Origin of the sequence: Microbacterium sp. LMX7-1.2 (genome assembly GCF_040675935.1) — a bacterium.
In the GTDB taxonomy this organism is placed as follows: Bacteria; Actinomycetota; Actinomycetes; order Actinomycetales; family Microbacteriaceae; genus Microbacterium.
The window spans coordinates 54,805-111,110 of sequence record NZ_JBEGIL010000001.1 but is presented as its reverse complement, the minus strand read 5'-3'; the positions used below and the strand labels follow the sequence as shown (position 1 = coordinate 111,110).

Below are 56,306 nucleotides of genomic sequence, written 5' to 3'. Positions count from 1 at the left end.
TCCCTCGCTGCGCTCGCGGCGACGGCCCTCCTGCTCACCTCCTGCGCCGGGGCCTCCGCCTCCGGATCCGCGGCCGGCGACACCGTCGAGGTGACCACGCCCGCAGGCGCCGAGATCGCGATGCCCGCCGAGCCGAAGGCCGCCCTGGGCTTCTACACCACCGATCTCGACATCCTCATCACGCTCGGCTTCGACCTCGCCGGAACCCAGCCCATCCGCGACGACTTCACGTCCTTCCCCGATTTCTTCCCTCAGGAGGAGCTCGAGGGCCTGGACACCTTCGGCAACTTCCCGGAGTTCAACCTCGAAGCCGTCCTGGACGCCGAGCCCGACTTCATCCTGAGCGGACTCGGCTACGAGAAGGACCTCGACGGCCAGCTGCAGAAGATCGCCCCGACCTACACCTACAACGCCTTCGACGGCGGTGACTGGCGCGACGCCGTCGCCCAGACCGCGAAGGACCTCGGACGCGAGGACGAGTGGCAGGCGTGGGTCGACCGGTACGAGGCACGGGTCGCCGACATCCGCGCTCGCCTGGAGGCCGCGGACATCCACCCCGTCGTCGCCGACATGGGGTACTGGGACGGCCAGGTCACCGTGTCATGCTACGGCGTACCCTGCCTCGTGTTCGCCGACCTCGGCCTCGAGATGGCCCCGCTCATGAACGCGACCGACGAGGGACTGCCCGCGAGCGACGACTACGCCGAGCTGAGCCCGGAGCAGCTCGGCCAGCTCGAAGGCATCGACGTCGTGTTCACCGGCGCGAACGAGGACGGCACCGTCTGGGTCGAGACCGACGACGCGCTCAAGCAGAACGCGCTGTGGCAGAGCCTCTCGTTCGTCACCGACAAGCAGTACCACCCGTACAACTACGAGATGATCTACGGCTCCCCCAGCGGGCAGGACGCATTCCTCTCCGTCGTCGAGAAGGCGCTCCTCGGATGAGCGTCAACCTCGTGCACCGCATAGTCGCTCAGCGCGTCGAACGGCTGAGCCCCGGAATGGTCCGCATCGTGTTCGGCGGCGATGGCCTGCAGGGCTTCGTGTCGACCGGCGTCGGCGACGAGTACTTCCGGGTCTTCTTCCCCGAGGACGATCAGACCGAGCCGAACCTCCCCTACCCGACCGACGACGGGTACTGGGCGTTCCCCGACGGCGTCGAGCCCGCCCCGATGCGCACCTACACCGTGCGGGACTGGGATGCCGCCGCGAACGAGCTCACGGTCGACTTCGTCGTGCACGACGGCGGAGTCGCCGCGCGGTGGGCGCTGCGGGCGCAGCCGGGAGACGTCGTCGGCGTCAACACGCCGAAGGGACTCTACGCGCCCCCGGACGACATCCGGTGGCAGCTGCTGATCGCGGATGCCACAGGGCTCCCGGCCGCGGCACGCCTCGCGGAGACGGCGCCGGCGGATGTCCGCACCCGGGTGGTCGTCGAGGTCGCCTCCCCCGAAGACGAGCTGGCCATCGCCCTGCCCGCGGGGGTCGAGCTGCACTGGGTGCATGGCGGCAACGGACACGCGCCGACGCGCATCGAGGAGATCCTCCGTGCATCCGAACTGCCGGACGGGCAGGGGTATGTCTGGGTCGCCGGCGAGACCAAGGCCACCCGAGGTGTGCGCAAGTACCTCCGCCACGACCTCCGCCTGCCTGCGACGGCATATAAGGTGATCGGGTACTGGACCGAGAACGCCGAAGCCTGGCGCGAGCGCTACGAGTCCCTCGACGAGGACACGCAGTCCCGGCTCGTGGCCATGTGGGACGACGAGACTCGGTCGACCGAGGACATCGAGGACGACTACGAGGTCGAGCTCGAGAAGCTCGGACTGTGACTCTCCCGTCATGACAGCTCTCCTCGCCGAGGAGCAGGCGATACGGGTCCCGACATCGCGTCGGGGCCTGGTCGTCGGTCTGCTCGCTCTCGCACTGGCCGTCGCCTGCGTCGCCAGCATCGTCTTCGGCTCGCAGCGCATCGGCCTCGCCGATGTGTGGTCTGGCCTCATCCACGGGGACGGCGATGCCGGAGCCATCGTGCAGGGCATGCGCATCCCGCGCACCGTGGTCGGCCTGGCGGTGGGCGCCGCGCTCGGCATCGCCGGCGCCCTGATCCAGGGCTTCACCCGCAACCCGCTCGCCGACCCCGGCATCCTCGGCGTCAACGCCGGTGCGAGCCTCGGCGTGGTGATCGGAGTGGCGTTCTTCGGCGTGAGCGCGGCGAGTGGCTACATCTGGTTCTCCTTCGCGGGAGCGATCGCCGCCACGGTTCTCGTGTACCTCATCGGCTCCGCCGGCCGCAGCGCCCCCGACCCCCTGCGCATGACCCTGTCGGGGGTGGCCCTCGGCGCGGTGATGGGCGGGGTGGTCGCCGCCGTCGGCCTGCTCAACCCGAAGGTCTTCGACTCGATGCGCACCTGGAACGCGGGCTCCCTGACCTCGCTGACGCCCGACGTCTACGCTGTCCTCCCCTTTCTGCTGGTCGGTCTGCTGCTCGCCTTCTGCCTCGCTCCGTCGCTCAACGCGCTCGCCCTCGGAGACGATCTCGCGACGGCGCTCGGCTCGCGCGTGATCCTGACCCGCGTGCTGTCGATCGTTGCGGTCACCCTCCTGTGCGGCGCGGCCACCGCCGCTGCCGGACCCATCGCGTTCGTGGGGCTCATGGTGCCGCATGCTGTGCGCTGGCTCGTCGGTCCGCACCAGGGCTGGATCCTGCTGGGCACGCTCTTCGCCGCCCCGCTCCTCCTGCTCACCGCAGACGTCATCGGACGCCTGGTCCTCCGCACCGGTGAGCTGCCGGTGTCGATCGTGACCGCGCTGATCGGTGCTCCCGTGCTCATCGCGCTCGTGCGCCGGCGGAAGGCGAGCGGACTGTGACCGATCTGCTCGCCCCTCCCCCGGCAGTCGACGCCGGACGCCGCGTCGTCGCTGCGCGCACGGCCCTGTTCTCGCGGCGCATCGGCGTCCGCGCCGCGGTCGTGACACTCGCCGCGCTGGTACTCGCGATGGCGGTCGGCGTGCTCGCGCTGACCCTCGGGGACGTCGCCTTCAGCCCCGGCGAGGTGCTCGCGACGCTCGTCGGACTCGGCGACTCCCGAGCTGAGCTCGTGATCCTCGAGTGGCGCCTCCCCCGGGTCGTCGGCGCCCTCGTGTTCGGTCTCGCTCTCGGTGTCGGCGGCGCGATCTTCCAGTCGCTCACTCGGAACCCGCTCGGCAGCCCCGACGTCATCGGCTTCGACGCCGGCGCGTACACGGGCGCGCTCCTCGTGATCACCACCGTCGGGGTGAGCGTCACGACCACCGCGGCCGCGGCCATCGCCGGGGGTGCCGCCACGGCTCTGCTGGTCTATCTCCTCGCCTTCCGGCGCGGATTCACCGGGTTCCGTCTCATCATCGTCGGCATCGGTGTGGCGTCGATGCTCGCGTCCCTGAACACGTGGATCATCCTCAACGCCGACCTGAACATCGCCCTGCTCGCGAGCGCCTGGGGCTCGGGTTCGCTCAACCTCATCACCGCCGAGCAGGTGCTCGTCGCGACGTGCGTGATCGTCCCGATCGCGATCGCGGTCGCCCTGCTCGCCGACCGGATGCATCTGATGGAGATGGGCGACGACACGGCGTCGGCGCTGGGCGTCCGCATCGGCGGAACACGGCTCGCGCTCGTGATCCTCGGCGTGGGGCTCACGGCCGTCGTCACGGCCATGGCCGGACCGATCGCGTTCATCTCGCTCGCGGCCCCGCAGATCGCCCGGCGGCTCACCGGCTCCGCAAGCGTGACCCTCACCGCGTCGGGCGCCGTCGGGGCCCTCCTCCTCGTCTCCAGCGACGTCCTCGCGCAGCGGCTCTTCGCGCCGACGCAGATCCCGGTGGGGATCGTCACCGTGTGCCTCGGCGGGGTCTACCTCGTGTGGCTGCTCATCCAGGAGGCCCGACGACGATGAGCCCCGACGACACGATCGAGACGACAGGACGACGGATGCCGGATCGCACGGCATCGAGGATCACGGAGAGCAGCATGACGGACACCCTCATCACTCGGCGCGACCAGCCGCGCATCGGGACGGCCGCACGCCTCGAGGCCGAGGACATCACGATCGGGTACGACGGACGCGTGGTGTCCGAGAACCTCGATGTGGAGATCCCGCCGGGATCGTTCACGGTGGTGGTGGGGCCGAACGCGTGCGGCAAGTCGACGCTGCTGCGCGCCTTCGCCCGGCTGCTGAAGCCTCGCGAAGGTCGCGTGCTGCTCGACGGAAGAGCGATCGCGGAGCTGCCGACGAAAGAGGTCGCGCGCCGACTCGGGTTGCTGCCGCAGACCTCCATCGCGCCGGACGGCATCCGCGTCTCGGACCTGGTGGCGAGAGGGCGGCATCCGCACCAGACGATCCTGCGCCAGTGGTCGCACGAGGACCAGACGGCGGTCGCGGCCGCGCTCGCCGCCACGGGGACGACCGAGCTCGCAGGACGACTGGTGGACGAGCTCTCGGGTGGTCAGCGCCAGCGCGTCTGGGTCGCGATGCTGCTCGCCCAGGAGTCGCCGACCATGCTGCTCGACGAGCCGACCACCTTCCTCGACATCGCCCACCAGTACGATCTGCTGCGGCTGTTCCACGGGCTGCACCGCGAGGGCCGGACGATCGTCGCCGTGCTGCACGACCTCAACCAGGCCGCACGGTTCGCCGACCACATGCTCATGATGCGCGACGGGAGCGTGGTGGCTTCGGGCGCGCCGTCATCGATCGTGACCGCAGAGCGGGTGCACGAGGTGTTCGGTCTCGAGTGCACCGTGATCGCCGACCCGCACTCCGGAACGCCGCTCGTCGTGCCGCGCTGAGCGATAGCCTGGCCGGATGCCGACTCTGATCGAGGACTACGAGTCCGGGGATCCCCGACGCGTGCTGCACGCCGTGTGGCAGACGATCGGATGCCGGGACCCGGAGCTCCTGAAGCCGCTCGTGACCGCTCTTCCACGCCTGAGGTCGCGTACCGAGGGTGTCGAGCTCGGCGGCATGATCTACCTGAACAGCACGCACCTCGATCACGCGTTCCACGTCGTCGAGAACTACCGCGACGGCCTGTGCTGGTGCATGGCCTACCCGGACTCCCTGACCTACGACCCGCGCAAGGAGCAGGATCGCGGCAACGCCGAGATCCGCTCCACGAGCACGCCGGGATGGGAGATGACCTACGAGTGCGCGTGCACGGTGTGCGGTCAGGTGTTCGACGTGGAGCAGGGCGACCACCACGTCACGTGGTGGCGCTGGGTGCCGCGCGGCGTGAAGAGACGGCGGAGCGCCACGGCGGATGTCGGGGGCCGCGCCTAGAGTCCGAGCGTGACGACAGCCCGGCTTCCCGACCCCTGCGCACTGTGCGGGAGATCCGAGGCCGTCCGCGTGGCGGCGGGGCTCGAGTGCACATGGTGCGGCTGGCTCTTCGGGACTGCGCCCGACGTCGACCTCCCGCGGCCCGTGATCGAGGTCGTGTACTACGTGCGATACGACCGTCGCGTGAAGATCGGTACCAGCGGCCGACCACGGCAGCGCCTCGCCGCGATCCGTCACGACGAGCTCCTCGCGTTCGAACCCGGGGGTCGCGAGATCGAGCAGGCCAGGCACCGGCAGTTCGCCGCGATCCGAGAGGGCGGCGAGTGGTTCACGCTCGACGAGGACTTGCGCGCGCACATCCGCGCGCTGCGCACGACCGACGACCCCTGGCAGCTCTACGCCCGCTGGACGAGCGCGGCGCTCTCCCCCTGAGGTCGGGAAGCGCGGGTTCCGGGGCAGCACTGAGGCCCCGCTCGGGACCGATACCGTACGGGGCCTCAGGCGGTCATCAGGCGGTGGCGGTCTTCACACGCGCCGGCTGCGGCTGGGAGAAGATCACGACGACGATCACGGCGATGCCGACGACGACGTGCGGCAGCCACACGTTCGGGGCCTGGTTCGCGAAGCCGAAGATCCACGGCGACAGCGCCAGGAACAGGCTCGCGACGATGTCGAACACGAGGTGGACGGGCATCGGGATGAAGCCGAAGGGGCCCCACTCGTACTTGGTGAACAGGCTGTAGACGATCAGTCCGACACCGAGGACGATCGGGATGATGACGGCGGGGCCGCCCATGCTCGCGAATCCGAACAGCCACGGTGCTGCGATGAGCGCCACGCCGACGATGTAGTCGAGGATGCCGTGGACCTTGGTGGGGATGAAACGCATGATTCCTCCTAGTGGCGCCGCTCCGTGCGGCTCACTGGTGGTTCGCGACCCTCACCGGAACGGATTGGAACGGTCAGCCGCGGGCCCAGCCGTAGCGCCGCGTGAGCGCCTCGGCCACGCGCCCGTAGCGCCCCTTGTCGAGCACCGCCGCCTCGCGGCGGAGTCCGGTCTCGTGCACGCTGTAGAGCTGCTCGATGTCGACCCAGGACTCCCGTCCCTGGGAGTCCCACGCGCCCGAGCCGATCGGGAGGTAGTCGCGGTCGCGGTCATGCGGCTTGCTCGTCATCCGCACCGCGTAGACCCTGCTCGCGGAGTGCCTCCCGATCACCAGGACAGGACGGTCCTTGCCCCGCCCATCGTTCTCCTCGTAGGGCACCCACGTCCAGACGACCTCACCCGCGTCCGGCGCCCCGTCCCGATCGGGGGCGTACTGGATGCGCACGTCGCTCACGCGATCGGGGTCCACGCGGATCGTCGCGGAACCCGCAGGTTCGTCGTGGGCTGCCGTCGCGACCGCATCCGACATCTCATCGGAACGCCGCACGCGCGCGACAGGACGCCCCGGACGAGTGGTCGTCCGGAGCGTCCTGTTCTTCGATCCCAGTGCGTTCAGGAGGATCTGTGCGAGAGTGCGGAGGATGCCGTTGCTGTTGCCCACACGGTCACCCTAACCGCCGCTCAGGCGTCTGCGAGCGCGTAGCCCTCCTCGCCGTGCACGACCTGGTCGACGCCGGCGATCTCGTCCTCGTTCGTGACGCGGAAGCCGATGGTCTTCTGGATCGCGAAGCCGATGATGAAGGCCACGACGAAGGAGTAGATCAGCACGCCGGCCGCCGCGATCACCTGGACCGCGAGCTGACGGGCGTCGCCGCCCACGAACAGGCCGGTGCCGGTGGCGAAGAAGCCGAGGTACACGGTGCCGATCAGACCGCCGACGAGGTGGATGCCGACCACGTCGAGCGAGTCGTCGAAGCCGAGGCGGAACTTGAGCTCGATCGCGAGGGCGCAGACGACGCCGGCCACGGCACCGAGCAGGAGGGCCCAGCCCGGCGTCAGGTTGGCGCAGGCGGGCGTGATCGCGACGAGACCCGCGACGGCGCCCGATGCGGCGCCGACCGAGGTGGGCTTGCCGTCCTTGATCTTCTCGATCAGGATCCAGCCGAGGATCGCGGCAGCCGTGGCGCCGAGGGTGTTGATGCCGATGAGGCCGACGCCGCCCATGTCCTCCGCGAGCCACTCCGCGCCCGCGTTGAAGCCGAACCAGCCGAACCAGAGCAGCGCTGCGCCGAGCAGCGTCAGCGGCACGTTGTGCGGCTTGAGGATGCCCTTCTGGAAGCCGATGCGCTTGCCGAGGACCAGCGCGAGAGCCAGAGCCGCCGCGCCCGCGTTGATGTGCACCGCGGTTCCGCCGGCGTAGTCGATCACGCCGATGCCGCTGTCCTCGCCGAACAGCGTGGTGCCGAGGTTCATGATCCAGCCGCCGCCCCAGACCCAGGCCGCGACCGGGAAGTAGCCGACCGTGGCGAACACGCCGGCGAAGATCAGCCAGCTGCCGAACTTCGCGCGGTCGGCGATGGCGCCCGAGATGAGGGCGACAGTGATGATCGCGAAGGTGGCGCCGTACGCGACGCCGAGGAGCGCGACGTTCGAGCCCTCACCCGAGGCCAGGCTCGACAGGCCGAAATCCGCAAACGGGTTGCCGGCGAAGGCCATGGGGCTGTCGACCGCGCTCATGGAGAATCCGAAGAGGATCCAGAGCACCGCGACGAGACCGATCGAGCCGAAGCTCATCATCATCATGCTGACGACGCTCTTCGCCTTCACGAGGCCGCCGTAGAAGAAGGCGACGCCGGGCGTCATGAGCAGGACGAGGGCGGTCGCGGTGATCGCCCAGGAGATGTTGCCTGGAGCATCCATAGTGAACCTCACATTCGGGTGGTCTGAGAGCTTCAGTGTGGCGAGGCCCGATTTCCGGAATGCGCGAGGTGTGTTGCGAGGGCGTTACAGGAACGCGCGCTGTGTGAACTCTGTGTTACGCGGAGCTGCGATCCGCATGCGTGAGAGCGTTCAGTCGCGAGATCGCCCGCAGGTACTTCTTGCGGTAGCCGCCGCCCAGCATCTCCTCCGAGAACACCTGGTCGAGGGCCGTGCCCGTGGCCACGACCGGGATCTGCGCGTCGTAGACCCGGTCCACGAAAGCGACGAAGCGCAGGGCCTCGGACTGATCCGTCAGTGTTCGCACATCGCGCAGGCCGACGAGCCCCAGTCCCGTGATGAGACGCAGGTAGCGCGAGGGGTGCACACGGGCGAGATGGCGGATGACGTCGTCGAACGCGTCGTCCGACGCCGTGCCGCCCGCAGCCCCGGCATCCACTGCGGCCTGATACTCCGCCGCGTCGCTGACGACCGCGTGGCCGTCGAGCGCGCGCTGCCGGAAGTCGACGCCGTCGATGCGGAGTGTCTGGAAGCTGTCGGACATCGCGTGGATCTCGCGCAGGAAGTCCTGCGCCGCGAAACGCCCCTCGCCGAGCGCGTTGGGCGGGGTGTTCGAGGTCGCGGCCAGACGTGTGCCCGTCGGCACCAGCTCGGCGAGCAGACGGGTCATGACCATCGTGTCGCCCGGGTCGTCGAGCTCGAACTCGTCGATGCAGAGCAGGTCGGCGCCCTTGAGCAGGTCGACCGTGTTCTTGTAGCCGAGCGCGCCGACGAGCGCGGTGTACTCGATGAACGATCCGAAGTACTTCCGCCGGGCGGGCATCGCGTGGAAGATCGACGCGAGGAGGTGGGTCTTGCCGACGCCGAAGCCGCCGTCCAGGTAGACGCCCGGCTTCATCTCCGGTTCCTTCTTGGCGCGGCTGAACAGTCCGCCGCGCTTGACCGGACTCCCGCCCCGACCCGCGAAGCGCTGCAGGGTCTCCTTGGCCTCCTCCTGCGAGGGATAGGCGGGATCGGCGCGATAGCTCTCGAAGGTCGCAGCGTCGAACTGCGGCGGCGGGACGAGGCTCGCGAGCATCTCAGGACCGGAGACGGTCGGTTCGCGATCGGTGAGGTGCACGAGACCAGTGCGGGTGGGCGTGTCGGTCATCACGGTCCTGGATCGGGTGCTCACCTGTGTCGAAGTCTTACGATTCGGGTCCGGAGTGCACGGCGGGGATCTATCGTCGAAGTGTCGGCTCCACATTACGCCGTCACCACCCGCCCCATCGCCGCTCACCGACTGAGGAGATCCCTGTGGCCATCGAGTTCGACACGTCTTCGTCCAAGTTCGCCGAGTACGCCGAGCCCGGCCGTCTCGTGACGACCGATTGGCTCGCGGAGCGGCTCGGCTCCCCCGGCCTCGTGGTCGTGGAGTCCGACGAGGACGTGCTGCTCTACGAGACAGGGCACATCCCCGGCGCCGTCAAGGTGGACTGGCATACCGAGCTCAACGACCCTGTCGTGCGCGACTACGTCGACGGCGAGGGCTTCGCCGCGCTCCTGAGCCGCAAGGGCATCTCCCGCGACGACACCGTCGTGATCTACGGCGACAAGAACAACTGGTGGGCCGCCTACGCACTGTGGGTGTTCTCGCTCTTCGGCCACGAGGACGTGCGCCTGCTCGACGGCGGCCGCGACCGCTGGATCTCCGAGGGCCGCGAGCTCACTCGCGAGGCTCCCGCGGTCACCCCCACCGAGTACCCCGTCGTGGAGCGCGACGACTCGCTGATCCGTGCCTACAAGGAGGACGTGCTCGCGCACATCGGCAACCCGCTGATCGACGTGCGCTCCCCCGAGGAGTACAGCGGGGAGCGCACCACCGCCCCTGCCTACCCCGAGGAGGGCACGCTGCGCGCCGGCCACATCCCCACCGCGCAGAGCGTCCCGTGGGCCAAGGCGGTCGCCGAGGACGGCGGCTTCAAGTCACGCGCGGAGCTCGACGCGATCTACCGCGACGGCGCCGGGCTGGCCGACGGCGACGACGTCGTGGCCTATTGCCGGATCGGCGAGCGGTCGAGCCACACGTGGTTCGTGCTCAAGCACCTGCTCGGCTTCGAGAACGTCCGCAACTACGACGGCTCCTGGACCGAGTGGGGCAGCGCGGTGCGCGTCCCGATCGTGACGGGCGCGGAGCCCGGCTCACTCTGACGTGTGACAATGACAGGGATGAGCACCATGCACGTTCCTGACGTCCTCGCCGAGATCCGCGACGGCTTCCTGGAGACTCCGGAGGCCGACCGCCTGCTGCTCCTGCTGGAGTTCGCGGACGAACTGCCCGAGGTCTCCGAAGAGGTCGCGAACCACCCCGAGATGTGCGAGCGCGTCGCGGAGTGCCAGTCCCCCGTCTACGTCTACGTCGAGGTGCACGACGACATCGTCACCATGCACGCCACCGCACCGGCGGAGGCGCCGACGACGCGCGGCTTCGCGAGCATCCTCGTGCAGGGCATCACCGGGCTCTCGCCCGACGAGGTCCTGGCGATCCCCGACGACTACCCGCAGTCGATCGGTCTGACGAAGGCCGTCTCGCCGCTGCGGATCGGCGGGATGACCGGGATGCTGATGCGCGCCAAGAAGCAGGTCACGCAGAAGCGCTGAACCCCTGGGCGCGCAGCCAGTCTGTGATGGCGTCCGACCACCCGGCCTGGTCGTAGTTCCACAGCTTGGTGTGCCGCGCGACGGAGAACCGCGGCATCGTCACGATGTCGGGCCGCGCCTCCTGCAGGGCGTGCGAGGCGTCGGCCGGGACGAACCCGTCGTCGTCGCTGTGCAGGATCAGGATCGGCACCGCGAGCTCCTCGGCCCGTGCCACCATATCGAGGCGGTCGAACGGGATCGCGTCCTCCGCACCGCTCAGCCGCGCCGTGAGGGGCACCGACAGCGCACCCATCGCGAGATCCGGGAGCGGTGCGTGCATCCCCGCCTCCCTGGCCTGGAACCGCAGCACCGTGCGCCAGTCGATGACCGGCGATTCGAGGATCAACCCGGCGATGCGGTCGCGGTTGCCCGAGTTGACCGCGGTCTGCAGGGCCACCGCGCCACCCATGGACCATCCCATGAGGATCACCCGCTCCGCGCCGTGCCGGAGCGCGTAGGACACCGCAGCATCCACGTCGCGCCACTCGCTCGCTCCCAGCGCGTACGCGCCGCCACGGCTGCGCGGGGCCTCTCCGTCGTTGCGGTACGAGACCACGAGGTTCGGGAGGCCTTCGCCGTGCAGCACGGGTACGGCGCGCAGGCATTCGGCCCGCGTGACGCCGCGGCCGTGCACCTGGATGACCCACGTGGTGGAGTCGCCCGGGAAGAACCATGCGGGGCAGGGACCGGCCGGCGATCCGATCAGCACGTTCTCCCAGCGCAGGTGCAGTTCACTGGGCGTGGCGTAGTACCACCCGCTGAAGGCCGCATGGCGGTCGATCCGGGCACCCGGCTCGATCTGCGTGAGCAGCTTGCGCCGAACGGTCGTGGCGTCCGCGCTCAGCACCGCCCCGAGCTTCACGTAGCCGTACGTGCCGGAGGTGAAGAGCCCGTAGCGTCCGGGCAGCTCGGTGTCCGGAGTGCGCGACAGCTCGATGGTCTGCGCCCCGGTGTCGACCGCGATGATCTCGGCGTCCGCGCCTCGCTTCGCGGGGACGACGACCCGGCGGGCGACGCTGAACACGAGCAGCGCCAGAGCCGCCCCGAGAGCGAGCAGTGCAGGGACAAGGAGCGCAACGGCGTGCCTGAGACTCTTCATCGCTTCCTGACTCTAGCCTGTCACCGTGACCGCACACCCCGATGCCGGGACCGTCTTCGACGCCGCCGTGGCCGAATTGCAGGAGACCGCGTTCCGCGCGGACATCACCGTCCGTGAGATCGCCACCCCGCAGGGCCTCGCCCCGCACGCGATCGCGCTCGCCGCCGATGTGCGCCCCGACGAGGACGGCGACTCGGTCTACGGCACGGGACGCTTCGTCCTGCTGCACGACCCCGAGGGTCCTGCGGCGTGGGGCGGAGCCTGGCGCATCGTGCTGTTCGCGCAGGCGCCGCTCGAGACCGAGATCGGCACCGACCCGCTGCTGGCGGACGTGACGTGGTCGTGGCTCGTGGACGCGCTGGATTCCCGCGGGGCGGTCTACCATTCGGCATCCGGCACGTCGACGAAGACCCTGTCGAAGGGTTTCGGCGGACTGGCGATCGAAGGCGACGGCGCGCAGATAGAATTGAGGGCGTCCTGGACCCCCGAAGGCCCGTTCCGACCGCACGTCGAAGCATGGGCCGAGCTGGTCGGGATGCTGGCGGGTCTTCCGCCCGGCTCAGAGGGCATCGCCGTGATCGGCGCGCGAAAGGCTGCACGTGACTGAATACTCTGTGATCTCCGACGTCTCGGAGTTCCAGGCGGCGTGCGCCGCGCTCGCCGCGGGCACCGGTCCCGTCGCGGTCGACGTCGAGCGGGCATCCGGCTTCCGCTACTCGCAGCGCGCCTATCTCGTACAGGTCTTCCGCCGTGACGCGGGTGTCTTCCTCTTCGACCCGCCGGCGATCGGCGACTTCTCGGCACTGCAGGCCGCTATCGGCGACGTCCTCTGGGTGTTCCACGCCGCCAGCCAGGATCTGCCGTCCCTGCGAGAACTGGACCTTCTCCCCGCTGCCCTCTTCGACACGGAGCTCGCGGCGCGCCTCCTCGGGCACGAGCGCGTCGGTCTCGCCGCCGTCGTCGAGAGCACGCTCGGGATCACTCTGAAGAAGGAGCACTCGGCAGCGGACTGGTCCACGCGGCCGCTTCCCGCCGCCTGGCTTGAGTACGCGGCGCTGGACGTCCTTCACCTGATCGACGTGCAGGAGGCCCTGGAGGCGCAGCTCGAGGAGCAGGGCAAGACGGAGTTCGCCGAGGAGGAGTTCGCGGCGACGCTCACGCGTCTGCCGAAGCCCCCGCGCGAGGACCCTTGGCGCCGGCTGAGCGGACTGCACCAGGTGCGCGGCGCCCGCAACCTCGCGGTCGCCCGTTCGCTGTGGCAGGCACGCGAGGCCTACGCGCAGGAGCAGGACGTGTCCCCCGGGAGGCTCGTTCCCGATCGTTCCCTCGTGGCGGCCGTGCTCGCGAATCCTCAGAGCAAGCAGGCGCTCGCCGGCACCAAGGACTTCCAGGGCCGGGCGAGCCGCACACAGCTCGACCGCTGGTGGCAGGCGATGGTCGACGGCCGTGCGATCGAGGAGCTCCCGCGCGAGCGCGTGCCCAGCGACGCGCTTCCGCCGCCCCGCGCCTGGGCCGACCGCAACCCCGAGGCGGATCGCCGTCTCAAGGCCGCGCGTCCCGTCGTCGAGGCCACGGCCGAGGAGCTCGGGATGCCGACCGAGAACCTGCTCACTCCCGATTTCCTGCGCCGCATCGCGTGGGACGTTCCGGGGACGACGCCGGAGGCGATCGGCGAAGCTCTCGCGACGCTCGGAGCGCGGCCGTGGCAGATTGCACAGACTGCACAGAAGATCGCCACCGCCTTTGTAGAGGCTGCTCAAACGCCCGACGAGGCCTCCGCACCGGCTTCGTAGGTTCGATCCAACCGATTCCTCCCGGTTTCGCGCGCTTCCTAGACTGAGGGAACCGCACAAACTTGGAGGCAGAGTGGCCGAGATCTCGGACGTCTTCTTCGTCGATGGAGTGCGCACCCCCTTCGGGCGCGCCGGCGAAAAGGGCATGTACTGGAACACCCGCGCAGATGACCTCGCCGTGAAGGCGACCATCGGTCTGATGGAGCGCCACGCCGCCGTGCCGGCCGACCGCATCGACGACGTCGCGATCGCCGCGACGAGTCAGACCGGAGACCAGGGCCTGACCCTCGGACGCTCGGTCGCGATCCTCGCCGGCCTGCCCCAGACCGTGCCCGGCCTGGCTGTCGAGCGCATGTGCGCCGGTGCCATGACGAGCGTCACGACCATGGGCGCGTCTATCGGCGTCGGCATGTACGACCTCGCCCTCGCGGGCGGCGTCGAGCACATGGGCCACCACCCGATCGGCGGCAACGCCGACCCCAACCCTCGGTTCGTCGCCGAGAAGATGGTCGACCCGGGCGCGCTCAACATGGGCGTCACCGCCGAGCGCATCTTCGACCGCTTCCCGCACCTCACCAAGGAGCGCTCCGACCGCTTCGGGATGCTGAGCCAGCACAAGGTGCAGGCGGCATACGAGGCGGGCAAGATCCAGCCCGACCTGGTGCCGGTCGCGATCAAGGACGCCGAGGGCGCCTGGGGCCTCGCCGCGGAGGATGAGGGCCGCCGCCCTCAGACCACGATGGAGGACCTCGCGGCACTCAAGACGCCGTTCCGTCCGCACGGACGCGTGACCGCCGGGACCTCGTCCCCGCTCACGGACGGCGCGACCATGTCGCTGCTCGCCGGCGGCGGCGCCGTGAAGGAGTTCGGACTCGCCCCCAAGATGCGCATGGTGTCGTTCGCTTTCGCCGGCGTGCAGCCCGAGATCATGGGAATCGGACCGATCCCCTCGACGGAGAAGGCCCTCAAGAAGGCCGGTCTCACAATCGCCGACATCGGCCTGTTCGAGCTCAACGAGGCGTTCGCCATCCAGGTGATCTCGCTGCTGGACCACTTCGGCATCGCCGACGACGACCCGCGGGTCAACCAGTGGGGCGGCGCGATCGCACTCGGGCACCCGCTCGCCGCATCCGGCGTGCGTCTCATGATCCAGCTCGCGGCCCAGTTCGCCGAGCGGCCGGATGTCCGCTACGGCCTGACCGCGATGTGCGTGGGCCTCGGGCAGGGCGGCTCCGTGATCTGGGAGAACCCGCACTTCGACGGCAAGAAGAGGAAGTAAGCGCAGATGGCCACTTCGGTTTCCGACCAGTACGCGAACATCGACTTCTCGCCGATCCAGGCTCTCACCGAGGGCGAGGTGATCACGCACTCCCCCGTGCGCGACATCCGCCTCCCCTCGGGCAAGGTGCTCGCCCTCGTCACGCTCGACAACGGGCGCGACCACACTCGCCCCAACACCCTCGGTCCCGCCACGCTCACGGCGCTCGGCGAGACGCTCGAAGGGCTCGCGACGCGCGCCGCGGCGGGAGAGATCCAGGCCGTCGGCATCACCGGCAAGCAGTACATCCTCGCCGCCGGCGCCGACCTGTCCGACATCAGCCGCGTCGGGTCCCGCGACAACGCGCGGATGATCGCGCAGCTCGGTCACAAGGTGCTCGGCAAGCTCGGAGACCTGGGAGTGCCGTCCTTCGCGTTCGTGAACGGCCTCGCGCTCGGGGGCGGCCTCGAGATCGCTCTGAACTCGACCTACCGCACGGTCGACGCCTCGGCCGCCGCGATCGCGCTGCCCGAGGTCTTCCTCGGCATCATCCCCGGCTGGGGCGGCGCGTACCTGCTGCCGAACCTCATCGGCATCGAGAACGCGCTCGAGGTCGTGATCTCGAACCCGCTCAAGCAGAACCGGATGCTGAAGCCGCAGCAGGCGTTCGACCTCGGCGTCGTCGACGCGATCTTCCCCGCGGCGAACTACCTCGAGAACTCGCTGACCTGGGCCGACGCGGTCCTCGGCGGCAAGAAGGTCGAGCGTAGGAACGAGCCGGGCAAGATCGAGCGTCTGACCAAGTGGCCCATCGCGATCAAGATGGCCCGCGGCATGCTCGAGTCGAAGATCGGCACGGTGCCGAAGTCGCCGTACGTGGCCCTCGATCTGCTCGACAAGGCGAAGAGCGGCACCAAGGCGGAGGGCTTCGCCCGCGAGGACGAGGCGCTCGCCGACCTCGTCACGGGAGACCAGTTCGCGGCCTCCATGTACGCGTTCGACCTGGTGCAGAAGCGTGCGAAGCGTCCGGTCGGCGCACCCGACAAGGAGCTCGCCAAGAAGGTCACGAAGGTCGGCATCATCGGCGCGGGCCTCATGGCGAGTCAGTTCGCTCTGCTGTTCGTGCGCAAGCTGCAGGTGCCGGTGCTGATCACCGACCTCGATCAGGCGCGCGTCGACAAGGGCGTCGCCTACATTCACGAGGAGATCGGCAAGCTCGAGGGCAAGGGGCGGCTCGACGCCGACACGGCCAACAAGCTGCGCGCGCTCGTCACCGGCACGACCGACAAGACCCTCTACGCGGACTGCGACTTCGTGATCGAGGCGGTGTTCGAGGAGGTCGGGGTCAAGCAGCAGGTGTTCGGCGAGATCGAGCAGATCATCGCCGAGGACGCGATCCTCGCCACCAACACCTCCTCGCTGTCGGTCGAGGAGATCGGCGCGAAGCTCGCCCACCCCGAGCGCCTCGTCGGCTTCCACTTCTTCAACCCGGTCGCGGTGATGCCGCTGATCGAGATCGTGAAGACGCCTGTGACCTCGGAGGCGGCTCTGTCGACCGCCTTCGTGGTCGCGAAGAACCTCGGGAAGAACGCGGTGCTCACCGCCGACGCCCCCGGCTTCGTCGTGAACCGCCTGCTCGCCAAGGTCATGGGCGAGGCGGCACGTGCGGTCTACGAGGGCACCCCGATCGCCGATGTGGAGAAGGCGTTCGCGCCGCTCGGCCTGCCGATGGGCCCGTTCCAGCTCATCGATCTCGTGGGCTGGAAGGTCGCGGCGCACGTGCAGGACACCATGGCGCATGCGTTCCCGGAGCGCTTCTACGCGAACGAGAACTTCCATGCCCTCGCGGAGCTGGATGCGGTCGTCGAAAAGGACAAGGGCGGTCGGGTCACGGGGTGGACCAAGCAGGCCGAGAAGATCCTGAAGCCTGCCCTCGGCACGAGCCCGGCGTCGGCCGCGACGATCCTCCAGCGCGTGCAGGACGGACTCGCGAGCGAGATCAAGCTCATGCTCGACGAGGGCGTCGTGCCCGAGGTCGAGGACATCGATCTGTGCCTGATCCTCGGCGCCGGCTGGCCCTTCATCGACGGCGGCGCATCGCCGTACCTCGATCGCGAGGGCGCGTCGGAGCGCGCCTTCGGAGGGGCTTTCCACACCCCGCAGATCCGCGGTATCGAGAGCCACTGATCTCGGACCGAACGCCCCATCCGACGCGAATCGTCGGGTGGGGCGTTTCACACCCCGGGGCGCTGTTCAGGCCTCTCGTCGTGCTCGCCGTTCCGCGGCCAGTACGACAGCGCCCGCTCTGCGAGCGCGGTGATGGTGAGAGAGGGGTTCACCCCCGGATTGGCGGGCACCGCGGCGCCGTCCACGACGTGCAGATCCGGATGCCCCCACACCCGGTGGTACTCGTCGACCACGCCGTCGGCGGGTGAGGCCGAGATCACCGCGCCGCCGAGGAAGTGCGCCGTGAGCGGGATGCCGAAGACCTCCGGCCAGGAGCCTCTCGCCTCGGCCGGGACGCCGCCCTCGAGCTGCACCCGGCGCGCGATCGCCTCCGACGCACGGTGCGCCTGAGGCAGGTGACCGGGATTCGGTTCGCCATGCCCCTGCGCACTCGTGAGCACCTGTCGTCCGAATCGACGTCGCAGCGATAGCGTGAGCGAGTTGTCGGCCGTCTGCATAACGAGCGCGATGATGCCGCGCTCGCTCCACCGGCGGAGCGAACCGAGGCGCAGCTGCCGCAACGGCGCCCGGAGCGCGCGACGGAGGAGGGCACCGACACGACGCGCGAACGGGAGGTCGCCCGGCACCATGATCGTCGCGAGAGCGCCCATGAGGTTCGATCCCGGACCGTAGCGCACGTTCTCGACGTGTGTGCGGTCGTCGACGTGGAACGACGTCGTGATCGCTATCCCACGCGCGAGCTGCAGCCCCTCCGGCACACGCGTCGCCACGGCGCCGTCCAGTGCCTCCGAGTTCGTGCGGGTCAGCCGCCCGAGAGCATCCGACACGTGCTCCAGCCGGCCGCTCGCCTTCATCCGGTGCAGAAGCTGCTGCGTGCCCCAGGTGCCGGCGGCCAGCACGACCTGCTTCGCACGCACCGTGCGGCGCGCGCGGCGCCCCCACGCACCGGTGCGCTGCGTCGTGACAGCGAATCCTCCGCCGTCGAGCGCACGCACCTCGACGACCGTCCGGAGCGGCTCGATCACGGCACCGCGGCGCTCGGCGAGTGCGAGGTAGTTCTTCATGAGCGTGTTCTTCGCGCCGACCCGGCATCCGACCATGCAGTTGCCGCACAGAGTGCAGCCCGTGCGATCCGGTCCCTCGCCCCCGAAGAACGGATCGGAGACCGTCTCTCCGGGTCGGCCGAACCACACACCGACGGGTGCTCTGCGGAAGGTGTTCGAGACCCCGAGGTCCTCGGCGGCGCCGGCCATGATCCGCTCGACCGGCCCGATGTGCGGGTACTGTTCCACGACGCCCAGCATCCGCTTCGCCGTCGTGTAATGCGGAGCGAGCTCGGACTCCCATTCGCGCACCCCGCCCCACTGCGGGTCCGTGAAGAAGGCGGCGTCGGGCTGGTACAGGGTGTTCGCATAGTTGAGGGACCCGCCGCCGACGCCGGCTCCCGCGAGGATCATGACGTGCGGCAGCCGGTGGATCCGCTGCACGCCGAAGCAGCCGAGCAGCGGCGCCCACAGGTATCGGCGTACATCCCAGTTCGTCTTCGCGAAGTCCCGGTCCTCGAAGCGTCGTCCGGCTTCGATCACACGGACGCGGTAGCCCTTCTCGACCAGGCGCAGCGCCGCGACCGATCCGCCGAAGCCCGAACCCACGATCACGACGTCCTCGTCGAATCCGGGATCGGATGCCGTGGCCTGACGCTCAGTCATCCTCGCGCTCCCGTCCGGCCGGCTGATCGTGCGGCAGCAGGATCGCCAACGCGCGGGGGCGCACCGTGATGGTGCACTCGTCCTCGCCGAGACGCTCGCCATCCGCGTAGACGACCAGACCGGGGGCGCTCACGGTCACCGAGCGCGCACGGCGGTGGGCGACCTCGGGGCGGGCCAGATGCCTGCCCTTGAGAAGAAGCGGGAGCAGCCGCAGCAGTCGGAGACGGCCGAGCGGGGCGACCTCGACGAGGTCCAGCATCCCGTCCGCCGGATCGGCGCCGACGCACACCGGCATGCCGCCGCCGTAGCTCGGGGTGTTCCCGACCGCGATCAGCGTGCCCGGCCGCTCCTGCCACGCACCGCCGTCGACCGTCACGGCGAACCGCAGCGGACGCAGCCGCGCCAGCTCGATCACGAGTGCGAGGTAGTAGCGCAGCGCTCCGTACGGCCAGCGGAGGATGTTCGTGCGCTCGCTCACCTTCGCATCGAAGCCCAGGGCCGCGATCGTGAGGAACGCGGAGGCGGATCCCCCTGAGCGCACCTCGCCGACGTCGATCCTTCGGACGACGCCATCGAGAGCCACATCGACGGCGGCGGTCGGATCGTGGCGCGGCAGCCCCAATGCCCGCGCGAGATCGTTCCCCGTCCCCGCGGGCACGAGCACGACGGGGATCTCGCCGCGGATCAGATCGTCGAGGATGCCGGACAGAGTGCCGTCACCGCCCACCACGACGAGGGCGTCGGGTCGGTCGGCGATCGCCTGGCCTGCGAGCTCCCTGGTCTCGACCGCGGTCGCGCCCTCGTACACGCGGACCTCGGCGCCGCGCCGACGCAGGTGCTCGACTGCCGCATCGGCGACCCTCCGCGCGCGTCCCTTGCCGGCAGAGGGGTTGGTCAGCACGGCGATGCGCGTTCCCATCTCAGTGCGTCCGCTCCGCGGGGATCAGCGCTCCGGGATTGAGGATGCCCGTCGGATCGAGCTCGCGCTTGATCGCCCGGAGGATCCGCACACCGGTGATGCCGATCTCGCTCTCGAGCCACGGCGCATGATCGCGGCCGACGGCATGGTGGTGACTGATGGTGCCGCCGGCGGCGATGATGGCGTCATTGGTCCGTGCCTTGACCCGTGTCCAGACCGGCAGCGGCTCCGCTCGGATGCCCGCGAGCACCGTGAAGTACAGCGACGCCCCGGTCGGGTAGACATGCGACACGTGGCACATCACGTGCACTCGCGCGCCCTCCGCGGAGAAGCCGTCACGCAGAGCGCCCTCGGCGGCGGCCTTGAGAGCCGTCAGGTTCGACCAGACCGTCGCGGTCTCGAGCGTCTCGCAGAACACTCCCGCGTCCAGCAGTGAGTCGCGCAGATACGGCCCGTCGAAGCGTCCGGCGAGCCACTCCTCGGCCGCACCCTCGCCCGCGGACGTCCCGCCGGCGGCACGCAGCAGCGCGCTCGTGCGTTCCCGCCTCTCGGCTATCCCGTCGCCTTCGTAGACGGTGACCGCGCTGGCGCCCTTCGCGAGCGCCTTCCCGATCCGTCCGACCTGTGCGAGGCTCACTGCCGTCTCCGCCTCGTCCGAGAGGCGGATCACCGTGGGACCGCCCCCTCCCTGCGCGACCCGGCGCAGCGCGTCGACGCCGCTCGAGAAGTCCGGAAAGGTCCACGACTCGAAGACCCGGTCGCGGGGAATCGGATGCACACGCACCCGGACCTCGGTGATCACGCCGAACACCCCTTCGGAGCCGAGGAAGACGCGGACCAGATCGGGTCCGGCCGCGGACCCGGGCGAGCGACCGAGTTCGATGTCACCGGTCGGCGTCGCGACGCGGATGCCCGTGACCATGGTGTCGAAGCGTCCGTTCCCGGCCGAGTTCTGCCCCGAGGACCGCGCCGCAGCGAAGCCGCCGATCGTCGCATATCGGAAGCTCTGCGGGTAGTGCCCGAGCTCGTAGCCGTGGTCGGCGAGCTCCGCTTCGGCGTCCGGTCCGGTCGTGCCTGCCGCGATCACTGCCTCGCCGCTGACGTCGTCGACGCTCAGCACGCCGCGAAGGCGTCGCAGATCGAGGCTCACCACCGCGCGGTGGTCTCCGCGTTCGGGGTCGAGCGCTCCCACGACGCTGGTGCCTCCGCCGAACGGGATGACCGCGATCCCGCGCTCGACGGCCACGCGCAGGCTCGCGGAGACCTCCTCGTGGCTGGCCGGACGCACGACGCCGTCGGGCGCGGTCTGCTCGTGCTCGCGGAGCCGCAGCAGATCGGGGGTCGAACGCCCGCCGGAGTGGCGAACGCGCGCGTCGTGCGCGGTCGTGACGTGCTGCGCGCCCACGACGGCCGCGAATGCCGCGATGTCGGCGTCGTCCAGGGCGGTCTCGGCGAGGGCGACCGCCGCGAGGTCGACTCCCGCGGCGGGCTTGCGGATCCGTCCGAGCAGCAGCGGAAGCAGCGTCCGCACTGCCAGTGGGAGATCCTTGGCCCGGGCCGGATCGCCCCAGCCGTTCCAGCGCATCTCCGAGTCCGCGGCCTCTCTGCCGTTCTCGTGGGTCATGCGTTACAGTGTGACACATCATGGAAGAACGTCAAGCAGCGACGCCCGCCGATCTCCCGTCGCACGACGTCGCGCCGCGCGACCGCGTCCCCCACTGGGACGCGACGCAGATCCGCATCCTCGACGCCGCGGACGCGCTCATCCTGCGTCGCGGGGTGCACGGCGTGACGATCGCCGAGCTCGCGCGCCGCGCCGGCCACAGCCGCCCGACGATCTATCGCAGCTGGACCGACGCCGACGACGTCGTTCGCGCGGCCCTGCTGCGGCGCGTGGCCGGCATCGTCGCGGAGTTCCCGGAGCCGTCCCGCTCCCGCGAGGCCCTCGTCGACGACGTCCTCCGCTTCTCCGCGCTCTTCCGCAGCGACCCCGTCTACGGCAGGCTCCTCGACGAGGAACCCGAGGCGTTCACGCGCTACACGCTGCAGCGCGTGGGCTCGAGCCAGCGACTCATCCTCGCCTGGCTCGCCCGCGCCATCGCCGCCGCACAGGAGAACGGCGATGTGCGCCGCGAGGATCCGGCCGAGATGGCCGTGATGCTGCTGCTCCTCGCCCAGTCCGCGGTGCTGTCGCACGGCACGGTCTCCGACCTGGTCTCCGAGAGCGCCTGGGAGCGGGAGTTGCGTGCCGCGCTGGACGGACTGCTCCGCGCATGACCACCGGCTCCCCCGACCTCAACGCCGCGCGTCGGGCCGTGGACCTCGACCGCGCCGCATCTGAGACCGTGGACGTGCTGGTGGTCGGCGGAGGGATCACCGGCGCCGGCGTCGCGCTCGACGCCGCCTCACGCGGCCTCACCGTGACGCTCATCGAGGCGCAGGACCTCGCGTACGGCACGAGCCGTTTCAGCTCGAAACTCGTGCACGGCGGCCTGCGCTATCTGGCGACCGGTGACGTCGCGACCGCGAGGGAGAGCGCGGTCGAACGCCACCTGCTCATGACGACCATCGCTCCACACCTGATCCGGCCGCTCGGCCAGCTGCTGCCGTTCGTGCCGGGCGTCAGCCTCCGGCAGCGTGCGACGGGTGCGGTGGGGATGGCGTTCGGCGACCTGCTGCGCATGCGCGCCGGCACGTCCAGACGCGTCCTTCCCGCACCACGCCCCGTCACCGCACGCACGGCCCGAGCACTCGTGCCGGCGCTCGCGGCACAGGGCCTGCGCGGCGGGATGCTCTCCTTCGACGGCCAACTGGTCGACGACGCGCGCCTCGTCGCCACCGTGGCCCGCACCGCCGCGGCACACGGCGCGCGCATCCTCACCCGCATGCGGGCGCTGTCTCTCCGCGCAGACGGCGCCGCCGCCGAGGATGCGCTCACGGGGACCCGGGTCGACCTCCGTGCACGCAGCGTCGTGAACGCGACGGGTGCCTGGGCGGGGACTTTGGACGAGGCCATCACCATCCGCCCCAGCCGCGGAACGCACATCGTCCTCGATGCGGGCGACCTCGGCCACCCGACCGCCGCCCTGACCATCCCCCACGAGGGCTCGATCAGTCGCTTCGTGTTCGCGCTGCCCCAGCAGGGCGGTCGCGTGATCGTCGGCCTGACCGACGAAGACGCCCCAGGGCCCCTACCGGACGTCGCAACGCCGACGGAGCCGGAGATCGCGTTCCTGCTCGACAACCTGAACCGCGTGCTCGCCGAGCGGGTGTCGCGCGACCGTGTGCGGGGTGCGTTCGCCGGCCTGCGACCGCTGGTGGACTCGGGCGCCGATTCCACCGCGGACATCTCGCGACGGCACCTGGTTGCGGAGTCGGCCGGCGGGTTCGTCGACGTCCTCGGCGGAAAGCTCACGACCTATCGGCGCATGGCCGAGGACGCGGTCGACCTCGCGGCGAGGCTGCGCGGTCTGTCCGCGACGCCGAGCCGCACGGCAGCCCTGCGCCTCGTCGATCGCGTCATACCGCACGACAACGCTGCGTCGACGGCGTCCGCTCCCCTTCTCGAGGGACTCGCGCTCACCCGTGCCGAGGTCGACTACGCGGTGCGCGCGGAGGGCGCCCTGACGGCGGACGACGTGCTGGACCGTCGGACGCGCGCGGGGCTCGTCGACACGGACCGAGCGCTCCTGCTTCCCGTCGTCGAGGCGATCGTCGCGGAGATCCTGACCGAGCACGACTGATCTCCGTCGCATGCCGTATCCAGCGGGAGGCGGAGCGGCGAACGCGCATCGAACAGCGTGTGAACTCCGCCGTACGGCATCCCCCCGAGGCTGTGTCTACACCGTCGAGCATGCACAGTGGAGTCATGGACATGATCCTCTCGATGCTCGGAGGCAAGGGGATGTCGGGGCTGTTCAAGACCGGCACGGCGATCCTCACCATCCTGCTCGTGGTTCCCGCGCTGCTGAAGATCTTCCTGGTCACGGTCGACGAGGGGTGGGCGGCGATCCGCACCCGCAACGGCAAGCCGATCATCCGCAACCGTCCGCCGCGTCGCACGACGAACCGCGGTGGCGCGGTGGGCGAGGTCGTCGTGCTGCACCCGGGAACCCACGGCGCGTTCCCGCTCTTCTACTGGTACAAGCTCGTCGACGTGCGCTGCCGGGCGACCGATCTCCCCGCCCGCGAGATGACCGGAGCGAGCGGCCACCAGCATCGCGTGCACGCATCGTTCGAGTGGCGACCGATACCGAACGGGCGAGATCTTCGGGTGTTCGAACTCGACGTCGTGAACGTGACGGAGCGGGCGTCGAACATCGTGGGAGCCTCCCTGCGCGACGTGATCCGCGGGCTCGACGGCGCTGAGCTCCCCCACAACGACGAGATCAACACGCGGGTGATCGCGTCCAGTGCCGAGGAGGTGCGTCGCGCCTGCGGCGTCGAGCTCGTGCGAGTGATGGTGACGGGCGACGCGCTCACCGACGGGTACCTCCTGTCCACAGCGCTTCGCGACAGCGATCGTGGCGCGGAGGCCGTCGCCGCACTGCATGCTCTGAACTGATCATCACGGCGCGAGTGACCGTCGGGATGGCGATCCTACGCCGCCGGGTGTAGTTTTTGAACATGTTCGAAACTGAGGAGCGGGGCAGCAAGAGCGACCGCACACGCGCGCGCATCAGCGCGGCGGCGATCGACTCGTTCACGACGCGCGGCTACACCGACACGACCATGCGGTCCATCGCCGAGCAGGCCGGGGTCTCGGTCGGCAACGCCTACTACTATTTCCCCTCCAAGGAGCATCTCGTGCAGGCGCTGTACGAGCAGGTGCAGCGCGAGCACGAGCGTCTCGCGCGCGAGCGCCTCGAGGGCGTGACCGCGCTCGTCGACCGGCTGCGTATCGTCTACCTGAGCGGCCTGGACGCGCTCGCACCGTATCGAGCCGTGGCTCCGGGTTTCCTCACGGCGATGATCCCACCCGACTCCCCGCTCAATCCCCTGTCGACCGAATCCTCACCCGCTCGCGACACGACCGTCGCGCTGTTCCGGGATGCCGTCGAGGGTGCGCAGCACCGACTCCCCGACGACGTCGTCGCGCCGCTCCCCGAGGCGTTGCTCGTCGGACATCTCGCCGTCGTGCTCCGCTGGACCTACGACCAGTCCCCCGATCAGGCGAACACGCGCACGCTGCTCACCACAGGCCTGCGCCTGCTCGCGCTGGCGCTCCCGTTCGTGCGCGTACCCGGCGTTCATTCCGCAGTGCGCGACATCCTCGTGCAGATTGCGGAAGTGCGCTCGTGACCGCCCAGACGCCCGCACCGGACGCGTCGATGCGCACTCCCGAGCGCCCGATGGCCTTCAGCACCGACGAGCTGCTGAACGGCGGCCTGCTCACCTGGCTGCTGTTCTGTGGGCTCGTGCCCGTGGGGATCCTCGCGAGCATGCTCTGGGCCCTGCCGTCCGCCACGCAGCCGCTCTGGTCGGACTGGCTGATCTCGGGCCTCGCGATCCTGGTGATCTCGGTGATCGTCGCGATCGTCTCGCTGGTGCTCGTGCCGTTCGGCATCCTCCTCGTCCGCCCCATCGCCCTCGCACTTCGCCGTGTACGTGCGATGCCCGTGCACGTCACGGCATACACCGTGCTGGGCGCCGCGATCGGTGCGCTCTACCTGACGGTCATCGGAACGATCCCCTCGCTCACCGAGGTGAACACCTACACGATCCTCATCACGACCCCGGCGGTCGCGATCACGATCGCCACACCGCTGGGCTGGTGGCTCAGCGCCCGGCGAGCACTGCGGAAGGATGCCGGGCTCGTCCGCACACGAGCGGACGAGGATGCCGTCGTCGAGGATGCCACGACGCCATGAACATGCACGCCGCGCCGGTCGCTGACAGCGCGTCACGCGCGACGAACGGATGCCGACGCCGCAGCTCGGCGCGACCGCCTCGGCATCGTCGCGGATCCTGGGCCCGCTGATCAGCCCCGTTCGTGCAGCGGGAACTCGATCGCGCCGGTCTCCCCCGACTGACGAGCCATCGGGATGCGGGTGCCGAGCACCTGCGCGACGACGTCCTGCGCGATCTTCGGGGCGGTGAGCCCTGCATCCGCGAGGATCTGGTCGCGCGAGGCATGGTCGATGAACTCGTCGGGAAGCCCCAGCTCGTCGACCGCCGTGTCGATGCCTGCCTCGCGCAGCACCTGACGCACGCGGGTGCCGACGCCGCCGACGCGGATGCCGTCCTCCAGCGTGATCACGAGACGGTGCCGCGCCGCGAGTTCGACGATCGACGGCTGCACGGGGATCGCCCACCGCGGGTCGATCACGGTCGCGCCGATCCCCTGCGCGCGCAGTCGCTCCGCGACGTCCACGGCGAGAGCCGCGAAGGGCCCGATCCCGACGATCAGGACGTCCTCCGACTCGCCGCGCGCCAGAACGTCCACGCCGTCGTCGAGACGATCGATCGCGGGCAGCTCCGGGGCGACATCGCCCTTCGGGAAGCGGATCACGGTGGGGGCGTCGTCGACGAGCACGGCCTCGTCGAGCGCCTCCTGCAGGCGCACAGCGTCACGGGGAGCTGCGATGCGGATGTGCGGCACGATCTGCAGCATCGCGAGGTCCCACATGCCGTGGTGGCTCGGTCCGTCGGGGCCCGTGACCCCCGCGCGGTCGAGCACGAACGTGACGCCGGCGCGGTGCAGGGCGACGTCCATGAGCACCTGGTCGAACGCACGGTTCATGAACGTGGCGTACAGCGCGACCACGGGGTGAAGGCCGCCGAAAGCGAGGCCGGCCGCCGAGGCCACGGCGTGCTGTTCGGCGATGCCGACGTCGTACACGCGGTCGGGGAACCGCTCGGCGAAGGGTGCGAGTCCGGTCGGACGGAGCATCGCCGCGGTCATCGCGATCACGTCGGAACGGCGCTCGCCCACCGAGACGAGCGCGTCGGAGAACACGTCGGTCCACCCGCGGCCGCCCGAGGACAGCGTCTCGCCCGTCGCGGGGTCGATCTTGCCGACGGCGTGGAACTGGTCGGCCTCATCGTCACGGGCCGGCTGGTAGCCGCGTCCCTTCTCGGTGATCGCGTGCACGATCACGGGAGCACCATAGGACTTCGCGAGCTCGAGCGTCTCGATCAGCGCGGGGAGATCGTGCCCGTCGACGGGGCCGAGGTACTTGATGTCGAGGTTCGAGTACAGCGCCTCGTTGTTCGTGAAGCGCGAGAGGAAGCCGTGCGTGCCGCCACGGACACCGCGGAACACGGCGCGTCCGACCGGGCCGAAGGTGCGGAAGAAGCGGTCGGACCGCTGATGGAGGTCCTTGTACGCTGCGGCCGTGCGCACGCGGTTGAGGTAGCGTGACATGCCGCCGATGGTCGGCGCGTACGAACGTCCGTTGTCGTTCACGACGATCACGAGGTTGCGGTCGTTGTCGTCGGAGATGTTGTTGAGCGCCTCCCACGTCATGCCGCCGGTCAGCGCTCCGTCTCCCACCACAGCGACGACGTGGCGGTCGGCGCGTCCGGTGGCCGTGAGAGCGCGCGACACCCCGTCGGCCCAGCTCAGCGAGCTTGACGCGTGCGAGGACTCGACGACGTCGTGAGCGCTCTCGCCGCGCTGCGGGTATCCGGCCAGGCCACCGCGCAGCCGCAGCGAGGAGAAGTCCTGGCGCCCCGTCAGCAGCTTGTGCACGTACGACTGGTGCCCGGTGTCGAAGATGAACGGATCGTCCGGGGAGGAGAACACGCGGTGCAGCGCGATCGTGAGCTCGACGACGCCGAGGTTGGGGCCGAGGTGCCCGCCCGTGCGGGACACGTTCTCGACCAGGAACTCGCGGATCTCGCCCGCCAGCTCCTCGAGTTGGTCCTCCGACAGGGCGTCGAGATCCCGGGGTCCTGAGATGCTCCGGAGAATGGGCATCTGCACCTCCTCACAGGCACCGTATGAGCATCCGATTCCGGTCCGGATGCAGGTCCGATCCTACCCCGGGCAGCATGGGAGGGGCCGGGGACGACATACCCCCTTGACACGCGAAGAGGGGCCCGGTTCCGAAGAACCGAGCCCCTCTCGTCAGCGGATTCAGACCAGCGAACGCAGCACGTACTGTAGGATTCCGCCGTTGCGGTAGTAGTCCGCCTCACCGGGGGTGTCGATGCGCACGACCGCGTCGAACTCGACGACCTGCTTGCCCTCGGGCGAGTTCTCGCTCGGGGTCGCGGTAACCTTGACGATCTTCGGCGTCACGCCCTCGTTCAGCTCCTCGAGGCCCGTGATCGACACGATCTCGGTGCCGTCGAGGCCGAGCGACTCCCAGCTCTCGCCGGCGGGGAACTGCAGCGGGACGACCCCCATGCCGATGAGGTTCGAGCGGTGGATGCGCTCGAAGCTCTCGGTGATGACCGCCTTGACGCCCAGCAAGCTCGTGCCCTTGGCCGCCCAGTCGCGCGACGAACCGGAGCCGTACTCCTTGCCGCCGAAGATCACCAGCGGCGTGCCCTGCTCCTGGTAGTTCATGCTCGCGTCGTAGATGTACGACTGCGGGCCGCCGGGCTGCGTGAAGTCACGGGTGTAACCGCCCTCGACGACCTGACCGTCGTTCACGGCCGAGACCATGACGTTCTTCAGGCGGATGTTCGCGAACGTGCCGCGGATCATGACCTCGTGGTTGCCTCGGCGCGAGCCGAAGGAGTTGAAGTCCTTGCGGTCGACGCCGTGCTCCGTGAGGTACTGCGCAGCGGGCGTACCCGGCTTGATGTTGCCGGCGGGCGAGATGTGGTCGGTCGTGACCGAGTCGCCGAGCGTCGCCATGACGCGCGCACCCTCGATGTCCTTCACCGGGGTGAGCTCCATCGTCATCCCGTCGAAGTACGGCGCCTTGCGGACGTACGTCGAGTTCTCGTCCCACTGGAAGGTGTCGTCCTCCGGCGTGGGCAGGCTGCGCCAGCGCTCGTCGCCGTCGAAGACGGTCGCGTACTGCTTGATGAACTGCTCGCGCGAGATCGACGAGTCGACGATCTCCTGCACCTCGTCGGGCGTGGGCCAGATGTCCTTGAGGAACACGTCCTGACCGTCGGTGCCCTTGCCGAGCGCGTCGTTCTCGAAGTCGAAGTGCATCGAGCCTGCGAGCGCGTAGGCGATCACGAGCGGCGGGCTCGCGAGGTAGTTCATCTTCACGTCGGGGCTGATGCGGCCCTCGAAGTTGCGGTTGCCGGAGAGCACTGCGGTGACGGCGAGGTCGTGCGAGTTGATGGCCTCGGACACCTCCTCGATCAGCGGTCCGGAGTTTCCGATGCAGATCGTGCAGCCGTAGCCGACCGTGTAGAAGCCGAGACCCTCCAGGTCCTTGTCGAGTCCGGACTTCTCGTAGTAGTCGGTGACGACCTTCGAGCCGGGACCGAGCGTCGTCTTGACCCAGGGCTTCTGCTTGAGGCCCTTCTCGAGAGCCTTGCGGGCCACGAGACCGGCGGCGATCATGACCGACGGGTTCGAGGTGTTGGTGCACGACGTGATCGCGGCCAGCGTGACGGCGCCGTTGTCGAGGATGTACTTCTCGCCCTCGGGAGTCGTGACCGGGACGGGCTTGGAGGCGTTCGCCGGGGCGCCGCTGTTGATGTGCACCGGACGCGTCGTGCGCGGCTCCTCCTCGCCGGGGACGGCCCCGGGGTCGGATGCCGGGAAGGAGTGCTTCGACTCGAGGTCGACGACGTCGTCGGACGTCGACGCCGTCGCGTAGGAGAGGATGTCCTGCTCGAACTGCGACTTGGCCTCGGAGAGGAGGATGCGGTCCTGCGGGCGCTTCGGGCCGGCGATCGACGGCACGACGGTGCCGAGGTCGAGCTCGAGGTACTCGCTGAAGACGGGCTCCTTCGAGGCATCGTGCCAGAGCGTCTGCTCCTTGGCGTACGCCTCGACGAGCGCGACGGCCTCCTCGGAGCGGCCGGTGAGGCGCAGGTAGTCGAGGGTCACGTCGTCGATCGGGAACATCGCGGCCGTGGAGCCGAACTCCGGCGACATGTTGCCGATGGTCGCACGGTTGGCGAGCGGCACCGAGGCGACGCCCTCGCCGTAGAACTCGACGAACTTGCCGACGACGCCGTGCTTGCGCAGCATGTCGGTGATCGTGAGCACGACGTCGGTCGCGGTCACACCGGCGGGGATGTCGCCGGACAGCTTGAAGCCCACGACCCGCGGGATCAGCATCGACACGGGCTGGCCGAGCATCGCGGCCTCGGCCTCGATGCCGCCGACGCCCCAGCCGAGCACGCCCAGGCCGTTGACCATGGTGGTGTGCGAGTCGGTGCCGACGCAGGTGTCGGGGTAGGCGCGGAGCACGCCGTCCACGTTGCGGTCGTAAATGACCTTGGCCAGGTGCTCGATGTTCACCTGGTGCACGATGCCGGTGCCGGGCGGGACGACCTTGAAGTCGCTGAAGGCCGTCTGGCCCCAGCGGAGGAACTGGTACCGCTCGCCATTGCGCTCGTACTCGATCTCGACGTTGCGCTCGAGCGCGTTCTCCGAGCCGAAGAGGTCGGCGATCACGGAGTGGTCGATCACCATCTCGGCGGGAGAGAGCGGGTTGATCTTGTTCGCGTCGCCGCCGAGAGCCGTGACGGCCTCACGCATGGTGGCGAGGTCGACGATGCAGGGCACACCGGTGAAGTCCTGCATGACCACGCGCGCCGGCGTGAACTGGATCTCGGTGTTGGGCTCAGCCGCGGCATCCCACGATCCGAGGGCCTCGATCTGCGCCTTCGTGACGTTCGCGCCGTCCTCGGTGCGAAGCAGGTTCTCGAGGAGCACCTTGAGGCTGAAGGGGAGCTTGTCGAAACCGGGCACCGTGTCGATGCGAAAGATCTCGTAGTCGGTGCTGCCGACCGTCAGGGTGCTCTTGGCACCGAAGCTGTTCACCGTGGACACGAATCCGTCTCCTTCTATTCGGATGGGAGCGACAGGCGCCTCCATCTTGCTCGCCAGCGAGCCCCTGCGGCTAGCAAGGCAGACCTAACCAGTCTGCTCCGCGGGACCGCTGGGCGGAAGCCTGCAATTTATCTTGATGTCAAGATAAATCTATCACGACTCGGCGGGTGCTTCAGCATCCTGCGCGCGCGGGTACAGCGCACGGACCACCAGCCAGGTGACGGCGATGAGCGGCGCGAACAGCGGCAGCCCCATGATCAGCTTGAGCGTGCCGAGCACGGCCACCTCTCCCGCGAGGTAGAGCGGCAGCTGCACCGCGAGACGGGCGAAGAAGAGCGCGGCCCAGGCGATCCCGAGCCACAGGAACGCACGACGCTTGCGGCGGTCCTGACGCCACGCCGTGCCGTCGCCCATGAGGAACCCGACGGCCAGGCCGATCAGCGACCAGCCGATGAGCGCGGACACGAGCATGGCCGTGCCGTAGGCCGCGTTCGTGATGAGACCGGGTACGAAGTTGTCCACGCCGCGACCGGTGAACAGGGCGAGCGCGGCGGCCGCCGCGGCGGCGACGAGTCCGCCGATCGCCGCGGACGGCGGGGACTTCTGCAGCAGGCGGACGATCGTGAACAGGGCCGCGATGCCGACCGACACGCCGAGTGACAGGATCAAGGGCTCCGGGCTGATCGTGAAGAGGATCACGAACGCGAGGCTCGGCAGGACCGATTCGAGGATGCCGCGCCAGCCGCCGATCGCCGACCAGACGACCTTGTGCGTGGCACCGGTCTCCGTCGGATCGAGCCCGGCACGACGAGCTGCTCCCCCGAGGGCCGCGCCGAGGATCTCGGAGGCGCTCTGCTCGCGCTCGGGCTCCGGGGGCGTCAGGGGCGTGCTCACGCCGAGCCCGGGGTGGCGGGCATCTTGAGCGGGATCAGGTCGCGCGGAGGCATCGGCGCCCCACCGCGCACCACCACGATGGACCGGAAGAGGTCCTCGACCTTCGCCGCGGCGTCGAGGTCGGAGGCCGCAGCGCCGCCGATCACGCCGCGCAGGAACCAGCGGGGGCCGTCGATGCCGATGAAGCGGGCGAGCCGCAGCTCCGAGCCTTCGCTCGCGGGCGCGGGCACCTCGGCGAGGAGCTCGGTTCCGAGCGGCCCTTCACGCTCCTCCACCCGACCCCCCTGGGAGCGCACCTGGTCGCGCAGCTGAACACGCGTCTCGTCCCACAGTCCGCCCGAACGCGGAGCGGCGAAGGGCTGCACCTGCAGCGAGGAGTCCGCGTAGTCCAGGCCGACGGCCACGATGCGCTTGCTCTGCTCCTCGACCTCGAGGCGCAGGTTGAGACCCTCACGCGGGAGGATCTTGATCCCGCCGAGGTCGATATAGGGACGGACCGGGTTCGCCTCGGAGTCGTCGAACGGGCCCTCGGTGGCGCGGTTCGCGGGTGCGGCCTTCGAGGGGGTCGCGTTGTTGTCAGTCATTGCTCTGTCCTGCCGGGTTCGTGTGGTGTCCTGCCTGGTAGCCGGTCGAGCCGAAGCCACCCTCGCCGCGAGCGCTCTCCGGCAGCTCGTCGACCGGGATGAACGTGGCACGCGTCACGGGCATGACGATCAGCTGCGCGATGCGGTCGCCGACGGCCACATCGTACGCGCTGCGGATGTCGGTGTTGATCAGACTCACCTTGATCTCCCCGCGATAGCCGGCGTCCACCGTGCCCGGCGAGTTCACAATCGAGATGCCGTGCTTCGCCGCGAGACCGCTGCGCGGTACGACGAAGGCGGCGTACCCCTCCGGCAGCGCGATCCGCACGCCGGTCGCGACGAGAGCGCGCTCCCCCGGTCCGAGATGCACGGCCTCCGCGGCGACCAGATCGGCCCCGGCGTCCCCCGGGTGGGCGTATCCGGGGACGACAGACGCGATAATGGGGACATCAACGGAATCAGTCACCCCATGAGGCTAATGCAGAACACCGCCCCCGAGACACGTGCCCACTACCGCGAGCGGCTCTCCCCGAGCCTCTGGCTGCTGGTGACCGTCGCCCTCGCCGGCCCGATGGTCGCTCTGATCTTCGTGCCGGTCGGATCGACCGTGGCCCTGATCGTCGGTGCGGCCGTATCGGCGCTGCTCGTGCTCGCGGCGATCGCCGTGACGCCGGTGGTGTCCGTCGAGGAGGGCGAGCTCCGCGCCGGCCGAGCCCACATCGACGTCCGCCACCTCGGCGAGCCGGTCGCCCTGTCGGGCGAGGAGGCGCGGCAAGCACGCGGTCCGGGCCTCCCGCTGCACGGCTGGCACCTCATCCGCGGGGGCATCGACGGCGTGGTGGTCGTTTCCGTCACCGACCAGGACGACCCGACCGTCAGCTGGACGATCTCCTCGCGCACGCCCGACCGCCTTGCGGCGGCCATCCGCCACGCGCAGGCCTGACCGACCGTCGGGGACTCCCCCGGATACGACAACGCGCCCAGGACCGAGGTCCGGGGCGCGCACGTCTTCGTCAGGGATGCGCTCAGGCAGCGCACTCCTTGCAGATCGGGCCGGAAGCGTCCTCGTGGTCGAGCTGCGAGCGGTGCTTCACGAGGAAGCAGCTCATGCAGGTGAACTCGTCCTGCTGCGCGGGCAGCACGACGACATCGAGTTCGAGGTCGGACAGATCGGCGCCGGGGAGGTCGAAGCTGGACGGGTTGTCCGCATCCTCGTCTCCCGAGGAGCTCGAGTTCTTGTCCGGCACACGCTCCTTGAGGGCTTCGATCGACTCGGAGTCGTCTTCACTCTTGCGGGGAGCGTCGTAGTCGGTTGCCATATGGAGAATCTCCACTTTCATGCGAGTGGGTGGTGCGCCGTCGGGGTAATCGGCGGCCATAGTTTGCACGACCTCGGGTGAATAAGCAAATGCCCGTGGGCGCGACAGACCAAACTCACGGCGCGCCCAGACTATTCCCGGATCCCGAGGGTGGCGCATGACACCATGAACGCACACCCATCAGAGGGGCATTCGCATGGAAAACGTCACCATCGTCGGCACCGAATCCGGAGTCCTGGTACTCGCGACCGAGTCGGGCGAGCGGTTCTCGCTGCCCATCGACGACGTGCTGCACCGTGAGATCCGCCGGGCGACCCGTCAGAGCGAGCCGGCGGCGCAGCGCCTCGCGGCGAGCCCGCGTGACATCCAGGCGCAGATCCGTGCCGGGCTCACGGCACCCGAGGTCGCCGAGCTCCTCGGGATCGACGTCGAGGACGTCATCCGTTTCGAGGGTCCGGTGCTCGCCGAGCGCGAGCACGTGATCGGTCAGGCGCTCGCTGTGCCCGTCCTGATCGGCAGCGAGGTGGAGCCGGACGCGCAACCCACCTTCGGCACGGCGATCCGGGCGAAGCTCACCGATGTCCAGGCGACGGACGAGCGCTGGGCGAGCTGGAAGGAGGACCGCACCTGGGTCATCAAGCTCGAGTTCTCCGCGAACGAGGTCGACCACGACGCGCGCTGGAGCTTCGACCCGCGCCGCAGCGCCCTCTCCCCTCTGAACGCGGACGCGACGCAGCTGTCCCGCCAGGGGGCGCTCCCTGAGGGGCTGATCCCGCGACTGCGCGCCGTCGAGTCCGAGCGCACGACCTCGCCGTACAAGGACGACAGCCGGTTCGACTCCGGGGCCTTCGGTCCTCGGCTCGTGCCCTCGCCCGAGGCCGAGAGCGAAGGGTCGTCGACGCCGGAGCGCTCGGGACCGGCTGTGCAGGACGCGGCGATCAAGCGTGCCCCGGAGTCCTCGAACACGAGTCCCGAAACCGCCGACCTTCTCGAGGCTCTTCGTCGTCGGCGCGGTCAGCGCGAAACCGCGCCACTGCTGGAGGATGCGGCCGACGAGTCCGACAACGACCCGATCGCCCTGTTCGACGCCTTCGACGCCACGGAGCAGGAGGCGGAGCGCGAGGACACGGACGAGCAGCCGACCGCGCCGGAGCCCGCGAACGACAGCGGGACGCGCCGGCGCCGGCGCAACGCGATGCCGTCGTGGGACGAGATCGTCTTCGGCGCACGCACCGACGAGTGACCCTGGCGCCGGCGGCCGCACCGTTCAGCGCGAGAAGGAACCCAGCCGGATCAGCGGGACCTGACGCTCCTCCGGCGTGAGGCCACCGTGCTGCCCGATCATGCCGCGGCCGCGCTGATCGGCCGCCGTGCCGTCGTACACCGCCCCGCTGCCGCGAGCGACGACCAGCAGATCTCCGATGCGCGATGCTGCAGCCTCGGTGACGGTGGGACCGAACAGCCCCGCCACGATCGCCTCGCCGCGGGTCCCGACGTCGGCCAGACCCTCGAGGTCGCGGCGCCAGCGGTCGGCCACGTGCGCCGCATCCGCGTCGGGCTCGACGTAGACGTGCAGCATGCGGGGCTCGCCGCCGATGTGGCGCACTCCCGCCAGGTGCTCGGCGTCGAGCACGACCTGACGATGAGCGGGCACGTCGAGCATGCCGTGGTCCGAGGTGACGAGCACGCCGACGCCCGGCGGGACGCGCACCGATAGCGCGGCGTCCACTTCTTCGAGGGCGGCGATCCACTGCGGGGAGTCCATGCCGTGCTTGTGCCCCGCCTTGTCGACCTCGGGCAGGTAGCAGTAGACGAGGGCACCGGGGTGCCGCTCGGCGAGGTCGTATGCCGCTTCGACGCGCTCCGCGGCGGTCTGCGCCGCCACGAAGTCGGCGCCGCGCAGCGTCGCCCGCGTGAAGCCGCTTTCGGCGTACGCGGCGACACCGGTCGCGAAGGCGGGACGACCCTCGGCGCGTGCCCGCTCGAACACGGTCGGCGCGGCCTGCCAGGTGAGCGGGTCGAGCCCCTCCGACTCCCACCCCGTGAGCTGGTTCACGAGGACGTCGCGCGAGGGATCGAGCACGCGGTATCCGACCAGCCCGTGCTCGCCCGGCCAGACGCCGGTGAGCAGGCTCGTGAGCGCCGCGGCGGTCGTCGACGGGAACACCGAGTGCGCGACGTCCTTCTTCGCCATCCCCGCGGTGAGGGCGCGGGCGTGACCGGCGTGACCGCGCAGCGCGATCGCGCCGAGCCCGTCGACCAGCACGAGCACGACCGATTCCGCGGGCGGCAGGACGGCCGATTCCCCGTGCAGAGCGGCGAAGAGGTCGTCCGCCACCCCGACGACGCTCCGAGCTGCGGGCGACTCGGACGGTAGCATGAGGGACATCCGAGCCAGTCTGACACAGGCGTCGGTTCCCCCTCTGCCTCGCACCATCCAGGATGCCCATGCCGAAGACCCCGCCGCCCGAGCTCGCCCCGGAGAGAATCCAGGACATCGACCTCGAGAGCGAGATGCAGGGCTCGTTCCTCGAGTACGCCTACTCCGTCATCTACTCGCGCGCGCTCCCCGACGCGCGCGACGGCCTCAAGCCGGTGCAGCGCCGCATCCTCTTCCAGATGGCCGAGATGGGCCTGCGGCCCGATCGCGGGCATGTGAAGAGCGCGCGCGTGGTCGGCGAGGTCATGGGAAAGCTCCACCCGCATGGCGACTCGGCGATCTACGACGCCCTGGTGCGTCTGGCGCAGGAATGGGCGCTGCGTGTTCCGCTGGTCGACGGCCACGGCAACTTCGGCTCGCTGGACGACGGCCCGGCGGCGGCCCGATACACCGAGGCACGTCTCGCCGCGCCGGCCATGGCGCTGACGCAGGACCTCGACGAGGATGTCGTCGACTTCATCCCGAACTACGACGGCCAGTTCCAGCAGCCCGCGGTGCTCCCTGCCGCGTTCCCGAACCTGCTGGTCAACGGCGCGAGCGGCATCGCGGTCGGCATGGCCACCAACATGGCCCCGCACAACCTCATCGAGGTCGTCGCCGCTGCGACGCATCTGCTCGAGAACCCCGACGCCACGACCGAGGACCTCATGGAGTTCGTGCCGGGTCCGGACTTCCCGTCCGGCGGCATCCTGATGGGTCTCGATGGCGTGAAGGACGCGTACACGAACGGCCGAGGAGCCCTCAAGGTCCGCGGCAAGGTGTCGGTCGAGCCGCTCGGTCCGCGCCGCACCGGCATCATCGTGTCGGAGCTGCCGTACATGGTCGGCCCCGAGCGGCTGATCGAGAAGATCCGCGACGCGGTGCAGGCGAAGAAGCTCCAGGGCATCAGCGACGTCACCGACCTCACGGACCGCAACCACGGCCTGCGCGTCGCGATCGGCATCAAGACGGGCTTCGATCCGAACGCCGTGCTCGAGCAGCTGTACCGCCTCACTCCTCTCGAGGACTCGTTCAGCATCAACAACGTCGCCCTGGTGGACGGCCAGCCCCGCACGCTCGGCCTCAAGGAGATGCTCAGCGTCTACGTGAAGCATCGCCTCGAGGTCATCACGCGTCGGAGCCGCTATCGCCTCGCCCGTCGCGAGGAGCGTCTGCACCTCGTCGAGGGCCTCCTGATCGCGATCCTCGACATCGACGAGGTCATCCAGGTCATCCGCTCGTCCGACGACTCGGAGGCGGCCCGCGCGCGCCTGCGCACGGTGTTCGATCTCAGCGAGCCGCAGGCAGAGTACATCCTCGAGCTCCGGCTGCGACGGCTCACGAAGTTCTCGCGCATCGAGCTCGAGACCGAGCGCGATGCCCTGCAGGCCGAGATCGCGTCGCTGCGCGAACTGCTGGGCAGCGAGGCGCTGCTGCGCGCGGCGGTCGCGAAGGAGCTGGATGCCGTGGCCGATGCCTACGGCACCCCCCGGCGCACCCTGCTCATGAACGCCGCCCCGCCGAAGCCGCGGGCCACCAAGGGCGCGATCGATCTGCAGATCGCCGATGCGCCGACCGTGCTGGTCCTGTCGACGACGGGTCGCACGGTGCGTGTCGATCTCGGCGAGGGGCAGGAGCTGACGGCACCCGCTCGTCGCAGCAAGCACGACGCGATCCTGACGACCGTCGAGACGACCGTGCGCGCCGAACTCGGGGCGCTGACCTCGGAGGGACGGGTGCAGCGCTTCTCCCCCGTGGATCTGCCCTCCGTGCCGTCCTCGTCGGTGCAGCTCGCCGCCGGGACCCCGCTGCGCGACTACCTCGGCATCACGACCAAGGGCGAGCGCGTGCTGGGCTTCGTGCAGTTCGACAGCGACGTGCCGATCGCTCTCGGCACAGCGCAGGGCACGGTCAAGCGCTTCGTGCCGTCGTCGCTTCCCGTGCGCCCGGACATCGAGGTCATCAGCATGAAGGCCGGCGACCGGATCGTAGGCGCGGCCGAGGCCGCGGACGATGCCGAGCTCGTCTTCCTCACGAGCGATGCACAGCTCCTGCGGTTCTCCGCGTCGACGGTGCGCCCCCAGGGCGCGGCCGCAGGCGGCATGGCCGGCATCAAGCTCGGCGCCGGCGCCTCCGTGCTCTTCTTCGGCGCAGTGCCCCCGGGTGCGGACGCCGTGGTCGCGACCGTCTCGGGGGCCGAGAGCGTGCTGCCCGGCACTGACCCCGGCCGGGCCAAGATCTCGAGCTTCGCCGACTACCCGGGCAAGGGCCGTGCGACGGGTGGCGTGCGGGCCCACTCCTTCCTGAAGGGCGAGGACAGGCTCACGGTCGCGTGGGTGGGACCGAGCCCGGCGCAGGCCGTCGATCCGACCGGCGCGGTGCGCAAGCTCCCCGAACCGGGCGCCCGCCGTGATGCCTCGGGTCAGCCCGTCGACGGGGTCATCGGCAGTATCGGGCGGACTCTGGTCTGACGTCCGGCGCCGCCGTCATCCCAGGGAGTCTCGACCGAGGTCGCGCAGGCCGGCCTCGACGATCTCGGCCACCGTGCGGGCATGGTCTCCCGTGGGGTCGAGGTCGGGATCGAAAACGGTGATTGAGGCACCCCACGCCCTGGGGGCCAGCTCCTGCAGCAGACGTGTCAGCTCCTGAGGGGACAGACCGCCGGGATCGGGACTGTCGACCGCCGGCATGTGGGCGGGATCGAGGACGTCGACGTCGGCCTGGAGCCAGAAGCCGTGTTCCAGGCGCGGCGTCGAGAGGACGTCGCTCGCGGCGCGGGCCACGCCGTGAAGGACGATCCGGTCGGCAGGGATCGTGACCGCGAGAGCGGCGGACACCTCGTCGAGGTGCTCGTCGTCACGCCGGCATCCGATGTGCGCGGTGGCGGCGGCGTCGAAGTACGGGCCCAGCCCGTCGAGGTCGGCGATCTCCGGCAGGTGCCGGCCGATGGCGGCGGCGAGGTCCTCGCCCGCGAGCGCGCCGATCGCAGAGCTGTTGCCCGGATGCCGGAAGTCGGTGTGGCCGTCGACGTGCACGAGGCCACCTCGCTCCGTGACGCGGGAGGCCAGCCCCGCGGCGATCACGAGGCTGCAGTCGCCACCCAGGACGAGGGGTGCGTCTCCTCGACGGCGGATGTCGACCAGACGCGCCGCGAGTCGCCGCGCGTGCTCCGCGATCGCGACCTGATTGCGCAGGGTGCGCGGATCGCGGCCGGGATCGTCCTCGTACCGGCCGGGGATCACGGCGCCGGCATCCCGCGCTCCACGCGACTGCAGCGCCTCATGCAGCCCGGCCTCGCGCAGCGCCTCGGGCGCCTTGGCAGTGCCGGGCACGGAGCCGGGCCTCGGGGGACGCAGGCCGAGGTTCGTCGGCGCGGAGACGATCGCGATCATCGCCCCATCCTCGCAGTGCGCTTCCGGCGCCACGGGATCACAGGCGGAGCGCCAGGACGTTCGCCGTGAGCCCCGCCGCCGTGCCACACAGGACCACCGTGTCGCCCCGGCCTACGCGGCCCGCGTCGAGCGCCCGGGCCAGCATGAACGGCACCGAGGCGGACACCATGTTGCCGAAGGCGCGCACCTCGTCGATTCGGCGGTCCGCCGGCACGCCGAGTCGGTCGAGCATGGGGCCGAGTGCGGCGGACGCCTGGTGCGGGACCCATAGCGCGACGTCCTCGGGTGAGACACCCGACGACGCGTGGAACGCGTCGAAGAACTCCGGCAGGACCCGCATCATCCCGAGCAGGGCGCGCCGACCGTCCATGTCGAAGAGGTAGTCGGCCGGATCGGCGTCGGCGTAGGCCTGCGCAGGCGAACGGGAGAGACCCCCGCGGATCTCGGTGTCGTGCGCGTACGCGGGCCAGGTGCGTTGCGCGCTCGCGATCACGCCGCGCTCCGGCTCCGTCGTGCGCCGCAGCACCATTGCCGCGCCGGCGTCACTGAACAGCTCGAAGCTCTCGCGCTGCTCGGGGTTCAGGAAGCGGGAGCCGACGTCTCCCGAGACGATGAGGATCGTGTCGTGGTCACCCGCGTCGAGGTAGCGTGATGCGACGTCGAGCGCCGTGATGAAGCTGGTGCACGTCGAGTTCACATCGAATGCGGCCGCATGGCCGCGGAGCGTCAGACGTTCGAGCACGAGGGCGGCCGTGCACGGGATCGGCTGGACACCCGCGGCGGACGCGCCGAGCACGAGGTCGATATCCTCCGGGGCAATGCCCGCGTGCCGGAGCGCCTGCTCGGCGGCATCCACGAGCATGTCGAGGTGGGAGACGTCGTCGGCGATCCGGTGGCGCACCTCCGCCCCGAAGCGCACGGTGCGCGCGGGAAGGGATGTGCCCCACCCCGCGATCTCGCAGTTCCTCATGACCGTCCATCCCCCCAGGCCCGCACGACACGGCGCATCTTCACCGACCCGTCGTGAGCGTACGGCACGATCACGACCTCCGGGCGCTCGCACGACAGCCTGTCGGCGAGTCGATGCAACTCGGCCGCGACACTCTGCCGCGTTCGCTCGTCCACGACGTCGAGGGCGACCTCGATCCGCGATTCCCCGGTCTGCACGACGCGGTACTCGTCGAACCCCTCCGCGAACAGCAGAGCGCGCGACACGAGATCCGCGAACACCGGGATGCCGCGCCCATCGAGCCCGCGCAGGAGCAGGGTGTCGCCCTCGCGCCCTTCGATCCGATCGAGAGCCGTGAGCGCGCTGCCGCAGGGGCAGGCCTCGGCTCGCAGTCGCAGGACGTCGCCGAGTCGGTAGCGCACGATCGGCTGTGCCCGTCGCCGCAGGTCGGTCACGATGGGGACGAATCGCTCCTCGTCGAGCATGTCCCGCTCGATGAGGACCGCGTCCTCGTTCAGATGCATGACCCCGTGCTCGCACGTGTGCCCCAGGAAACCCTCCGTGCACTGGTAGAGCTGGTGCACCACGGGCTGTCGGAGCGCGTCGCGGATGCGCCGTTCATCCGCGACCTCGAGCACCTCGGCGACGGAGTAGACCTTCTGCGGCACGACGTCGAAGGAACCGGTGTCGGCTGCGACGGCGATCCGGCGCAGCACCGAGGGCGGCGCGACGAGGATCGTCGGCGCGAAGTCGCGCAACCGGGCGATGTTGTCGTCCATGTCCGCGTACACGTCGAAGTACCGGAACGACACCGCGCGCGAGCCCACCGACTCGTACAGGGAGTTGTCCGCCCGCAGGAACAGTGCGATCCGGTGGCCGAGCATCCGCCCGCGCGGGAGCGTGCGTGCCAGCACCGTGCCGACCCACGCGTCCCGCTCGGCGGGGCTCACCACGAAGAGCCCGCGATGCCCGCTCGTACCGCTCGAGAGACCCACGGAGAGCGAACCGAGATCGGCGTCGAACTCCCTGGTCCTCTCGTTCGCCATCGCGAGTGCGAGCGCCTCATCGCGGCGCACGCCGACCGTGCTCATGTCGTCGAAGCTCGCCATCATGACCCGCTTGTCCATGAACGGCAGATCGGCGAACGACCCCGTGGCGAGTCTGTCCGCGAAGTACGGTGAGCGGCGGCGCAGGAAGCGCAGGTGCGCGCGCAGCAGACGGCGTTGCCGCCGCTCGACGGACCGGCGGGAACGGAGCGGACGCAGCCAGCGCACGGCGACGAACTCACGGAGGATGCGCAGCGTCGACATCAGGGCAGCAGCTCCTTCGCGCCCAGCGGATCGTGGCTGCACACGACCCGTATGCCGGAGTCGGCGATCGTTCGGAGGGTTCGCGCAGTGGCGGCGTAGGCGTCGGGATCGAACTGCACCGCGCGCGGCAGTGCGCGCAGGCGCGGGACCGCGTCGAGCAGGTCGCGCCCCCACGCCGCATCGCCCGCGAGCAGGACACGCTCCTCGACGAGCGCGCCCACGTGGCCGTCCGCGTGCCCTGGCAGCGCGAGGACGAGGTACGAGCCGTCGTCGAACAGATCGACCGCCGGAAGGCGGAGTCCGCCCACCTCGCGGTCCTGGAACTCCCCGTCTTTCAGGACGCGCCGGGGTACGTGCGCGAACCAGTCCGGCAGAAGTCCGGGGAGCACCGCCGTGCGCAGACGCGGGGACGCCAGAGTCCGCTCCAGCCCTTCGGCGAGGACGAACGTCGCCCCCGGGAACCGGCGCACCCCGCCGATGTGATCCGGATGCAGGTGCGAGAGCACCACGTGCGTCACCGAGGCGGGATCCACACCGTCCCGCCGCAGCTGCGAAGCCACGTCGTCCGCGTCCTCGACGATCGGCGGCAGGAGCCTGCGGTACACGGCACCGCGCCATCCCGTCCGCCATTCGCCTGTCGCGTACCCGGTATCGAACAGGATGCGCCGCCCCTCAGCGCCGTCGTACAGGAACACCCCGGAGGGGAAATCCCGCACGCCGCGGGGCTCGCCGCGGAACATCGCAGCGAGGTCGTGCGTCGTGCTGCCGCACGCGTAGTGACGCAACCGGCCGGTCACGATCGGGACCTCAGATCGGCCGCGACGTCGACAAGCGCGTCGTCGAGGGAGGCCTCGGGACGATAGCCGAGCTCGGCCTTCGCGCGCGAGATGTCCAGGGTCTGCGAGAACGCGATGGTGCTCAGCGTGTAGCGCGTGAACGACGGCTCCGGAAGTCCGGGCATCGCGCGGTGGACGCCCTCGAGCACGGAGGCAGCCGCCCAGGCCACGCGACGGTTCACGGGGCGCAGACGCGGAGTCTCGCCCAGCAGCGCGAGGAGCTGCGTGAGAAGCTCGCGGAAAGGCCGCGGATCGTCGTTCGTGATGTTGTAGACGCCCCCGCGCGCGTCGCCGCCCGAGAGCGCGAGACGCAGAGCCGCCGCGACGTTCTGCACGGCCGTGATGTCGATGAGCGTGCGCCCGCCGTCGAACACCGGCACGCCGAGGCGCGCGTGCACGTCGAGCAGACGCGGGACGAGGCTCGGGTCGCCGACGCCGATCAGTCCGCGCGGGCGCACGATCACGAGCTCGCCGATGTCTCCGGAGCGCAGCGCCCGTTGCAGCAGCGCCTCGGCGGCGATCTTCGAGCGGATGTAGCCGTTGAGCCGGTTCCCGGTGTCGACCTCGTCCTCCCGGATGCCCACGCGGTCGCGCGGGGCCGCGTAGACGCTGGGGGACGACACATGGACGAGCCGCCGGACGCGGTTGCGCCGCGAGAACTCCACGACGTGCGCCGTGCCCTCCACGTTCGACTCGCGGAAAGAACGCCACGGCCCCCACGGCGTCGACAGCGCGGCGCAGTGGACCACGGCATCCACGGCGAGATCGTGCTCGCGCAGCGAGGCGAGGTCCCCCACGACCCGGTGCTCGCTGTCCGCGACGGCGGCGAGAGCGTCAGCCCGCCGTCCCGCGGCGAAGACCTCGTGCCCGTGCGTCCGCAGCTCGCGCACGACGTGGCCGCCGAGGAACCCGCTCGCCCCCGTCACCAGCACACGGGCACCGGACATGGTCTGTCGCGCCGTGCTCAGGCGTCGATCGACTCGCGCGACAGACGATCCGAGGAATCGATGATGAACTCGCGGCGCGGAGCCACCTCGTTGCCCATCAGCAGCTCGAAGACGCGACCCGCCGCCTCGGCATCCTCCATGCGCACCCGGCGCAGCAGCCGCCCGCCACGGTCCATGGTCGTGGAGGCCAGCTGCTCGGCGTCCATCTCTCCCAGGCCCTTATAGCGCTGGATGGGCTCGTGCCATCTCTTGCCGGCCTTGCGCAGCTTGGCGAGCAGCGCGTGCATCTCCTGTTCGCTGTACGTGTAGATCGTCTCGTTGGGTTTGGACCCGGGATTGATCACGATCACGCGGTGCAGCGGCGGCACGGCCGCGAACACCCGGCCGTGCTCGATGAGCGGCCGCATGTAGCGGTAGAACAGCGTGAGCAGCAGCGTGCGGATGTGCGCGCCGTCGACGTCGGCGTCGCTCATCAGGATGATCTTGCCGTAGCGCGCCGCGTCGATATCGAAGCTGCGACCCGACCCCGCGCCGATCACCTGGATGATCGAGGCGCACTCGGTGTTGGAGAGCATGTCGCCCACCGAGGCCTTCTGCACGTTGAGGATCTTGCCGCGGATCGGCAGCAGCGCCTGGAACTCGCTGTTGCGGGCGTTCTTGGCCGTGCCGAGCGCGGAGTCGCCCTCGACGATGAACAGCTCGCTGCGCTCGACCTCGTTGGTCCGGCAGTCGACGAGCTTGGTGGGCAGGGTCGAGGACTCGAGCGCGTTCTTGCGGCGCTGGGTCTCCTTGTGCGCACGCGCCGAGACGCGCGCCTTCATCTCGGCGACGATCTTGTCGAGCAACTGGGTCGCCTGACTCTTGTCGTCGCGCTTCGTCGACGAGAAGCGGGCGGCGAGATCCTTGCGGATCACCTGCGCCACGATCTGGCGCACGGCGGGCGTGCCCAGAACCTCCTTGGTCTGACCCTCGAACTGCGGCTCGGGCACGTTCACCGTGAGCACGGCCGTGAGACCGGCGAGCACGTCGTCCTTCTCGAGCTTGTCGTTCGCTCCGACCTTGAGCCGACGGGCGTTCTGGTCGACCTGGGAGCGCAACACCTTGAGCAGCTCCTGCTCGAAGCCCTGCTGGTGGGTGCCTCCCTTGGGCGTCGAGATGATGTTCACGAACGAGCGGCTGATCGTGTCGTAGCCCGTGCCCCAGCGCATCGCGATGTCGACCGCGCACACGCGCTCGACCTCGGTCGCGACCATATGGCCGTCTGCCTGCAGCACGGGAACGGTCTCTTTGAAGGTGCCTTCGCCCTGGATGCGCCAGGTGTCGGTCACGGGGGCGTCGGTCGCGAGGAACTCGACGAACTCGGAGATGCCGCCCTCGTACAGGTAGGAGGTCTCGTTCACGGTCGGCGCGGCCGTGTCCTCGCCCTCGGCAGGCGCGCCGGCGGCGCGGGAATCGCGGACGACGATCTCGAGTCCCGGCACGAGGAACGCGGTCTGCCGTGCCCGCGTCTCGAGCTCGCCGAGCTGGAACGCGGCGTCCTTCGTGAAGATCTGACGGTCGGCCCAGTAGCGCACGCGCGTGCCGGTGACGCCGCGTGCGGTCTTGCCGATGACCCGCAACTCGCTCTTCTGCTCGAAGGGCGTGAACGGAGCGTCCGGCCGCTTCTCGCCCTTGTCGGCGAAGATGCCCGGCTCGCCGCGGTGGAACGACATCGCATAGGTCTTGCCGCCGCGGTCGACCTCGACGTCCAGTCGCTCGGACAGCGCGTTCACGACCGAGGCGCCGACGCCGTGCAGACCACCGGATGCCGCGTAGGAGCCGCCGCCGAACTTCCCGCCCGCGTGCAGCTTGGTGTAGACGACCTCGACGCCGGTCAGCCCGGTGCGCGGCTCGACGTCGACCGGGATGCCGCGACCCTTGTCGTGCACCTCGACGCTGCCGTCGTCGTGGAGGATCACGTCGATCTTCGAGCCGTTGCCGGCGACGGCCTCGTCAACGGCGTTGTCGATGATCTCCCACAGGCAGTGCATAAGGCCCGGGGAGCCGTTCGACCCGATGTACATGCCAGGGCGCTTGCGTACGGCCTCGAGGCCTTCGAGCACCTGGAGGTGATGGGCGGAATACTCGGCGGTCACAATCTCCGAGTCTATTCTCGGCCTGCCCGACGGGGCCGCCGACACTCCCCGCGGGGACCGACCCGGTCTCGAGCGCGTACGCTCCGAGCGAAACACGCCGTCGACCGGGCATGCATACAGGTGGGGCGTGGTTGTATTGAACACGCCCAACAGCGAACCCGACACCATAGGAGGCACCGAGATGAACGCAACGACCGAACGTGAGACCTCCGCCGTCGAGTTCCGCCTGACCGCCATGGATCGATGCGACTCCTGCGGCGCTCAGGCCTACATCGCGGCCGAGGTCAACGGCTCCGAGCTTCTGTTCTGCGCCCACCACGGCCGCAAGTACGAGGAGAAGCTGCGCAGCATCGCCACGAGCTGGCACGATGAGACCGCTCGCCTGATCGACGCCGTCTGATCGCCCCGGAGCCCGTCACCTGACGGGCTCCTTCTGCATCCGCTCCCGACTGTCAGTCGACGATCACGCGGTGCACGAACGGCGTCAGCCTCGTGAGGATCTCCTCGCCGACGGTGTCGATCCGTTCGGCCAGGGTGGTCGCGCTGCTCTCGCCGTGCTCCCCCGCACCGAACAGGTGCACCTCGTCGCCGACCGCCATCCCGGACCATCCGGCGATCGTCGCGGACGTCTCGCCCACGTGCCGCAGCTCCCGCGGACCCGCCGGTGTCCCGACGAACGCGCCCGCCAGCGCGGACGGCAGCCCGTCGAAGGCGCCGACGCCGATCAGGGCGTCTTCGCCGTGGACGTCCACCACGGTCGCGCGGAGCTCGGCCACGGGCAGGATGCCGTCCAGATCGGGACCGTCCGCCGAGCGGATGCCGTAACAGAATGCACCGATGCGAGACACGGTGCCCCGCAGCTCCGGACGCCACCACGATGCCGCCGACGCGGTGAGATGCAGCGCCTCCGGGGTCGGACCCGCCTGCTCCGCCGTGCGGATGGCGGTGAGGAAGACCTCCCGCGCCTCGTCGTCCTCCGCGTCGCTCGCCTCGGCCAGGTGGCTCCAGATGCCGACGAGGGACGCGTGCCCGGCGGCCTCCGCTGCCCGCACCCGCACGATCGTGTCAGGCCACTCCTCGGGGAGGAGCCCGTTGCGGTGCAGGCCTGTGTCGATCTTGAGGTGGATCCGCGCAGCGATGCCGCGTGCCTCCGCGCGGGAGAGAACCCGGTCGAGGTACTCCGCCGTGCCGACGCCCAGATCGATCCGGTGGTCGAGGGCCTCGTCGATCTCCTCGTCGGTCGACGTCGCCCACGCGAAGATCTGCACATCCGCGTGCTCCGCCTGTCCGAGTCGGCGTCGGATGTCGATGCCGCTGCGGATGTCGTACGAGCCGAAGCGTCGCACTCCCGCCCGGACAGCGGTGTCGACGGCCCAGGCGAGCCCGTGCCCGTAGGCCTGATCCTTCACGACGACCATGAGGTCGGAGGGGGCGATGCGCTCGCGCACGGCGGCGATGTTCGCGAGGAAGCGGTCGGTGCGGATGCGCAGCTCGGGACGGCTCATGCCTCCCACCCCCGGTCCGCGTGGGCGGCGGCGACCGCCAGGAGCTCGGCGTCGCCGAGGCCCGTCACCTCGCTCCAGCGGGTCAGCGCCCGCGCAGCAGGCCCCTGTCCGCCGAAGTAAGTCACCTCTGTGCCCACAGCGGTGGTCGCGGCATCCTGAAGATCGACGACGCACACGTCCATCGCCACGCGGCCGACGATCGGCCGCAGCCGTCCGTCGATCTCGACCTCCGCACGATTGCCGAGAGCGCGCAGGATCCCCTGCGCGTAACCGCCCGTCACCAGCGCGACCGTCGTCGGAGCCTCAGCGCGGAACGTGTAGCCGTACGACACGGCGTCGCCGGTCTTGAGGGGCTTGGTGGACAGCACCCGGCCTGCCAGGCGCAGCACCGGGGCCGCGTCCGACGAACCCGCGAGTCCGTAGAGCAGGCGCGGATCGATGTCCGGTTCGCCCGTCGTCACCGCGACGATCCCGTCCTGCGCGAGCGCCTCGACCTGCTCCGCCGAGTCCACGCGCACCGCACCCGCACCGGCGACGATCGCTGCCCGCGCCACGGCCCGGATCCCATGCCCCCAGGCGTCGCGTCGCAGGTCGGCCACAGTGCCTCCGGCGGCGACCGCGGCGGCTGCGGCGGTCGCGAGCGCCGATCGCGAGATCAACGCGCGCGGGCGGGAACTGGAAGACGTCTCACACACCCGACCAGCCTAACTCCGCCCTCCCAGGATGCCCGGCGACCCCACCGTAGACTGGTCTCGACCCCCGAACTTGGAGATCCATGTCACGCTTTTCCCTCGCGCCCCGCGTCCGCTACCTGATGGACCGCGCCCGGCGCATCGACGTCGGCTCCGTGATCGAGCGCGCGAAGGAAGCCTCCGCGCAGCACGGCAAGGCCGTGCCGCTCGTCGTGATCGACATGCTGTGGTCGGCCGGCCGGCACAACGTCGGCTTCCAGGACTACATCGACTACGACTTCGCGATCCTCTCGAAGGCCGAGCGCGACACGTACATGACCCACCCGGTGTCGAACCAGATCTCGCAGCAGTACGACCACCCGGACTACCGGCACCTCTTCCACGACAAGGCCGAGTTCAACGTGAAGTTCGATGCGCTGCTGAAGCGCGAGTGGATGCTGATCACGGCCGACAACGCCGAAGAGCTGCGTGCCTTCACCGAGCGTCAGGGCACGATCGTCGTGAAGGAGACGCACGGCCAGGCCGGCACCGGCGTGCACCGGTACCACGCGAAGGACGTCACCGACTGGGAGGCCTTCCACGCCGAGCTGCTCTCCAAGAAGCAGGTCCTCGTCGAGGAGGTCATCCGCCAGCATGCCGACCTCGCCGCCGTCTGCCCCGGCACCGTCAACACGACGCGCGTCACCGCGTTCTTCGACGGTGAGAAGACGCACATCCTCGCGATCGCCCAGAAGTTCGGGCGTGGAGCGGTGAGCGACCAGATGAGCTTCGGCGGCTTCTACACGATGCTCGACGACGACGGTCACGCGGTCGGTCCCGGCTACGACTCGCATGGGCACGTGCACGTCACGCACCCGGACTCCGGCTTCACGATCGCCGACTTCCAGCTGCCGCTGATGGATCAGGTCCGTGAGTTCGTCGATCAGGCGGCGCGCGTCGTCCCGCAGGTCCAGTACGTGGGCTGGGACGTCGTCGTCACCCCCGATGGCCCCGTGCTCGTCGAGGGCAACTGGGGCGCCGGCGTGTACGAGAACAAGCCCAGCGTCACCGGCATCCGCACCGGGCACAAGCCGCGCTATCAGGCCGCGATCGGCTTCTGACCCCACACCCCCGTCTGTTTCTGCCGAACGGCAGCAAAAGACCCTCTGTTTCTGCCGTTCGGCAGAAACAGAGGGTCTTCGGAGTCAGACGGCGCGGACGATGCCCATCGGCGTGGACTGTCCGCCCTGACCGAGCGGGTTGTCGCTGAGGATCTGCACGAGACGCCGCTCGCCCGCCTTGTCGAGCGTCGAGCCGAGGATGTTGCCGCCGATGTCGTTGATGTCGACCACGGCGACGTCAACGTCCGCACCGACGATCCTCTGTACGCGGTGTGCGACCTCCCGCGGGTTCTTCGGCCCCAGCACGACGGCCTCGTTGTACGGAGGAATCGTGTTCTTGGTGGGTCCGTCGATCGCCCGGGCCTTGTCTCCCGCGATGCGGTAGAAGTCACCGCGTCGGCCGAACGCCTTCGTGATGACCGAGACACCGGCGGCGAACAGGATCCGCAGCGTCCCGCATTCGCGCAGCGCCATCTCCATGGTCTCGGGCATGCCGAGGCCGATGCCGTACGACGTGCGCACGACGTAGCGGGAGAGGAAGCGCGCGAGCGGACGCGGCGTGATCTCGTCGAGACGGTACGAGCGTCCCTGCGTGATCGCGACGATCTTCTCGGTCACAAACAGCAGGTCGCCCGGCTGCACGGCGTCCTTCGCGTACTCCGTGATGACGGAGTCCAGATCGTCCTTGGGCATGACCACGCGGGTCTTGATCGGGATCCGCGCGTAGCTCGCCCCGTCGACGTTCGCCTCGAGCGCCTTGCCCTCGTTCGCGGCACTCACTCGAGGTAGTCCCGCAGCGACTGCGAGCGGCTCGGGTGACGCAGCTTCGCCATGGTCTTCGACTCGATCTGACGGATCCGCTCACGGGTCACGCCGAACGTGTCGCCGATCTGGTCCAGCGTCTTCGGCTGACCGTCGCCCAGCCCGAAGCGCATCCGGATCACTCCGGCCTCGCGCTCGGACAGCGAGTCGAGCAGCTGCTCGAGCTGACGCTGCAGCATCGTGAAGCCCACCGCGTCCGCCGGCACGACGGCCTCGGTGTCCTCGATCAGGTCGCCGAACTCGCTGTCGCCGTCCTCGCCGAGCGGCGTGTGCAGCGAAATCGGCTCACGGCCGTACTTCTGCACCTCGACGACCTTCTCGGGCGTCATGTCCAGCTCGCGGCTGAGCTCTTCGGGCGTGGGCTCGCGGCCCAGGTCCTGCAGCATCTGCCGCTGGACGCGGGCGAGCTTGTTGATGACCTCGACCATGTGCACCGGGATGCGGATCGTGCGGGCCTGGTCGGCCATGGCGCGCGTGATCGCCTGGCGGATCCACCAGGTGGCGTAGGTCGAGAACTTGAAGCCCTTGGTGTAGTCGAACTTCTCGACCGCGCGGATGAGACCGAGGTTGCCCTCCTGGATCAGGTCCAGGAACTGCATGCCGCGGCCCGTGTAACGCTTCGCGAGCGAGACGACGAGTCGGAGGTTGGCGCCGAGCAGGTGGCTCTTGGCACGCTGACCGTCGCGGGCGACCCACTGGAGGTCCAGACCGAGCTGACCCGTCTTCTCGGCGGCCGACATCGCGGAGAGCTTCTCCTCGGCGAACAGACCGGCCTCGATACGCATCGCGAGCTCGACCTCTTCGGCCGCGTTCAGCAGCGCGACCTTACCGATCTGCTTCAGGTAGTCCTTGACCGGGTCGGCCGTCGCACCCGTGATCTGGGTGGAGTAGACCGGAACGTCCTCGTCGTCGTTCGACGAGATGACGATCGCACCCGTGGGCAGCGGCTCGGTGAACGCCGGCTTCTTGTCGTCCTCTTCCTCGTCGGTCTCCTCGGCCGCAGGGGCCGTGGACTCGTCATCTTCGACGATGTCGTCCGACTTCTTCTTCTTCGCGGGAGCGCGCTTGGCGGCCGCACGCTGCGCGGCGGTCTTGGGCGCGGGCTTCTCGGCCGTCTCCTCCGCCTGGGGCTCGACCTCGGGAGCCTCGGCGGTCTTCTTCGTCCGGGTTTTCTTCGTCGTGGCAGGAGTCACGTTTCGCCTTTCACGGGGCCGCGGGCGGCCTCGGGACATTTCGGACACTAGTAAGACCCTTGTCAAGCCCGATCTCCGGGGAGATCGATTGACAACGGGTCGGACTCCTAGTATACCCACACGTGCGAGTGCGAAGGTCCACTCGGACGAACTTGCCGCCCGCGCAGGCTCAGCCCCGGCCCGGCTTGTCCTCGTCACCCGTGCGCCGCGAGGCCAGATAGCGCTCCAGCTCCGCCGCGAGTTCATCGGCGGACGGGAGATCGCGCTCGTTGAATCCGCCCTCGTCGTAGGAGGCGTCCTCGGGATCGCGGCCGGCCATGTAGGCGTCGTAGCGCCGCTCGAGGCCGTGCACCATCTGCTGCAGCTCGTCGTTGCCGAGAACCTGCTCGTCGACACGTGACAGGTAGTCTTCTCGGCGCTCCTGCACCTCGTCGAGCATGAGCACCAGCCCGGTCGCCGCCATGAGCCGCTCGGCGGCCGCGATGACGGCGTCCGGGTTCTCGGTCTCGGCGAGGTAGTGCGGCACGAGCAGGACGAACCCGACGACGCGGTCGCCGCGCTCCGCGAAGCGGAACTCCAGGAGGTGTCCGGCCGTCGCCGGGACCTGGGTCCGCGGACGCCACACCGAGTGCGCGACCGTGAGCTCGCGGCGGTTGCCGCTCACCGTCGTGCCGATCGGCCGGGTGTGGGGCACCGGCATTGCGATCGAGTGCACCCAGCTGAGGCCCGACACCTCGAACTCGGACGCGAGGTCGAGAACGGTGCGGGCGAACTCGTTCCAGACGAAGTCCGGTTCGTATCCGGCGAGGAGCAGGAACTGCTGTCCGAGCGCATCCGTCGCGAGCGAGAGCTCGAGTCGGGCCGGGCGGAACTCGGTGAGGTGATCCTGATCGAAGGCGATCACGGGGCGACGGGCCCGGTAGTCGAGCAGCACGTCGTTGTCGAAGACCGCGATGGGCTGGGGCGAGGTGGTCTCGCGCAGGTGCTCGATGAGCCCGGAGACCGCGTTGCCCGCGTCGGTGAAGCCCGTCAGCAGCAGGACCAGGGGCAGCCCGCGCGGCACCGCCGGCGCGTTCGCGACACGTTCGTGGATGTCTCCGGAGAAGGGCATGAGTCCATGCTACGAGCCGCGGCCGACGCGGGGGCGGCGACCGTCATGCTCACAGCGAACACGCCGCACGGCGACCGCGGGCGGCACGATCCCTAGGATGGAGTCATGACGCTTCCCGCGCTCTCGCGCACCACCGATCAGTTCCCCGGAAGCGCTGCAGACGCCGCAGTGCTCGTCATCCCCGAGATCAGCGACTCGGTCGAACCGCTGTCCGGCTACCCCGGACTCGCGGAATCGCTGCAGGGCGTCGGGTACACGGGATCCGCTTCGGCCTTCACCCGCGTGCACGCCCCCGAGACGACGACGCTGCCCTTCGCGGTCGTCGGCGTCGGTCGCACTCCGGATGCGGCCGCGGTCCGCACCGCGGTCGGCACCGCTCTTCGGAGCCTCACCGGCTTCGACACCGTCTCCCTCGCCCTGGCTCCCGGGCTCGAGGAGTTCGCGGATGCCGCGGCCGAGGGCGCCGTGCTCGGCGGCTACCGCTTCGACGGCTACCGCACCGAGAAGGGCAAGCCCCGCGCGAAATCGGTCATCCTGCACGCGGCGCTCGACGATGCCTCCGTCGAGAAGGCGGCCGCGGTCGGCGACGCCGTCGCGCTCGTCAAGGACCTCGTGTTCACCCCCGCGGAATGGCAGAGCCCCGCGCAGCTCGCGCAGAGTGCCGCCGACAGCGTCCAGGGCCTCGACGTGACTGTCGAGATCCTCGACGAGGATGCTCTCGCCGAGCAGGGCTTCGGCGGCATCCTCGGCGTCGCGCAGGGCTCCGACCGGCCCCCGCGCCTCGTCCGCCTCGACTACGCGCCCGCTAACGCGACGCGTCACATCGCTCTGGTCGGCAAGGGCATCACGTTCGACACCGGAGGCCTGTCGCTCAAGCCCGCCGCGTCCATGGTCGGCATGAAGTTCGACATGGCGGGCGCGGCCACGAGCCTCGCCGCGCTGCGCGCGATCGCGACACTCGGCCTGCCGGTCCGCGTGACGGCGTGGCTGTGCATCACCGACAACATGCCCTCGGGCCGCGCGCTGCGCCCCGGCGACGTCCTTCGGATGCTGGACGGCACGACCGTCGAGGTGCCGAACACGGATGCGGAAGGGCGTCTCGTGATGGCCGACGGCCTCGTCGCCGCAAGCCGCGAGCACCCGGATGTGATCATCGACGTCGCGACGCTCACGGGGGCGATCGTGATGGCCCTGGGGCACCGCCACACCGGCGTGTTCGGCGACGACGACACGGTGGCCGAGCTGCTGGCGGCCGCGGACACCGCCGACGAGCTCGCCTGGCACATGCCGCTCCCCGACTACATGGAGGATTCGCTCGACTCCCCCATCGCGGACATGCAGAACGCGAACATGGGCGACCGCATGGGCGGCGCGTCGTACGCGGGTCTCTTCCTCCGCCGGTTCATCGGCCGCGTGTCCGACGAGGACGACGCGCCGCGCATCCCCTGGGTGCACCTCGACATCGCCGGATCCGGCGAGCACAACGGAGCCCCCTACGGCTTCACGGACAAGGGTCCAACGGGGGCGATGGTCCGATCGATCATCGCCTTCGCCGACGCATCCCACACGGAGGCTTGACCACATGACAACCCACACCTTCGACATCGTCGTCCTGGGCGGAGGCAGCGGCGGCTACGCCGCGGCGCTGCGGGCCAGCGAGCTCGGCAAGAGCGTCGCCCTCATCGAGAAGGACAAGGTCGGCGGCACGTGCCTGCATCGCGGCTGCATCCCCACCAAGGCGCTGCTGCACGCGGCCGAGGTCGCCGAGCATGTGCGCGACGCGGCGCACGTCGGCATCACCGCGACGCTCGAGAACATCGACCCCGCCGGTGTCCGCGCGTATCGCGAAGGAATCGTCGCCAAGAAGTTCAAGGGGCTCGAGGGACTCGTCAAGGCTCGCGGCATCACGACCGTCTCCGGCGCCGGACGGCTCAACGCCGACCGTTCGGTGAGCGTCAGCGACGACGTCTACGTCGGTGCGGACGTCGTGCTCGCCACCGGGTCGTACAGCCGCACGCTGCCTGGACTCGAGATCGGAGGACGCATCCTCACGAGCGAGCAGGCCCTCTCGCTCGACGTGATCCCGGAGCGCGTGCTCATCCTCGGCGGCGGCGTCATCGGCGTGGAGTTCGCGAGCGTCTGGCGTTCGTTCGGCGCCGAGGTCACGATCATCGAGGCTCTGCCGCACCTGGTGCCCAATGAGGACATCGCCCTGAGCAAGGGGCTCGAGCGGGCGTTCCGTCGGCGCGGAATCCAGTACTCGCTCGGTGTGCGGTTCCAGACGGCCGCGCAGGACGACTCATCCGTCACGGTCACGCTCGAGGACGGGAAGGAGTTCACTGCGGACTACCTGCTCGTCGCGGTGGGACGCGGACCCGTCACGGCCGACCTCGGCTTCGAGGAGGCGGGGGTCACACTCGATCGCGGCTTCGTCACGGTCGATCAGGATCTGCGCACGGGTGTGCCGGGGGTCTGGGCTGTGGGCGATATCGTCCCGGGCCTGCAGCTCGCGCACCGAGGGTTCCAGCAGGGCATCGCGGTGGCCGAGCGGATCGCCGGCCTCGCGCCCGCGAACGTCCCTGACTCCCAGATCCCGAAGGTCACGTACTCGAGCCCCGAGGTGGCATCTGTGGGCGTGACCGAGGAAGCGGCGGTCACGGAGCACGGTGCGGACGCCGTGGTCGCGTACGAGTACAACCTCGCCGGCAACGGCAAGAGCGAGATCATCGGCACCGGTGGCCTCGTCAAGGTGGTGCGCCTCAAGGACGGCCCGGTCGTCGGCGTGCATCTCCTCGGAGACCGCGTGGGCGAGCTCATCACCGAGGGACAGCTCGCGGTGGCGTGGGAAGCCCACCCAGAGGACATCGCGCCGCTGATCCATGCTCACCCCACTCAGAGCGAGGCTCTCGGCGAGGCGTTCCTCGCGCTCGCCGGCAAGCCGCTGCACGCCCTCTGACATCCCGAAACCCCCGACCAGCGGGGCGGAACACCAACCGCCGCGCAGGTCACTAAGCTAGACAAGCGTCATACAACTTCCTGAAGGAGACTCCGTCATGAGCACATCCGTGGTCCTCCCCGCTCTCGGTGAGAGCGTCACAGAGGGTACGGTCACCCGCTGGCTCAAGCAGGTGGGAGACACCGTGCAGGCGGATGAGGGCCTGCTCGAGATCTCGACCGACAAGGTCGACACCGAGATCCCCTCCCCCGTCAGCGGTGTGATCGAGGAGATCCTCGTCGCCGAGGACGAGACCGTCGAGGTCGGCGCGCTGCTCGCGCGCATCGGCGACGGCAACAGCGCCGCTCCCGCGGCCGACGCTCCCGAGGCTGCCGCTCCGGCGGCCGAGGCTGCTCCCGCCGAAGCGCCCGCGGCCGAGGCGCCCGCTGCGGAGGCACCTGCGGCCGAGGCACCCGCTGAGGAGGCTGCTCCGGCGCCCGCGGCTGAGGCACCCGCCGAGTCCGCGCCCGCCGCCGCTCCGTCCGGCGACGCCAAGGACATCGTGCTCCCCGAGCTGGGCGAGAGCGTGACCGAGGGCACGGTGACCCGCTGGCTGAAGCAGGTCGGCGACTCCGTCGAGGTCGATGAGGCGCTCCTCGAGATCTCGACCGACAAGGTCGACACCGAGATCCCTTCGCCGGTCGCCGGCGTTCTCCAGGAGATCGTCGCGGCCGAGGACGAGACCGTCGCTGTCGGCGCCGTGCTCGCCCGAGTCGGCTCGGGAGCAGCTCCCGAGGCCGCTCCGGCACCCGCTGCTGCGCCCGAAGCCGCCGCCGCTCCCGAAGCCGCTCCGGCACCTGCCGCGGCTCCCGCTCCCGAGGCTGCTCCGGCAGCCGCCGCTCCGGCCGCTGCTCCGGCACCCGCCGCTCCCGCACCGGCCGCCGCCCCGGCGCCTGCCGCGGCTCCGGCTCCCGCTGCTCCGAAGCTGTCGCTCCCGACCGAGAACGACAACCTGTACGTGACGCCGCTCGTCCGCCGTCTGGCTTCGCAGCAGGGCGTCGACCTGGCGACCGTCACCGGTACCGGTGTCGGCGGACGCATCCGCAAGGAAGACGTGCTCAAGGCAGCGGAGAACGCTGCGACCGCTCCGGCCGCGGCAGCGGCCCCGGCTGCACCGGCGCTCGAGGTCTCCCCGCTCCGTGGCACGACTCAGCCGATGTCCCGCCTGCGCAAGGTCCTCGCGCAGCGTGCCGTCGAGTCGATGCAGCAGACCGCGCAGCTCACGACGGTGGTCGAGGTCGACGTGACGGCTCTGGCCGAGTACCGCGACAGCGTCAAGGGCTCGTTCCTCGAGAAGACGGGCGACAAGCTCTCGTTCCTCCCGTTCTTCGCGCTGGCTGCTGCGGAGGCCCTCCAGGCCTTCCCGATCGTGAACTCCACGGTCGACGGCGACCAGATC

The 56,306-nt window shown here is 69.9% G+C and carries 52 protein-coding genes (2 of these 52 only partly in view); 26 read left to right on the top strand and 26 right to left on the bottom strand.

Annotated elements, in window-relative coordinates; genetic code table 11:
• The 7 genes from MRBLMX7_RS00570 to MRBLMX7_RS00540 all read left to right on the top strand — a co-directional run.
• Positions 1-945: the 3' portion of an ABC transporter substrate-binding protein gene (locus MRBLMX7_RS00570; RefSeq protein ID WP_363365773.1), read on the top strand. Its footprint begins 18 nt before the window's first position; 945 of the gene's 963 nt are visible here — the last part of the coding sequence; its start codon lies off the left edge, out of view; it ends in the stop codon at positions 943-945.
• Positions 942-1,832 carry a siderophore-interacting protein gene (locus MRBLMX7_RS00565; protein ID WP_363365771.1) on the top strand — a complete coding sequence of 297 codons (891 nt, stop codon included), beginning with the start codon at positions 942-944 and terminating at the stop codon, positions 1,830-1,832. The genes MRBLMX7_RS00570 and MRBLMX7_RS00565 overlap by 4 nt, the downstream gene beginning before the upstream one ends.
• Positions 1,833-1,842: 10 nt before the next feature.
• On the top strand, positions 1,843-2,871 hold the full coding sequence (locus MRBLMX7_RS00560) for an iron chelate uptake ABC transporter family permease subunit (RefSeq protein ID WP_363365769.1): 1,029 nt from the start codon (positions 1,843-1,845) through the stop codon (positions 2,869-2,871).
• Complete coding sequence (locus MRBLMX7_RS00555) at positions 2,868-3,935, top strand: FecCD family ABC transporter permease (protein WP_363365767.1); 1,068 nt, start codon at positions 2,868-2,870, stop codon at positions 3,933-3,935. Before MRBLMX7_RS00560 ends, MRBLMX7_RS00555 begins: the two co-directional genes overlap by 4 nt.
• A gap of 74 nt (positions 3,936-4,009) precedes the next feature.
• Complete coding sequence (locus MRBLMX7_RS00550) at positions 4,010-4,828, top strand: ABC transporter ATP-binding protein (RefSeq protein WP_363365766.1); 819 nt, start codon at positions 4,010-4,012, stop codon at positions 4,826-4,828.
• 16 nt (positions 4,829-4,844) lie between these two features.
• Positions 4,845-5,318 carry a hypothetical protein gene (locus MRBLMX7_RS00545; protein WP_363365765.1) on the top strand — a complete coding sequence of 158 codons (474 nt, stop codon included), beginning with the start codon at positions 4,845-4,847 and terminating at the stop codon, positions 5,316-5,318.
• A gap of 9 nt (positions 5,319-5,327) precedes the next feature.
• A complete protein-coding gene (locus tag MRBLMX7_RS00540) occupies positions 5,328-5,750 on the top strand; it encodes a GIY-YIG nuclease family protein (protein ID WP_363365764.1) in 423 nt (140 codons plus the stop codon).
• Between the two features lie 76 nt (positions 5,751-5,826).
• On the opposite strand, the gene MRBLMX7_RS00535 is transcribed toward MRBLMX7_RS00540, so the two are convergent.
• The 4 genes from MRBLMX7_RS00535 to zapE all read right to left on the bottom strand — a co-directional run bounded on the left by MRBLMX7_RS00535 (position 5,827) and on the right by zapE (position 9,292).
• Positions 5,827-6,207, bottom strand: a complete 381-nt coding sequence (locus tag MRBLMX7_RS00535; RefSeq protein ID WP_050720900.1) for an SPW repeat domain-containing protein — start codon at positions 6,205-6,207, stop codon at positions 5,827-5,829.
• A 73-nt stretch (positions 6,208-6,280) separates the two neighbouring features.
• Positions 6,281-6,865, bottom strand: a complete 585-nt coding sequence (locus MRBLMX7_RS00530) for a type II toxin-antitoxin system PemK/MazF family toxin (protein ID WP_363365762.1) — start codon at positions 6,863-6,865, stop codon at positions 6,281-6,283.
• A gap of 20 nt (positions 6,866-6,885) precedes the next feature.
• Complete coding sequence (locus tag MRBLMX7_RS00525) at positions 6,886-8,124, bottom strand: ammonium transporter (RefSeq protein WP_363365761.1); 1,239 nt, start codon at positions 8,122-8,124, stop codon at positions 6,886-6,888.
• A gap of 115 nt (positions 8,125-8,239) precedes the next feature.
• Entirely contained in the window at positions 8,240-9,292 is a 1,053-nt protein-coding gene (gene zapE / locus MRBLMX7_RS00520; protein ID WP_363365759.1) for a cell division protein ZapE, read from the bottom strand.
• 146 nt (positions 9,293-9,438) lie between these two features.
• Between zapE and MRBLMX7_RS00515 the strand changes: the two genes are divergently transcribed.
• Together MRBLMX7_RS00515 and MRBLMX7_RS00510 are read left to right on the top strand one after the other, a co-directional pair.
• Positions 9,439-10,332 (top strand): sulfurtransferase, encoded by an 894-nt coding sequence (locus MRBLMX7_RS00515; RefSeq protein ID WP_363365758.1) that lies wholly within the window; start codon positions 9,439-9,441, stop codon positions 10,330-10,332.
• A gap of 18 nt (positions 10,333-10,350) precedes the next feature.
• Complete coding sequence (locus tag MRBLMX7_RS00510; RefSeq protein WP_363365756.1) at positions 10,351-10,782, top strand: SufE family protein; 432 nt, start codon at positions 10,351-10,353, stop codon at positions 10,780-10,782.
• Here MRBLMX7_RS00510 and MRBLMX7_RS00505 read toward each other — a convergent pair.
• Entirely contained in the window at positions 10,766-11,920 is a 1,155-nt protein-coding gene (locus MRBLMX7_RS00505) for an alpha/beta hydrolase (protein ID WP_363365755.1), read from the bottom strand. The genes MRBLMX7_RS00510 and MRBLMX7_RS00505 overlap by 17 nt on opposite strands.
• Positions 11,921-11,945: 25 nt before the next feature.
• Between MRBLMX7_RS00505 and MRBLMX7_RS00500 the strand changes: the two genes are divergently transcribed.
• From MRBLMX7_RS00500 to MRBLMX7_RS00485, 4 genes are all read left to right on the top strand, one after another.
• On the top strand, positions 11,946-12,527 hold the full coding sequence (locus MRBLMX7_RS00500) for a DUF3000 domain-containing protein (protein ID WP_363365754.1): 582 nt from the start codon (positions 11,946-11,948) through the stop codon (positions 12,525-12,527).
• Positions 12,520-13,713, top strand: a complete 1,194-nt coding sequence (locus MRBLMX7_RS00495; protein ID WP_363365752.1) for a ribonuclease D — start codon at positions 12,520-12,522, stop codon at positions 13,711-13,713. Before MRBLMX7_RS00500 ends, MRBLMX7_RS00495 begins: the two co-directional genes overlap by 8 nt.
• A 73-nt stretch (positions 13,714-13,786) precedes the next feature.
• Positions 13,787-14,992: a thiolase family protein gene (locus tag MRBLMX7_RS00490; RefSeq protein ID WP_363365750.1), complete on the top strand. Its 1,206-nt coding sequence runs from the start codon at positions 13,787-13,789 to the stop codon at positions 14,990-14,992.
• A gap of 6 nt (positions 14,993-14,998) precedes the next feature.
• Positions 14,999-17,158, top strand: coding sequence for a 3-hydroxyacyl-CoA dehydrogenase NAD-binding domain-containing protein (locus tag MRBLMX7_RS00485; protein WP_363365749.1), 2,160 nt, complete (start codon positions 14,999-15,001; stop codon positions 17,156-17,158).
• Between the two features lie 47 nt (positions 17,159-17,205).
• On the opposite strand, the gene MRBLMX7_RS00480 is transcribed toward MRBLMX7_RS00485, so the two are convergent.
• Genes MRBLMX7_RS00480 through MRBLMX7_RS00470 form a run of 3 tightly spaced genes read right to left on the bottom strand, consistent with a single transcriptional unit; the run spans position 17,206 to position 21,410 of the window.
• Entirely contained in the window at positions 17,206-18,867 is a 1,662-nt protein-coding gene (locus MRBLMX7_RS00480; RefSeq protein WP_363365748.1) for a GMC family oxidoreductase, read from the bottom strand.
• Positions 18,860-19,786: a YegS/Rv2252/BmrU family lipid kinase gene (locus MRBLMX7_RS00475; RefSeq protein WP_363365746.1), complete on the bottom strand. Its 927-nt coding sequence runs from the start codon at positions 19,784-19,786 to the stop codon at positions 18,860-18,862. The genes MRBLMX7_RS00480 and MRBLMX7_RS00475 overlap by 8 nt, the downstream gene beginning before the upstream one ends.
• 1 nt (position 19,787) lies before the next feature.
• Positions 19,788-21,410 carry an FAD-binding oxidoreductase gene (locus MRBLMX7_RS00470; RefSeq protein WP_363365745.1) on the bottom strand — a complete coding sequence of 541 codons (1,623 nt, stop codon included), beginning with the start codon at positions 21,408-21,410 and terminating at the stop codon, positions 19,788-19,790.
• A 20-nt stretch (positions 21,411-21,430) separates the two neighbouring features.
• On the opposite strand from MRBLMX7_RS00470, the gene MRBLMX7_RS00465 reads away from it, so the two are divergent.
• From MRBLMX7_RS00465 to MRBLMX7_RS00445, 5 genes are all read left to right on the top strand, one after another.
• The gene (locus tag MRBLMX7_RS00465; RefSeq protein WP_363365744.1) at positions 21,431-22,063 is read left to right on the top strand and encodes a TetR/AcrR family transcriptional regulator; all 633 of its coding nucleotides are present in this window, start codon (positions 21,431-21,433) and stop codon (positions 22,061-22,063) included.
• A complete protein-coding gene (locus MRBLMX7_RS00460) occupies positions 22,060-23,529 on the top strand; it encodes a glycerol-3-phosphate dehydrogenase/oxidase (protein ID WP_363365743.1) in 1,470 nt (489 codons plus the stop codon). Before MRBLMX7_RS00465 ends, MRBLMX7_RS00460 begins: the two co-directional genes overlap by 4 nt.
• Before the next feature lie 125 nt (positions 23,530-23,654).
• Positions 23,655-24,350, top strand: a complete 696-nt coding sequence (locus tag MRBLMX7_RS00455) for an SPFH domain-containing protein (RefSeq protein ID WP_363365742.1) — start codon at positions 23,655-23,657, stop codon at positions 24,348-24,350.
• A gap of 62 nt (positions 24,351-24,412) precedes the next feature.
• The gene (locus tag MRBLMX7_RS00450; protein WP_363365741.1) at positions 24,413-25,087 is read left to right on the top strand and encodes a TetR/AcrR family transcriptional regulator; all 675 of its coding nucleotides are present in this window, start codon (positions 24,413-24,415) and stop codon (positions 25,085-25,087) included.
• Positions 25,084-25,656, top strand: a complete 573-nt coding sequence (locus MRBLMX7_RS00445) for a hypothetical protein (protein ID WP_363365740.1) — start codon at positions 25,084-25,086, stop codon at positions 25,654-25,656. Before MRBLMX7_RS00450 ends, MRBLMX7_RS00445 begins: the two co-directional genes overlap by 4 nt.
• 110 nt (positions 25,657-25,766) lie before the next feature.
• On the opposite strand, the gene dxs is transcribed toward MRBLMX7_RS00445, so the two are convergent.
• The 5 genes from dxs to dut form a co-directional block, all read right to left on the bottom strand.
• Entirely contained in the window at positions 25,767-27,707 is a 1,941-nt protein-coding gene (dxs, locus tag MRBLMX7_RS00440) for a 1-deoxy-D-xylulose-5-phosphate synthase (RefSeq protein WP_363365739.1), read from the bottom strand.
• Between the two features lie 159 nt (positions 27,708-27,866).
• On the bottom strand, positions 27,867-30,749 hold the full coding sequence (locus tag MRBLMX7_RS00435) for an aconitate hydratase (RefSeq protein WP_363365737.1): 2,883 nt from the start codon (positions 30,747-30,749) through the stop codon (positions 27,867-27,869).
• A gap of 108 nt (positions 30,750-30,857) precedes the next feature.
• Positions 30,858-31,598, bottom strand: coding sequence for a DUF3159 domain-containing protein (locus MRBLMX7_RS00430; protein WP_363365736.1), 741 nt, complete (start codon positions 31,596-31,598; stop codon positions 30,858-30,860).
• Complete coding sequence (locus MRBLMX7_RS00425) at positions 31,595-32,182, bottom strand: DUF3710 domain-containing protein (RefSeq protein WP_363365734.1); 588 nt, start codon at positions 32,180-32,182, stop codon at positions 31,595-31,597. The genes MRBLMX7_RS00430 and MRBLMX7_RS00425 overlap by 4 nt, the downstream gene beginning before the upstream one ends.
• Positions 32,175-32,648 (bottom strand): dUTP diphosphatase, encoded by a 474-nt coding sequence (gene dut, locus MRBLMX7_RS00420; RefSeq protein WP_363365733.1) that lies wholly within the window; start codon positions 32,646-32,648, stop codon positions 32,175-32,177. Before dut ends, MRBLMX7_RS00425 begins: the two co-directional genes overlap by 8 nt.
• Before the next feature lie 12 nt (positions 32,649-32,660).
• Here dut and MRBLMX7_RS00415 point away from each other — a divergent pair, with 12 nt between their 5' ends.
• Complete coding sequence (locus MRBLMX7_RS00415) at positions 32,661-33,125, top strand: DUF3093 domain-containing protein (protein WP_363365732.1); 465 nt, start codon at positions 32,661-32,663, stop codon at positions 33,123-33,125.
• 82 nt (positions 33,126-33,207) lie between these two features.
• On the opposite strand, the gene MRBLMX7_RS00410 is transcribed toward MRBLMX7_RS00415, so the two are convergent.
• Complete coding sequence (locus MRBLMX7_RS00410; RefSeq protein WP_363365730.1) at positions 33,208-33,501, bottom strand: DUF4193 domain-containing protein; 294 nt, start codon at positions 33,499-33,501, stop codon at positions 33,208-33,210.
• 196 nt (positions 33,502-33,697) lie between these two features.
• Between MRBLMX7_RS00410 and sepH the strand changes: the two genes are divergently transcribed.
• Positions 33,698-34,744 (top strand): septation protein SepH, encoded by a 1,047-nt coding sequence (gene sepH / locus MRBLMX7_RS00405; protein ID WP_363365728.1) that lies wholly within the window; start codon positions 33,698-33,700, stop codon positions 34,742-34,744.
• 24 nt (positions 34,745-34,768) lie between these two features.
• Here the strand turns inward: sepH and MRBLMX7_RS00400 are convergent, their stop codons facing one another.
• A complete protein-coding gene (locus tag MRBLMX7_RS00400; protein WP_363365727.1) occupies positions 34,769-35,890 on the bottom strand; it encodes an alkaline phosphatase family protein in 1,122 nt (373 codons plus the stop codon).
• A gap of 59 nt (positions 35,891-35,949) precedes the next feature.
• On the opposite strand from MRBLMX7_RS00400, the gene MRBLMX7_RS00395 reads away from it, so the two are divergent.
• Positions 35,950-38,391 carry a DNA gyrase/topoisomerase IV subunit A gene (locus tag MRBLMX7_RS00395; RefSeq protein ID WP_363365726.1) on the top strand — a complete coding sequence of 814 codons (2,442 nt, stop codon included), beginning with the start codon at positions 35,950-35,952 and terminating at the stop codon, positions 38,389-38,391.
• 15 nt (positions 38,392-38,406) lie between these two features.
• Here MRBLMX7_RS00395 and MRBLMX7_RS00390 read toward each other — a convergent pair whose 3' ends face one another.
• Genes MRBLMX7_RS00390 through MRBLMX7_RS00365 form a run of 6 tightly spaced genes read right to left on the bottom strand, consistent with a single transcriptional unit; the run spans position 38,407 to position 45,489 of the window.
• Positions 38,407-39,312 carry an arginase family protein gene (locus MRBLMX7_RS00390; protein WP_363365725.1) on the bottom strand — a complete coding sequence of 302 codons (906 nt, stop codon included), beginning with the start codon at positions 39,310-39,312 and terminating at the stop codon, positions 38,407-38,409.
• 37 nt (positions 39,313-39,349) lie between these two features.
• Entirely contained in the window at positions 39,350-40,282 is a 933-nt protein-coding gene (locus MRBLMX7_RS00385) for a 3-oxoacyl-ACP synthase III family protein (protein WP_363365724.1), read from the bottom strand.
• The gene (locus MRBLMX7_RS00380; RefSeq protein WP_363365723.1) at positions 40,279-41,571 is read right to left on the bottom strand and encodes a F390 synthetase-related protein; all 1,293 of its coding nucleotides are present in this window, start codon (positions 41,569-41,571) and stop codon (positions 40,279-40,281) included. Before MRBLMX7_RS00380 ends, MRBLMX7_RS00385 begins: the two co-directional genes overlap by 4 nt.
• Complete coding sequence (locus MRBLMX7_RS00375) at positions 41,571-42,368, bottom strand: MBL fold metallo-hydrolase (protein ID WP_363365722.1); 798 nt, start codon at positions 42,366-42,368, stop codon at positions 41,571-41,573. The genes MRBLMX7_RS00380 and MRBLMX7_RS00375 overlap by 1 nt, the downstream gene beginning before the upstream one ends.
• Positions 42,365-43,354 (bottom strand): NAD-dependent epimerase/dehydratase family protein, encoded by a 990-nt coding sequence (locus tag MRBLMX7_RS00370; RefSeq protein ID WP_363365721.1) that lies wholly within the window; start codon positions 43,352-43,354, stop codon positions 42,365-42,367. Before MRBLMX7_RS00370 ends, MRBLMX7_RS00375 begins: the two co-directional genes overlap by 4 nt.
• A 17-nt stretch (positions 43,355-43,371) precedes the next feature.
• On the bottom strand, positions 43,372-45,489 hold the full coding sequence (locus MRBLMX7_RS00365) for a DNA gyrase/topoisomerase IV subunit B (protein WP_414685081.1): 2,118 nt from the start codon (positions 45,487-45,489) through the stop codon (positions 43,372-43,374).
• A gap of 181 nt (positions 45,490-45,670) precedes the next feature.
• Here MRBLMX7_RS00365 and MRBLMX7_RS00360 point away from each other — a divergent pair, with 181 nt between their 5' ends.
• Positions 45,671-45,889, top strand: a complete 219-nt coding sequence (locus MRBLMX7_RS00360) for a DUF7455 domain-containing protein (protein ID WP_050720867.1) — start codon at positions 45,671-45,673, stop codon at positions 45,887-45,889.
• 52 nt (positions 45,890-45,941) lie between these two features.
• Here MRBLMX7_RS00360 and MRBLMX7_RS00355 read toward each other — a convergent pair whose 3' ends face one another.
• Both MRBLMX7_RS00355 and MRBLMX7_RS00350 read right to left on the bottom strand, forming a co-directional pair.
• Entirely contained in the window at positions 45,942-46,994 is a 1,053-nt protein-coding gene (locus MRBLMX7_RS00355; RefSeq protein ID WP_363365719.1) for an alanine racemase, read from the bottom strand.
• Entirely contained in the window at positions 46,991-47,689 is a 699-nt protein-coding gene (locus tag MRBLMX7_RS00350) for an alanine racemase (RefSeq protein ID WP_363365718.1), read from the bottom strand. Before MRBLMX7_RS00350 ends, MRBLMX7_RS00355 begins: the two co-directional genes overlap by 4 nt.
• 80 nt (positions 47,690-47,769) lie before the next feature.
• Here MRBLMX7_RS00350 and MRBLMX7_RS00345 point away from each other — a divergent pair, with 80 nt between their 5' ends.
• Positions 47,770-48,786, top strand: coding sequence for a sugar-transfer associated ATP-grasp domain-containing protein (locus MRBLMX7_RS00345; RefSeq protein WP_363365717.1), 1,017 nt, complete (start codon positions 47,770-47,772; stop codon positions 48,784-48,786).
• An 84-nt stretch (positions 48,787-48,870) separates the two neighbouring features.
• Here MRBLMX7_RS00345 and MRBLMX7_RS00340 read toward each other — a convergent pair whose 3' ends face one another.
• The 3 genes from MRBLMX7_RS00340 to MRBLMX7_RS00330 all read right to left on the bottom strand — a co-directional run bounded on the left by MRBLMX7_RS00340 (position 48,871) and on the right by MRBLMX7_RS00330 (position 51,912).
• Positions 48,871-49,566: a coenzyme F420-0:L-glutamate ligase gene (locus tag MRBLMX7_RS00340; protein WP_050720864.1), complete on the bottom strand. Its 696-nt coding sequence runs from the start codon at positions 49,564-49,566 to the stop codon at positions 48,871-48,873.
• Positions 49,563-50,840 carry an RNA polymerase sigma factor gene (locus MRBLMX7_RS00335; RefSeq protein WP_414685131.1) on the bottom strand — a complete coding sequence of 426 codons (1,278 nt, stop codon included), beginning with the start codon at positions 50,838-50,840 and terminating at the stop codon, positions 49,563-49,565. Before MRBLMX7_RS00335 ends, MRBLMX7_RS00340 begins: the two co-directional genes overlap by 4 nt.
• 130 nt (positions 50,841-50,970) lie before the next feature.
• On the bottom strand, positions 50,971-51,912 hold the full coding sequence (locus MRBLMX7_RS00330; RefSeq protein ID WP_050720862.1) for a proteasome assembly chaperone family protein: 942 nt from the start codon (positions 51,910-51,912) through the stop codon (positions 50,971-50,973).
• 105 nt (positions 51,913-52,017) lie between these two features.
• Here MRBLMX7_RS00330 and MRBLMX7_RS00325 point away from each other — a divergent pair, with 105 nt between their 5' ends.
• The 3 genes from MRBLMX7_RS00325 to sucB form a co-directional block, all read left to right on the top strand.
• Positions 52,018-53,490, top strand: coding sequence for a leucyl aminopeptidase (locus MRBLMX7_RS00325; RefSeq protein WP_363365715.1), 1,473 nt, complete (start codon positions 52,018-52,020; stop codon positions 53,488-53,490).
• 4 nt (positions 53,491-53,494) lie between these two features.
• Entirely contained in the window at positions 53,495-54,868 is a 1,374-nt protein-coding gene (lpdA, locus tag MRBLMX7_RS00320) for a dihydrolipoyl dehydrogenase (protein ID WP_363365714.1), read from the top strand.
• 97 nt (positions 54,869-54,965) lie between these two features.
• On the top strand, positions 54,966-56,306 hold the 5' portion of the coding sequence (sucB, locus tag MRBLMX7_RS00315) for a 2-oxoglutarate dehydrogenase, E2 component, dihydrolipoamide succinyltransferase (RefSeq protein ID WP_363365713.1). The gene runs 450 nt beyond the window's last position; the window shows 1,341 of its 1,791 coding nt (coding positions 1-1,341); its start codon is at positions 54,966-54,968; its stop codon lies beyond the right edge, outside the window.

Bases quoted from the DNA above. Each gene is read 5' to 3' on its own strand.
- MRBLMX7_RS00475 (WP_363365746.1), bottom strand. From the start codon at position 19,786: ATGGGAACGCGCATCGCCGTGCTGACCAACCCCTCTGCCGGCAAGGGA.
- MRBLMX7_RS00545 (WP_363365765.1), top strand. From the start codon at position 4,845: ATGCCGACTCTGATCGAGGACTACGAGTCCGGGGATCCCCGACGCGTG.
- sepH (WP_363365728.1), top strand. From the start codon at position 33,698: ATGGAAAACGTCACCATCGTCGGCACCGAATCCGGAGTCCTGGTACTC.
- lpdA (WP_363365714.1), top strand. From the start codon at position 53,495: ATGACAACCCACACCTTCGACATCGTCGTCCTGGGCGGAGGCAGCGGC.
- MRBLMX7_RS00560 (WP_363365769.1), top strand. From the start codon at position 1,843: ATGACAGCTCTCCTCGCCGAGGAGCAGGCGATACGGGTCCCGACATCG.
- zapE (WP_363365759.1), bottom strand. From the start codon at position 9,292: ATGACCGACACGCCCACCCGCACTGGTCTCGTGCACCTCACCGATCGC.
- MRBLMX7_RS00410 (WP_363365730.1), bottom strand. From the start codon at position 33,501: ATGGCAACCGACTACGACGCTCCCCGCAAGAGTGAAGACGACTCCGAG.
- MRBLMX7_RS00400 (WP_363365727.1), bottom strand. From the start codon at position 35,890: ATGTCCCTCATGCTACCGTCCGAGTCGCCCGCAGCTCGGAGCGTCGTC.
- MRBLMX7_RS00330 (WP_050720862.1), bottom strand. From the start codon at position 51,912: ATGCCCTTCTCCGGAGACATCCACGAACGTGTCGCGAACGCGCCGGCG.
- MRBLMX7_RS00460 (WP_363365743.1), top strand. From the start codon at position 22,060: ATGACCACCGGCTCCCCCGACCTCAACGCCGCGCGTCGGGCCGTGGAC.
- MRBLMX7_RS00435 (WP_363365737.1), bottom strand. From the start codon at position 30,749: ATGGAGGCGCCTGTCGCTCCCATCCGAATAGAAGGAGACGGATTCGTG.
- MRBLMX7_RS00565 (WP_363365771.1), top strand. From the start codon at position 942: ATGAGCGTCAACCTCGTGCACCGCATAGTCGCTCAGCGCGTCGAACGG.
- MRBLMX7_RS00505 (WP_363365755.1), bottom strand. From the start codon at position 11,920: ATGAAGAGTCTCAGGCACGCCGTTGCGCTCCTTGTCCCTGCACTGCTC.
- MRBLMX7_RS00550 (WP_363365766.1), top strand. From the start codon at position 4,010: ATGACGGACACCCTCATCACTCGGCGCGACCAGCCGCGCATCGGGACG.
- MRBLMX7_RS00415 (WP_363365732.1), top strand. From the start codon at position 32,661: ATGCAGAACACCGCCCCCGAGACACGTGCCCACTACCGCGAGCGGCTC.
- MRBLMX7_RS00380 (WP_363365723.1), bottom strand. From the start codon at position 41,571: ATGTCGACGCTGCGCATCCTCCGTGAGTTCGTCGCCGTGCGCTGGCTG.
- MRBLMX7_RS00480 (WP_363365748.1), bottom strand. From the start codon at position 18,867: ATGACTGAGCGTCAGGCCACGGCATCCGATCCCGGATTCGACGAGGAC.
- MRBLMX7_RS00370 (WP_363365721.1), bottom strand. From the start codon at position 43,354: ATGTCCGGTGCCCGTGTGCTGGTGACGGGGGCGAGCGGGTTCCTCGGC.
- MRBLMX7_RS00325 (WP_363365715.1), top strand. From the start codon at position 52,018: ATGACGCTTCCCGCGCTCTCGCGCACCACCGATCAGTTCCCCGGAAGC.
- MRBLMX7_RS00425 (WP_363365734.1), bottom strand. From the start codon at position 32,182: ATGACTGACAACAACGCGACCCCCTCGAAGGCCGCACCCGCGAACCGC.
- MRBLMX7_RS00465 (WP_363365744.1), top strand. From the start codon at position 21,431: ATGGAAGAACGTCAAGCAGCGACGCCCGCCGATCTCCCGTCGCACGAC.
- MRBLMX7_RS00360 (WP_050720867.1), top strand. From the start codon at position 45,671: ATGAACGCAACGACCGAACGTGAGACCTCCGCCGTCGAGTTCCGCCTG.
- MRBLMX7_RS00450 (WP_363365741.1), top strand. From the start codon at position 24,413: ATGTTCGAAACTGAGGAGCGGGGCAGCAAGAGCGACCGCACACGCGCG.
- MRBLMX7_RS00510 (WP_363365756.1), top strand. From the start codon at position 10,351: ATGAGCACCATGCACGTTCCTGACGTCCTCGCCGAGATCCGCGACGGC.
- MRBLMX7_RS00355 (WP_363365719.1), bottom strand. From the start codon at position 46,994: ATGAGCCGTCCCGAGCTGCGCATCCGCACCGACCGCTTCCTCGCGAAC.
- MRBLMX7_RS00390 (WP_363365725.1), bottom strand. From the start codon at position 39,312: ATGATCGCGATCGTCTCCGCGCCGACGAACCTCGGCCTGCGTCCCCCG.
- MRBLMX7_RS00345 (WP_363365717.1), top strand. From the start codon at position 47,770: ATGTCACGCTTTTCCCTCGCGCCCCGCGTCCGCTACCTGATGGACCGC.
- MRBLMX7_RS00335 (WP_414685131.1), bottom strand. From the start codon at position 50,840: ATGTCCCGAGGCCGCCCGCGGCCCCGTGAAAGGCGAAACGTGACTCCT.
- dxs (WP_363365739.1), bottom strand. From the start codon at position 27,707: ATGCCCATTCTCCGGAGCATCTCAGGACCCCGGGATCTCGACGCCCTG.
- MRBLMX7_RS00470 (WP_363365745.1), bottom strand. From the start codon at position 21,410: ATGACCCACGAGAACGGCAGAGAGGCCGCGGACTCGGAGATGCGCTGG.
- MRBLMX7_RS00395 (WP_363365726.1), top strand. From the start codon at position 35,950: ATGCCGAAGACCCCGCCGCCCGAGCTCGCCCCGGAGAGAATCCAGGAC.
- MRBLMX7_RS00385 (WP_363365724.1), bottom strand. From the start codon at position 40,282: ATGAGGAACTGCGAGATCGCGGGGTGGGGCACATCCCTTCCCGCGCGC.
- MRBLMX7_RS00525 (WP_363365761.1), bottom strand. From the start codon at position 8,124: ATGGATGCTCCAGGCAACATCTCCTGGGCGATCACCGCGACCGCCCTC.
- MRBLMX7_RS00455 (WP_363365742.1), top strand. From the start codon at position 23,655: ATGGACATGATCCTCTCGATGCTCGGAGGCAAGGGGATGTCGGGGCTG.
- MRBLMX7_RS00535 (WP_050720900.1), bottom strand. From the start codon at position 6,207: ATGCGTTTCATCCCCACCAAGGTCCACGGCATCCTCGACTACATCGTC.
- MRBLMX7_RS00485 (WP_363365749.1), top strand. From the start codon at position 14,999: ATGGCCACTTCGGTTTCCGACCAGTACGCGAACATCGACTTCTCGCCG.